Below are 53,996 nucleotides of genomic sequence, written 5' to 3'. Positions count from 1 at the left end.
TCCGCGCCGCTTTCGGCCGCGCAGGAATCGAACGTCCAGGAAGTCATCTGCTCGGTCAGGATGGCCCGGTTGACGGCATTGTCGTCGACGATCAGCACGCGTGCGCCCGTCACGTCCACCGGCATGATGCGCTGCCCGCTCTGTCCGGCCGTGGGCAGCGTCACGGTGAACCAGAAGGTCGAGCCCTTGCCCTCGGCGCTCTCGACGCCGATGGTGCCGCCCATCAGTTCGACCAGCCGTGAGGTGATGGCAAGGCCAAGCCCGGTGCCCTCATGCCGCCGTGTCGAGGAGGTGTCGACCTGGCTGAATTTTTCGAACACCAGCTTCAGTTTTTCCTCGGGGATGCCGATCCCGGTGTCGGTGACCGAGATCGTCAGCCTGGTTCCGGTCGGAACCCTCTCACCGGTCACGTCGACCAGCACATGGCCTTCGTCGGTGAATTTCACCGCATTGCCGACCAGGTTGGTGACGATCTGCCGGATGCGGCCGACATCGCCGACGAACAGGTTTTCGAGCCTCGGCTCGACACGCACGATGAGTTCGAGATCCTTTTCCTTGGCGCGTGTCGACACCAGCGTCGCCACGTCCTCGATCGCCTCGGCAAGGTTGAAGGGCGCCGGATCGAGCACCATCTGGCCGGCATCGATCTTGGAAAAATCCAGGATGTCGTTGATGATGGTCAACAGCGCGTTGCCCGACTTGACGATGATGTCGGTGAACGTCTTCTGCTTGGGATCGAGATTGGATTTGGCCAGAAGTTCCGCCATGCCCAGCACACCGTTCATCGGCGTGCGGATCTCATGGCTCATATTGGCGAGGAATTCCGACTTGGCGCGGTCGGCGAGCACGGCACGCTGGCGCGCCTCGCTGAGCTCCGCCTCGCGCATCTTCAGTTCCGTGATGTCGGTGGTCGATCCGATCAGGTAGAGCGAACCGTCCGACGCGATCATTGCACCCTTGCGCGCGAACTGATGCCTGACGGTGCCGTCGGCAAGCCGCACCGTCTCCTCGACCTCCTGGGTGTCGCCGGTGCGCAGCACGGCCAGATCGCCGGCCACGAAAGCCTCGCCGTCCTCCCCGAAAATCTCGATGTCGGTCTTGCCGATCGCGTCTTCCCTGCTGAGGCCGGTCAGATCGCACCAGCCCTTGTTGACATAGAACTGCCTGAGATCGGAACGCTTGGCGTAGATCGACACCGGTACATTGTCGATCAGGCTGCGGAACACCTCGTTCTCGCGCATGCTCTCTTCCAGAGCCTTCTCGCGCGCCTTGACGTCGGTGATGTCGGTGCTGGAGCCGACCAGATGCACCGATCCGTCGGTCGCCACCAGGCGGCTCTTGCGCGTCATCAACTGTCGCACGGTGCCGTCACGATGGGTGACGGGCTCTTCGACCTCGAGGCCCTTGCCGGTTACGACGACCTCGGTGTCGTCATTGCTGTAGCTTTCCGCGTCTTGTGTGCCGAACAGCTCACGGTCGGTCCGGCCGATGACGTCTTCCTTGGCGATGCCTGTCAGCGCGCACCAGGCCTTGTTGACGAATTCGATGCTCAGGTCCTGCGCCTTGATGAAGGCGGCCACCGGCAACTCGTCCATGACGTGGCGGAAGAGATCGATCTGGCGCATCGAGTCGCGCAGCGCCGCCTCGCGGCTCTTGATGTCGGTGATGTCGACGCGCACGCCGATGAACGTTCCGTCATCGGTGCGCATGTCATAGACTTGGTACCAGCGCCCATCGGCATTGAGGCGCTCGTAGGAAGAATTCGGCAGGTGGTAGCGGGCCAGTATGCCGTCGAGCCAGCGTTCGGGTTCGACCCCGTACAGCTTGTCGATCTCGGCATCGCCGCTCGAGCGGAAATAGCCGATCGACTGGCCGAATTCCAACGCCTCGCGGAAGCTGCAGCCAGGCTGCCAGAAGGGCTTCAGCGCCGGCAGCGTGTCCTGCAGCTTGCGGTTGGCGAAGACGAACTTGTCGTCGCGGTCGTAGATGATGACGCCGGCCGGCAGCGATTCCAGCACGCTGGCGAGGTGCTTGCGCGCATCTTGTGCCTCGGTCTCGCGCCCCTTCATGTCGGTGACGTCGACATAGGAGATGAGCCGCTTGCCGCCGTGCAGCGGCGCCAGCGATGCGACAAGTGTGCGCCCGTCATTGTGCGGCAATTGTCTTGAGCCGGCGACACCGGCCCTGATTTCGGCTTCGCGCTCGGCGGTATGGCGTTGCCAGGCGACGTCATCGGCGCCGTAAGGATCAATGGCGCGGCTGGCTTCCATGAGTTCGCGAAAGGCCGAGCCGATCCCGGCGCGGCCTGGATCGATCCTCCAGAAGTCATAGAAGGCGCGATTGATGACTTCGGCGCGCATATCGGCATCCAGCACGAGAACACCGATCGGCATCTCATCGACCATGGTGCGGAGATTGACGAAGGTCTCGGCGATTTTGGCGTTGGCGCCTTCGATCTCGGCATCGCGACGCTTGAGTTCGGTGACCTCATAGTAGGTCAAGAGCCGCTTGCCGCCGGACAGCGCCGTCACCGAGAACATCATCGTCCTGCCGCTGGCATGGACAAATTCGCGAGGCGCGACGGAGCCGGCGCGAATCTCCTCGATACGGCTGGCGAGGTAGCGCTGCCACTGCTGTTCGTCGATATCGCCATAGATGCCGTTGCGGCGGTTCAGTTCCATCAACTGGCTGAACGGAGCGCCAACGGTCACAGCGCCGTCCGGAATGCTGGACAGGTCGCGATAGGCCTTGTTGACGATCAGCGTGTCGAGCTTGCCATCGAGCAGCACGACGCCCATGTGCATGGCGTCCATCGTCCGTTCGAGATCGGCAAGATGCCGGTCGGGATCGCTGCCCGACAACGGGTTTTGCTCCATGGTTTCGAAGGCGCCGGCCAGTGCGGTGACGTTGCGGCCTATGCCGCGGTAGCCGGCGAATTTTCCTTCGTTGTCGAACCGTGGGAAGCCTGACGTCAGCACCCAGCGGCAGTCGGCGCCGCCACCCTTCAGTTCATAGACGAAGTCGCGGAACGGCCGGCGCGCCTGCAGATCCTCCAGATGCGCCGTCGCGCTGTGATTACCCTTCAGGACCTGGTTGAGGAAATCGAAGCGGAACCGGCCCAGCACATCGGCCGGATCGATGCCTGTGGCCGCCTGGTAGGTCGGTGAGAGCCAGGAGAAGCGCAGTTCGGCGTCGGTCTCCCAGACCCAGTCCGAGCCTGCCTCGAGCAGTTGGCGAAGCGCGTCGGGCGAATCCATGTCCGCGCATGGCGGCGCGTCGCCGCGATGCACCGGCTTTTCAGGCCTACGCTTGCCGCGCGCGCCGGTTGCTTCGTCCGCTTCCGCCATCCTGTCCCCACCCGAAAATCAAGGCCGAACCCTCCCTCCGCGGTTCGTCGGCGGAATGTGCCCGAGAAGCATTAACGATCCGCTAACCTTAACGGCGCGACCGGCATGCTCTTTCTGCTTTAGTCCGTCGGGTTGTCGGGCGGGCCAAGCCCGCGTTATAAGCCGCGCAGGGGTGTTGCTAATGTATCGACGGATAGGGCCTTTCTTGCTGGGCGTAGCGCTGCTTTTCGGCAGCGGCTGTGCGCGCAGCTATGACGGCACGGTCATCATCCCGCGGCCGCTCGACGCCAGGCGCTTCTGGGACCGGCCGCCACCCAATGTCGACTACGTGCCGCCGGCCGACAACGGCGCCTTTCCGGCGTCGCCGCAGCCGCCCGGACAGTTTGCCGAACGCAGGGTTTCGAAACCTGCCGGGCACAGACGGCATCAGACGCGATATTCACCGCCGCCTCCCCCGCCGCCAGGCCCGGAAAAGCAACTGGCATGCAGGAACGTGAGCGCACCAGGCGAGCGCGTTCGCATGGTCTGCGAATAGGCTCAATTCGGGGAGAGCTCCCCGCAGCCTTACAGCGATGCCGCGCCCTTCTTCGGTTCCTTCGCGCCAAGCTTGTCGAGCGCAAGGCGAACCTGGCGCAGATCGTCCTGCCAGCCGTCATCATCACCCATGGAACTCTCCGACGCGGCTCGTTGCAGGCCGCGGGCCTCGGATTCGATCTCGCGCAGTTCCGCGACCTTCTCGTCACGGGTCAGGGAGCCGTTTTCGACGATCTCCAGAACCCGCATTTCCCTGAACGTAGCCATGGCGTTTCTCCCGGCTGTTGTCGATCACAACGCCGTGAGCGCCCCTCCGTTCCAGACGAGTCCCATAGCCGGCTTCATCATGACGGCACGCTGCAGGCGGTTATTCCAGAGAGGAGAGGTCATTCAGCCGGAAAGAAGGCCGGGCCGACCACACGCACCGGCCGCGTACCGGCTTCGATCGACTGCAACTGAGCGGCCCCAGAGGCCTCGGTGCCGGATTGCGGGATTGCCGCGACACTGTCGAAATCCGGCTTTGGCTGCGGCAACGGAATGATGGCATTGGTCATGTTTGTGGGCGTCACCGTCCTTGCCCTCAATTCGGCTACCCGCCGGTAATAGCGCTTGACGTCGCAGGCCTTGAAATTGGCATCGTCACGGTAGCGAAAAGCCGAAGGCAGTTCGATATAGGGTTTGCGCGTATCGAGCGCGACCATCTTTTCGGTTTCCAGACTGGCGTCGCTGAGCGTGTAGAGATCGACGGCCGGGTCATCGCAGATGTAACGGCACTGATCGGCCATGTCCCTGACATCGTCGCTGCCGGCGAATTGCGATTTGGGCGCGGGAAAAAAGTATCCATCCGACAGGCGCACGCAAAACAGCATCGTATTGCCGGCATATGTTGGCCCCGCCGCTGCCTGCGCGGATTGGCTTTTCGGCGCCTGGCGCTGCTCCTTTGCCCCGCAGCCAAGCGCCGCGAGGCGTGCCTGCAGGCCTGAAAGGTCCCGGCCGGAATTGGACGCGGCGGCCATCCGGCGCTGCACTTCCGTCCGGTTTCTGCCAAGGTCGGCGCATGCATTGAAGAAGCCACCCGCGGCACTTTGCGCCGTGCACCGACGCTGCCTCTCCAGGCCCTGGATCGCCGCAAGCTGACGGCGCAACTGCGCCAGTTCGGGGCTCACGCCGCTGCTGCGGCCGCCAGAAAGCAACTGACTTCTGATCGCGCTGCAACTATCCGCGTAGGAAGACGTCGTGCCGAGCACAAGGGCGGCCACCGTCACCAGCGCGATCATCATGAGAAGCCAGAAACGGATCATCGGGACGACATGGTCCTTGCTGCTGATAGCCTGGAATCACATTCTTTCGACTTGGATAAGCTTCAGATAAATGAGCAATACCTAATAATTGAAGCTTTCATGATCGAAAAGACTTTCATTTAGTGTAGTAGAATGGCTCCTGTAAATTCGATATTACATTTTTATTTCAAGATTGAGACGAACCACAAAACCAAGCAGCCATGCCGGCGACTATCGGAATCACCGGGGCGTGGCTCTCGGGGCGAACGATCAATCCGACGTTACCGACGCTTGACGCTGAAACCTTTGCCTGACTGCCGCGTTGAAGGCATAGGGAGAACGCAGATGTCGATCCACTTCACGGTGTCGGAACTGACAAGAAACCTTTTTCATTCTCTCGGGCTGGATCACGAGCGCGCGCCACGACCGCTCAATCCCGAGGAAAGCCTGTTGCTTGAGTGCTATCTGGCCGGGCACATCCCGGAATCGGCCTGGAGCGACTATGTCTTCGAGACCCCGGATCTGGCCCGGCATGCCAAGGCACGGCGCCTGAGCCACTGAGCAATTGGCTCCGAAGCGGCGGCGCCAGCCGCTATTTCTTTGGGGAAACCAGTTGCAACGTGAAGACGTTGCCACCAATGCCTTGCGCCAAAGCCGGTGACAAACTCAGAGGCGTGCAATTCTTGACGGCGGCGATGGCCGCGTCGATGAACGCCTTTCGCGCCTTGTCATCGCCGGCCACTTTGGCGGCGGTCGGCCGCGGCGGACCGATCAGCGAGCCGTCGCGCTTAAAGCTGAAACTCAAGGTTACGGTCGAATTTCCGGCATCCGCCGGCGGCGTCCAGCAGGCCTGGATCGCATCCCCGACATCATCCATCGTATTGAGCACTGCTGCCTCAGACGGGAGGAGCGTCCCGGCCAGCATTCCACCGGCGACCGTCAGCATTGCCACGCATTTCATCGCAAGCCCTCATCTCACTCCAGGCCGGCGTTCCAAGCCGGATCCGCTGAACGGAATGTTAGAGGCAACGTCGGCGATGACAATATCCCGACGCGAAAAGTTGATGCTCCGGCATTGCCTTGTCACCGTCGCGCGATGTCCCGGCATCGGGTCCGAAAAAGCAAAAAGGCCGGCACTGAGCCGACCTTTCCTTACACCGATATGCGCCAGTACATCCGTGGTCGCGCGGTGAATTCCCGCCAGTAGACAGGGCTTTGGTTAACGAATCCTTAAGCTGAAGCCTTCGCCTGCGACCGCACATAGGCGATATAGCCGCGCACGTCGCCGGCCGGCTCGGCATAGGCCTTGCCGAGCTTCTTCTCGATGGCCGCCATGTACTCCTGCGCCCATTTGGGCAGCGGATAGTCGATGACCGCCAGGAATTCGAGCGTCGCCGCCAGCCTTATGTCGGCGATCGACGGGTTCGCGCCGCCGATGAACGGCTTGCCGTCCCTGAAGAAGCTATGGAAGACCTCCAGCGGCTCGGCGATCGCCGCCATCGCGGCCTTCTGTGCTTCCGACTTCTTGTCGGGATGGGCATCGCTGTGGCCGACCTCGCCGGCATATTGCGGGAAACCCAGCGCCGGATAGGTGGCGCGCGCCACATAGGGGTAGAGCGTACCGATCAGATAGAACATGGCGCTGTCGATCATCGCCCGCTTGGCCGGCGCCTTGGGATAGAATTTCTCCAGCCCGTGCTTGTTGGCGAGATACTGCATGATGGCGCAGCTTTCCCAGAGCACGCCCCTGGGCAACCCCTTGTCCTCGATCATCGGCGTCAGATGCGCCGGATTGCGCGCCAGATATTCGGGCGAACGCGTGTGGCCCCAGGCGTCGGTCTCGGCGGCGTCGAACCCGGCCGCGCGAGCAAACACCCGCACTGTCATGTTGTTGACGCTCGGCTTCAGCATGCTGAGCTTCAACGCCGGCTTTTTCGCCGGCTTGGCCTTGGCGGTCTTGGGCGCCGGCTTTTGCGCCGCCGGTTTTGCTGCGGCTTTCGCGGCCACCTTCGGTGCGGCCTTTGCGGCTGCCTTCACTGCCGGCTTCGCGGCTGCTTTTGCCTTTGCCTTGGCAGCCGATTTCCCAGCACTCTTGGTCACTGTCTTTGCCATGTTTGTCCTCCCTTTGTTTTGTTGGCCGTCAGTATGGATTCTTCGGCGCCCGGTCGTCCGACAAGGTCGCACGGGAGCTCTCGACAAGCGCCTGGATCGCGTCCGCAAGATGCACCTCGGCGATGTTGTAGTCGCCGCGCCCGACACGCAGCCTGTGCGCCTGCATCAGCACATCGGCATGGGTGAAACCCGCCGGCGGCTCGAAGCGGTAGGAAGCGAGTTCGATCAGCAGGCCGAGTGGATCCTCGAAATAGATCGAATCCATGAAGCCGCGATCCTTGACGCCGCTGTGCTTGATGCCGCGCTCGTCGAGCCGGGCGACCGCCTGCAGGAAGGTGACCCGCGACACCGCGAACGCGATGTGGTGGACGCAGCCCGGGTCGGTCGGCGTGCGTCGCTTCTGCGGCACGCGGCTCTCATCGGTGAAGATGGTGATCAGCCGGCCGTCGCCCGGATCGAAATAGAGATGGCTCTCGCTGGCCTTGTCGAGGTTGGGCTGCTCGAAGATGAAAGGCATGCCGAGCACGCCTTCCCAGAAATCGATCGAGGTCTGGCGCCCGGCGCCGACCAGCGTGATGTGGTGGACGCCTTGCGCTTGCAGTTTCTGCATTGGCCTTCTCCCCGCGGCATCGATTGGTCGTCAGGATCTGCCTGGCACCCGGCGTTCTGCGCGCCGTTTGAACCGTGCCTCTAAGATCCATCACCTGATGCTAATGCAATCGGCCTCGCCGCGCCAGAAGCGGCAAGTCCCATCTTTGCAGGACGGTGAAACCGCTCCTGGTCGCAAAGCTGCGTCCTCGAATATTGTGCAGGCCATCTAATTCGTAGAAAGAATGGCCTTGAAATGTGGAAAGGGTTGTTTCCTTCATTTATTCGAGCGATGCGGCATCTCTTCGTGTGGACTACATTGAAGATGATCCTACGGATCAATGAGTAGTCCGAAGCTAGTCCCCTTTGCGGCTACTCCAAGGGCCCCGCTTGACTCCCGGTCGGCGGGGCTTTTCCGTGCAGTCGACACGACAACCTTACGGCGCATAGCCGATGGTCGACCGGCCCGGCATTGCGCCGATCAAAAATTGAAGACGTGCGAAGCGATCAGCCCGGCCAGCAGCACGCCCGCAAGGAGAGCGATGATCGAGGCGAGGAACCAGCGCAGCGTGACCTGATAGACCGGCTCGTCGTCGTCGCGCGGGAGCAGCGAACGCCACAGTGCGACGAGTTGGAGGACGATGGACAGCGCGAGCAGCAGCGTCGCCAGGATCGAGGCCGTCGTCCATCCGCCATCAGCTTCGAAATTCCAATACCGCAGGAAAAGAAGCGAAAACCCGAGCAACACGGTGATCGCGGAGATCACACCCTGTCGGTAGCCGACGGGCAAGGGAACTCTACGCGCCTCAATCGCCTGCAAACCCCGCTCGTTGGTCTCATCGGGGTCCTGACGCTTGGGTGTGTCGATCATGAAGGCAACATCTATTTTGACAGGCCCCTGGAAGTCGGCGCAGGTCTTGGTCGATCGATACGACTGGGCCTGCGGGCTGTCATCATCATCCCTGTACCTTCCTCGCGCAAGGTGAGCGATGCCATTGACAGTCAGCGTCCGGTCAGGCGCATGCTCGGCGGGAGCCGAGCCATAAAAGTTGCCAATGTAGCCAGAAGGAAGCTTGGTACGCCCAAGGGGAATCGAACCCCTGTTCCCGCCGTGAGAGGGCGGTGTCCTGACCGCTAGACGATGGGCGCGCTCAAGAACCGGCGATATAGGCTGACGGCTGGGAAAAAGCAACTGGGGTTGGCCAGCTTTACCACATCGAAGAAAAGCTGGCCGCAAGCCTAGCGTTTCGGTTCGATCAGGTCCCAGAGATTGCCGTGCAGATCGGCGAAAACCGCGACCGTGCCATAGGGTTCGAAACGCGGCGCCTCGCGGAATTCGACACCGTTGTCCAGCATCGCCGCATGGTCGCGCGCAAAGTCGTCGGTTTCGAGGAACAGGAAGACCCGGCCGCCTGTCTGGTTGCCGATACTTTTCCTTTGCGCCTCGTCGGACGCCTCCGCCAGCAGCAGCCTGGCGCCCTGCCCGTTGGCCGGCGCGACCGTGACCCAGCGCTTGCCGCCGCCGAGATCGACGTCCTCGAGGAGCAGGAAACCCAACCGCCCGACATACCAGGCGATCGCCTCGTCATAATTGGCGACGACCAGCGCCACGGTCGCGACACGACGATGTCCGGCGAAGCCTGTCATGACTGAGGCCTGTTCATTTCTGCGGCAAACTTGCTTGTTGCATTGCCGCCGGTCATTTGCTGCGAATTGCGAACTGCCCAATCAGGCGGCGCTCGGCGATATCATAGACGAAGATCGCACGGCCGCCGTCGGCAAGCTCGGCGTCGATGGAGATGCGATTGCCGGACAGCGACTGGCTGACCACTTTCGCCCCGACCGGCAGCACGATGTCGCCGCTGAGCAGCTCGTCGGCCGGCACCTGGATGTCACCGGCCAGCGGCGGGCTTGCCGGCGGTGCCTTGCGGGCTTTGTAGACAATCGCCGCGATCACCACCATAAGAGCCAGCAACAGCAGGCCGAGATTGATGGCCATGAAGCGGACGAGCTTGCCACGCATCTTTTCGACCTCGGGGTCGAGTGGCTTTTCCCCGCCTTTGGCAGCAAAAGAGTCTTCGTCGGCATCGGGCCGGGCCATGGCAAATATTCCGGAACGGTTTTCGATGAGCGCTCATAACGAAGAGGCCCCCGAATTGATAGAGGATCGATTCATCGCGGCCGAACCGACGGTGCTGGTGGTGGGCGCGGATGCGGCCGGCCAGCGCCTCGACCAATGGCTGGCGGCCAGCCTCGGCCCTGATATGTCGCGCAGCCGCGTGCAGATGCTGATCAGGCAAGGCGCTGTGAGCATCGACGGCAAGCCGGCCGACGAGACCAAGCGCAAGATGATCCCGGGCGAAAGCGTGTCGGTCGCCATGCCGGAACCGGAGCCGGCCGCGCCGCAGGGCGAGGCCATCGCGCTCGAGGTGCTCTATGAGGACGACGCGCTGATCGTCATCAACAAGCCGGCGGGGCTGGTCGTGCACCCCGGCGCCGGCAACTGGACCGGCACGCTGGTCAACGCTCTGATCCATCACTGCGGCGACAGCCTGTCTGGCATTGGCGGGGTGCGCCGGCCGGGCATCGTCCACCGCCTCGACAAGGAGACCAGCGGCGTCATGGTGGTGGCCAAGACCGACCGCGCCCACAAGGCGCTGTCGGAGGCCTTCGCCGATCACGGCCGGACCGGCGATCTCGAACGCGCCTATCTGGCGCTGGTCTGGGGCATACCGCAGCGGCCGACCGGAACGGTCGACGCGCCGCTTGGCCGCGCCGCCGACCGGGTGCGCCGCGCCGTGGTGCCGGAAGGCCGCGACGATGCCCGCCATGCCGTCACCCACTTTGCCGTTCAGGAGCGTTTCGGCGAAAAACAGCAGGAATTCGCCACCGCCAGCCTGGTCGAATGCCGGCTGGAAACCGGCCGGACCCACCAGATCCGTGTCCATATGGCCCATATCGGCCACCCGGTCATCGGCGACCCCGACTACGGCCAGGCCTTCCGCACCAAGGCCAACCGGCTGCCGGAACCCCTGAAAAGTCAGGTCAACGCATTTTCACGGCAAGCTTTGCATGCCTGGCTCCTTGCATTTCGCCATCCCGATACCCATCTACTGGTGAGGTTCGAGGCGCCGATCCCGGGGGACATGGAGGAACTCGTCAGCGGCTTTCGCAATCTCTAAACCCCGCCTTCAACAAGCTCGAAACCAGCCATCAAAAAACCTGACTGGCATTGTTCACTTCAGCGTGACACACTGTTTCGTGTTGAACAAATGCCTGTCTTTTCTGGTTTTGTTCCTATATAAGACCTTATGCCGCGAGCGAGCCTTTTGGTGTTCGCGTCACATGCCCGCCGCGTTTCGGGGGCATCACTCCAATAGAGAGGGGGCGCTATCATGGCCCAGTCACTACCTAGTATTGTTTCCGGCGAAGGCGGCCTCAGCCGCTACCTGGAAGAAATCCGCCGCTTTCCCATGCTTCAGCCGCAGGAAGAGTACATGCTCGCCAAGCGTTATGCCGAGCATGAAGACACGTCCGCCGCGCACAAGCTCGTCACCAGCCATTTGCGGCTCGTCGCCAAGATCGCCATGGGCTATCGCGGCTACGGCCTGCCGATCGGCGAGGTGATCTCGGAAGGCAATGTCGGCCTGATGCAGGCCGTCAAGAAATTCGAACCCGAGCGCGGTTTCCGCCTCGCGACCTACGCCATGTGGTGGATCAAGGCCTCGATCCAGGAGTATATCCTGCGCTCGTGGAGCCTGGTCAAGATGGGCACGACCGCCAACCAGAAGCGTCTGTTCTTCAACCTGCGCAAGGTGAAGGGCAAGATCCAGGCGCTGGATGACGGTGACCTCAAGCCCGACCAGATCGCCGAGATCGCCACGCGGCTGAACGTTTCCGAAGCCGAGGTGGTGTCGATGAACCGCCGCCTGTCCGGTGATGCTTCGCTCAACGCGCCGATCCGGGCGACGGAAGGTGAGTCCGGCGAATGGCAGGACTGGCTGGTCGACGACCACGAAAGCCAGGAAGAGATGCTGATCGAGCAGGACGAGCTGGAAAACCGGCGCGGCATGCTGTCGGGCGCTCTTGCCGTGCTCAACGAGCGCGAGCGGCGCATATTCGAGGCCCGTCGCCTCGCCGAGGAGCCGCTGACGCTGGAAGAGCTGTCGGCCGAGTTCGACATCAGCCGCGAGCGCGTGCGCCAGATCGAGGTGCGCGCCTTCGAGAAGGTGCAGGATGCCGTCAAGGCCGCCGCCAAGCGCCAGACCCAGGCACTGCGCACCATCGAGGCTCAGCCGGCGGCTTAAGCCCAGCTTCGGCGACAAAACATCAAGGCGGCGTCAGGAAACTGACGCCGTTTTTTGTGACGCCAGCGATTTGGCGAAACCGGCGCAGCCGACATTTCTCCCCGTCACTATACAGGGAGAAATGTCCGGCGGGACAATGAGGGGCAGCGCCGGGATTGCGGGTTTACAGCCACAGAGCCAGCGGCGCGATCATAACGGACGTTGGCGCCGCCCCTCATCCGGCTGCCGCCACCTTCTCCCCGTATAATGACGGGGAGAAGGGACTACCCGCGCGGCGCGTCACTTTCACAGCGCATCCAGCGGAAACTTCAGATACCGTCGGCCATTGGCTTCCGGCTCCGGCAGCCGGCCGCCATTCATGTTGACCTGCAGCGCGTGCAGGATCAGCCGCGGCATCGGCAATGTTCTGTCGCGAGCCTCGCGCAGCGCCACGAATTCGGCCTCGCTGTGCGCGGCGACAAGATGGATGTTCTTGGCCTTCTGCAGGCCAACCGTGCTCTCCCACAAGGGCTCGCGGCCACCGGCCTGATAGTCATGGCCGACGAAGACGCGCGTCTCATCGGGCAGCGCCAGTATGTCCTGGATCGAGCGCCACAGCCGCGCGGCACTGCCGCCGGGGAAATCAGCTCGCGCCGTGCCGCTGTCGGGCATGAACAGCGTGTCGTGCACGAAGGCGGCGTCGCCAGCCACATAGGTGATCGAGGCCAGCGTATGTCCCGGCGAGAACAGCACATGGACCGGTAGGCTGCCGATCCGAAACGTCTCGCCTTCCCTGAACAGCCTGTCCCACTGCGAACCGTCGGCGGGAAAATCCGGCCAGTTGTAGATCGCCTTCCACAGGTTCTGGACGTCGACGATCCTGTTACCGATCGCCGTCCGCGCCCCGGTCTTGCGTTTCAGATAGTGCGCGGCCGAGAAATGATCGGCATGCGGATGGGTGTCGAGGATCCACTCGGGCTTCAGCCCGTTCTCCCCGACGAAATCGAGCAGGGCATCCGCGCTCTTCGTACCCGTCGCGCCGGATTTCTCGTCGAAGTCGAGGATCGGATCGATGATGGCGCATCGCCTTGTCGCCGGATCGGTGACGACATACTGAATGGCACCGGTCGGCTTGTCGTAAAAGCCCCTGACCTCAGGTTTTGCCAAAGCCAAGTCCAAACCGAACTCCCCAACCCAGCCAGCAGGAACGTTTTTCTCCGCCAGGCTCCAACAGGAGTATGGTTGTCCACCCTTGCGGGCCAGTCAAGCATGACTTGGCCCGCAAGGGCGGAAAAGGCAAAAACCGTTCCGGCGTCCGCTTCAGGCGGACGGCTGTTTGGTCTTCCTGAGATAAGGCAGGATGGTCTCAAAGGCGCCGAAACGCTTGATCGCATCTTCGTTGGAAACGGCAGCGGTGATGATGACGTCCTCACCCTGCTTCCAGTTTGCCGGCGTCGCCACCTGATGCTTGGCGGTGAGCTGCATGGAATCGACCGCGCGCAGGATCTCGTCGAAGTTGCGGCCCGTGGTCATCGGATAGGTCAGCACCAGCTTGATCTTCTTGTCCGGCCCGATGACATAGACCGAGCGCACGGTGGCGTTGTCGGCCGGCGTGCGGCCTTCGGAGGTCTCACCGGCGCCGGCGGGCAGCATGTCGTAGAGCTTGGCGACCTTGAGGTCCTTGTCGCCGATCAGCGGATAGTGCACCGTCTGGCCGGTCGCCGTCTTGATGTCGGCCTGCCATTTGTCGTGGCTCGCAACCGGATCGACGGAGATGCCGATGATCTTGACGTTGCGTTTCTTGAACTCGCCTTCCAGCCCGGCCATCGTGCCGAGCTCGGTGGTGCAGACCGGTGTGAAATTCTTCGGGTGGCTGAAGAGGATTGCCCAACCGTCACCGATCCAGTCGTGAAAGCTGATCGTCCCCTGCGTGGTCTCGGCCGTGAAATCCGGCGCGATGTCGTTGATACGAAGGCTCATGGTTCCTACCCCTGTGAATGCCGCTCGTTGGCGGGCGGCCACCCTTTTACCACTCCATCGGCGACCTTCAAAACGGTGCGGTCGCCGGCAGTGATGCAGGCCGCGAAAAATTTTCGCCATTTCTTGGGGAATATGGAAATTTCGCTGTCGGCGTCGCGAAAGTCTAGGATTTCACGGCCAGCGACGTGGCGAGGTCTTCCATCCGCTGCGCCAGCGCGCCAAGCGCGTTGGTCAGCACGCTGTCGCTCTTGTCGGCCTTGGTCAGCGCCTCGTCGCGCGTCTTGCGTAAGGTCAGCACTTCGCTTTCCATGCCCTTGACGCGCTTCTGCAGTTCCGAGAGTTCGTCCATCACCATGATGCCGGCCATGACGGTCAGCCGCTGGTCGCCGATCTCACCGAAAGAATCCTTCAGATGCGAGACATAACGGTCGAAGCGTTCGGCGAGGTCGATCAGATGCTCTTCCTGGCCTTCGTCGCAGGCCATCCGATACTGTTTGCCGTCGATTGAAACCGTGACCTGTGCCATGGGCCAGCTCCTATCTGTCCAACACGGCGCGGATGGTTTCCATGGCGGTCACCAGCCGTCGCGATACTTCCTTGTTGGCGTCCTCCAGCCGTTCGGCGCGCGCTTCGGAATTGTCGAGTTCCTGCGCCAGCCTGGAGCGGTCGGCATTCATCCGCTGCACCTCGGCCTCGGCTTCCGAGTAATCGCGTTCATGCTCCAGCTTGGCCGCGACGGCGTTTTCCAGCCCCTCGATGGCCTTGCCCAGCCTGGCGATGACTTCCTTGAGTGTGGTTTCCCCGGTCATGGCCTTCGTCCTGTGCCCTGCCCATCACCGAATCGTTCGCGTTCAGAACGCGTTATCCCTGAAACATTAGGCACCGGGTGAAGGCAACGTCAACAAAGCTCTCGCGACTGTCCCCTGCTAACGCTAATGTAGGGCCACAGTCAGCATCACAAGACCGGCAAATCTGCGCCCGATTTGTTGACTAAAAGCCCGCGCCTGCTATGTGTCGCGCACCTTTTCAAGGGCGCTCCCAAGCCCCCAAACCCCCACCTTTGGAGGAACCATGACGTCGCGTGAACAACATGACCGGATGGCCAATGCGATCCGCTTTCTCTCCATGGATGCCGTCGAGAAGGCCAATTCCGGCCATCCCGGCCTGCCCATGGGCTGCGCCGACATTGCCACGGTGCTGTTCACCCGCTTCCTGAAGTACGATCCCAAGGCCCCGCACTGGCCCGACCGCGACCGCTTCATCCTGTCGGCGGGCCATGGCTCGATGTTGCTCTATTCGCTGCTGCATCTGACCGGTTACGAGGACATGACCCTCGACCAGATCAAGCACTTCCGCCAACTCGGCTCCAAGACCGCCGGCCATCCCGAATACGGCCACGCCACCGGCATCGAGACGACGACCGGCCCGCTCGGCCAGGGCCTCGCCAATTCGGTCGGCTTCGCGCTCGGCGAGCGCATCATGAACGCTGCCTTCGGCAACGACCTGGTCAGCCATTACACCTATGTGCTGGCCGGCGACGGCTGCCTGATGGAAGGCGTTTCCCAGGAAGCCATCGCGTTGGCGGGGCATCTCAAGCTCAACAAGCTGATCGTCTTCTGGGACAACAATAACATCTCGATCGACGGCCCGGTTTCGCTCGCCGACAACACCGACCAGGTCGCTCGCTTCCAGGCCTCCGGCTGGAACGCCAGCCATATCGACGGCACCGATCCGGAAGCCATCGCCTATGCCATCGAGGCGGCCCGCCATTCCGACAAGCCGACGATGATCGCCTGCAAGACGACCATCGGCTTCGGCGCCCCGACCAAGGCCGGCACCAACAAGGCGCACGGCTCGCCGCTCGGTGCCGACGAGATCGCCGGCGCGCGCAAGTTCTTCAACTGGGAATCGCCGCCCTTCGAGATTCCGGCCGACATCCTCGATGCCTGGCGCGCCGCCGGCAAGGCCGGTGCCAAGCCGCGCGCCGACTGGGAAGGCCGTCTCGCCAAGGCAGAGCCGAAGCTGAAGGCCGAGTTCGAGCGCCGCCTCGCCGGCAAGCTGCCGTCCAATTTCGACGCCGTCATCGCCGACTACAAGAAGAAGCTCTCGGCCGACAAGCCGAAGGTCGCCACCCGCAAATCGTCGGAAATGGCGCTTGAGGTCATCAACGGCGCCGTGCCGGAGACCATCGGCGGCTCCGCCGACCTGACCGGCTCCAACAACACCAAGACCAGCCAGACCAAAAACATCACGCCGGACGATTACGGCCAGCGCTATGTCCACTACGGCATCCGCGAGCACGGCATGGCGGCGGCCATCAACGGCCTGACGCTGCATGGCGGCCTCATCGCCTATGGCGGTACCTTCATGTGCTTCTCCGACTATGCCCGCCCGTCGATGCGGCTGTCCTCGCTGATGGGCATCCGCTCGATCTTCGTCATGACCCATGATTCCATTGGTCTGGGCGAAGACGGCCCGACCCACCAGCCGGTCGAGCACCTGGCGGCCCTGCGCGCCATTCCCAACCACAATGTCTTCCGCCCCGCCGACGCGGTGGAGACCGCGGAATGCTGGCAGATCGCGCTCGAATCCGAAAAGACGCCGTCGACGCTGGCGCTGACCCGACAGAACCTGCCGACCGTGCGCACCGAGCATTCGGCCAACAACCTCAGCAGCCAGGGCGCTTACGAACTGGCCGCGGCCAGCGGCGAGGCGGCGGTGACGATCTTCGCCACCGGCTCCGAGGTCGAGATCGCGCTCGGCGCCCGCGACCTGCTCGAGAAGCACGGCCACCCGACCCGCGTCGTGTCGGTGCCTTGCTTCGAACTGTTCGACAAGCAGAGCGACGACTATCGCAAGAAGACGATCGGCAACGCGCCGATCAAGATGGCGATCGAAGCCGGCATCCGCCAGGGCTGGGATCATCTCATCGGCTCGGACGGCATCTTCGTCGGCATGACCGGCTTCGGCGCCTCGGGCACGATCGAACAGCTTTACCCGCATTTCGGCATCACCGCCGAGGCGGCGGCCAAGGCGGCGGAAGCCCGCCTGCACGCCAAGTAAGGCCGTGCACGTCGCCCAAAACCGTGTCGCGGTTTTGGGGTAACGGCATGCACAAAACAAAAATGCCCCGGCGAAGCCGCGCAAAGCGATTTCGCCGGACTGGCCCAACCTAATCGATTTAAATCTGCGTCGCTTTGGCTGGATTCTTTGGCCGTCCGCCGCTATGAAGCTGCGGACCCATCGTCAGCCTTCCAGCTCCCAGGGAGAGAGAAATGACCGTCAGAGTTGCCATCAACGGATTCGGCCGCATCGGCCGCAACATCCTGCGCGCCATCCATGAATCCGGCCGCAAGGACATCGACGTCGTCGCCGTCAACGATCTCGGCCCGGTCGAGACCAATGCGCACCTGCTGCGCTACGACAGCGTGCACGGCCGTTTCCCGCATGAAGTGTCGGTGTCCGGCGATCAGATCACCGTCGGAAAGGAAAAGTTCAAGGTCACCGCCATCAAGGATCCGACGCAGCTGCCGTGGAAGGAGCTCGGCGTCGACATCGCGCTCGAATGCACCGGCATCTTCACCGCCCGCGACAAGGCCGCCGCGCACCTGACCGCCGGCGCCAAGCGCGTTCTGGTCTCCGCACCTGCCGATGGCGCCGACCTGACCGTGGTCTACGGCATCAACCACGACAAGCTGAGCAAGGACCATATCGTCATCTCGAACGCGTCCTGCACCACCAACTGCCTGGCGCCGCTGGCCGCCGTGCTGCACGAGACGGTCGGCATCGAAAAAGGCATGATGACGACCATCCATTCCTACACCGGCGACCAGCCGACGCTGGACACCATGCACAAGGATCTCTACCGCGCCCGTGCAGCGGCCCTGTCGCAGATTCCGACCTCGACCGGTGCGGCCAAGGCGATCGGCCTCGTGCTCCCCGACCTCAAGGGCAAGCTCGACGGCATCTCGATCCGCGTGCCGACCCCGAACGTTTCGGTCGTCGACTTCAAGTTCATCGCCAAGCGCGCCACCACGGTGCAGGAAATCAACGAAGCGGTCATCGCCGCCTCCAACGGCAAGCTGAAGGGCATTCTCGGCGTCACCCATCACCCGAATGTCTCGATCGACTTCAACCATGATCCGCGTTCCTCGATCATGGCGCTCGACCAGACGAAGGTGATGGACGGCAACTTCGTTTCGGTGCTGTCCTGGTACGACAATGAGTGGGGCTTCTCCAACCGCATGGGCGACACCGCCGTCGCCTTCGGCAAGACCATCGCCTGATCGCGGACCCGTCTTCTCGACACCTGAAACGCCCGGCTTCGTCCGGGCGTTTTTCATTTGCCTGAGCAGCAACGCCGAACCACCGGAAAATCAACGGCTCGCCCCAAAAAACCACCCCCGCGCCTTGCACTGGCCATGCCTTCGCCCCACTCTCCCGTAAAGCGAGAAGACAAAGGAATTTGAGGGGCAAATCACGGATGGAGCATGCGATCTATCTCGTCACGCTGGTCGGCACGGCGCTCGTTGTCGCCGCCGCGTTTTCGAGCCTGATCGCCTTCCGCTTCGGTGCCCCCCTCCTGCTGCTCTTTCTTTGCATCGGGCTCGCCACCGGAACCGACGGCCTCGGCATCGAATTCGACAATGCCCGCATCGCCTATTTTGCCGGCTCACTGGCGCTGGCGGTCATCCTGTTCGATTCCGGCTTCGGCACGCCGCTCAACGCCTTGCGGCAGGCGGCCGGCCCGGCGCTGTCGCTGGCGACCTTCGGCGTGCTTCTCACCACGGGCCTGTTCGGCGCCGCGGCCTACTATCTGCTTGACCTTACCTGGCTGGAATCCTTCCTGCTCGGCGCCGCCGTCGCTTCGACCGACGCCGCGGCGGTGTTCTTCCTGCTGCGCGCCGGCGAGATCAATCTGCGTGAGCGCGTGCGCTCGACGCTCGAAGTGGAATCCGGCACCAACGACCCGATCGCCATCTTCCTGACCATCACCCTGGTCGAGGTCATCGCCGCCCATGCCAACCCCGAAACCAATGTCCTGGTCACCAGCCTGATCCTCGGCTTCCTCGTCAATATGGGCCTTGGCGCCGTCGTCGGCGCACTCGGCGGCCTTGCCATCGTGCGTCTCGTCGACCGGCTCAATCTCGACCACGGCCTGCTGCCGATCTTCGTGCTGACGCTGTCGCTGATGGTCTTCGCCGCCGCCGGCGCCATCGGCGGCTCCGGTTTCTTGGCGGTCTATATCGCCGGCCTCATTGCCGGCAATTCCGACATCCGCGCCGTCACCATCCTGAAGCGTTTCCAGGACGGCATGTCATGGCTGGCGCAGATCATCATGTTCCTGATCCTCGGCCTGTTCGCCACCCCTTCGCAATTTCCGGCGATCATGGTGCCGGCGATAGCGCTTGGCCTTTTCCTGATGTTTATCGCCCGCCCGATCGCTGTCTGGCTCTGCCTGATCCCGTTCCGCCTGCCGCGCCCCGAAGTCGCCTTCGTCTCCTGGGTCGGCCTGCGCGGCGCCGTCTCGATCCTGCTCGCCATCACCCCATTGCTTGGCGGGCTGGAAAACGGCCGTACCATCTTCAACGCCGCCTTCATCATCGTGCTGGTGTCGCTTGTCATCCAGGGCTGGACGGTCGGCCCGCTGGCGCGTCGCCTTGGCCTCATCGTGCCGGCCCGCCTTGGCCCACTCGACAAGGTCGAACTCGAACTCCCCGGCTCCGCCCACCACGAGCTCCTTGCCTATCGCGTGGCGCATGGCAGCCCGGTGGCGCGCGGCGAGCGCATTCCGCGCTGGGCGCGGCCCTCCCTGGTGCTGCGCGACGGCCGCTCCATGCGTTTCCAGGACATGGGCCGCCTCGCCGCCGGCGACCAGGTCTACATTTTCGTGCCGGACCGCTATCCGCGCCTGCTCGACAAGCTATTCGCCAGCCGCGCGGTGGTCGACCCGGAAGATGCCGATTTCTTCGGCGCCTTCGCCGTCGACCCGGCACGCTCCGGCGCCGAACTGGAAGCCGCCTACGCACCGGGCCTGACCGAGGCGGAGCAGAAGCTCACCGTCGGCGCTCTGGTCACGGCGCGGCTCGGCGGCCATGCCGAATATGCCGATCGCGTGCTGATCGGCTCGATCGAGCTGATCGTCAGGGATGTCGACGACAAGGGCAGGATCACGGGTCTCGGTCTTTCCTTCGAGCCGACCGCGCCGGTGGCGCGGGTGCCGGTGTTCCTGAGTGCCGGCGAGATGGGCGACCGCCTCGGCGCCTTCATCCGCAATTGGCGCAAGCCGACCGAGACGCAGGAAGCGGCGGCACAGGCCGAAGACGCCCCCAAGCCGCCGGTTGAAAAAGCCACGACCGGGAGCTGAGAAGGGCGATCGCTGGCCCTGCCCCGTCATACCGGGCGATCTTCACGGACTATGTTCCCGCCCGCCTCAAAATTTCGCGCCGCATCGCGGCCAAAGCCTTGCATCGGCACCGATGCGGGGTATGGTCCCCGCGATTTTCCCGAGGAAAGGAACCCGCATGGCCGCCTTCAAGACCCTGGACGATATCGGCAACATCAGCGGCAAGCGCGTGCTGGTGCGCGTCGACCTCAACGTTCCCGTCGCCGACGGCAAGGTCACCGACGCCACCCGCATCGAACGCATCGCGCCGACCATCGCCGAACTGTCGGGCAAGGGCGCCAAGGTCATCCTGCTTGCCCATTTCGGCCGGCCTAAGGATGGGCCATCGCCGGAATTCTCGCTGGAGCCGATCGCCAGGGCAACCGCCGAGGTGCTCGGCCGCCCCGTCGGCTTTGCCTCGGATTGCGTCGGCGACACAGCGGGAAGTGCCGTCGCGGCCATGAACAAGGGCGACGTGCTGCTCTTCGAAAACACCCGCTTCTACAAGGCCGAGGAAAAGAACGACCCGGCCTTCAGCGAGCGGCTCGCGGCCAATGGCGACATTTTCGTCAACGACGCCTTTTCCGCGGCGCACCGCGCCCACTCTTCCACAGAAGGGCTGGCGCGTCTGTTGCCTTCCTTTGCTGGCCGCACCATGCAGGCCGAGCTCGAAGCGCTGGAGAAGGGTCTGGGCAACCCGGTCCGCCCGGTCGTCGCCATCGTCGGCGGCGCCAAGGTCTCGACCAAGATCGACCTTTTGATGAACCTGGTGAAGAAGGTCGACGCGCTGGTCATCGGCGGCGGCATGGCCAACACCTTCCTTGCCGCGCGCGGCACCAATGTCGGCAAGTCGCTGTGCGAGCATGACCTTGCCGCCACTGCCAAGCAGATCATGATCGAGGCTGCCGAAGCCGGCTGCGCCATCATCCTGCCGGTCGACGGTGTCGTCGCCAAGGAATTCAAGGCGGGCGCCGCCTGCGAGACCGTCGCCATCTCCGAAGTCCCGGCCGATGGCATGATCCTCGATGTCGGCGAGAAGACCGTGAAGACGATCGGCGAATGGATCGACCGCGCCGCGACGCTGGTCTGGAACGGCCCGCTCGGTGCCTTCGAGATCGAGCCGTTCGATCACGCCACGGTGGCGGCGGCAAAACACGCGGCCGCGCGCACCAAGGCCGGCAAGCTGGTCTCCGTCGCCGGCGGCGGCGATACGGTGGCGGCCCTCAACCACGCTGGCGTCGCCGACGACTTCACCTATGTCTCGACCGCCGGCGGCGCCTTCCTGGAGTGGATGGAAGGCAAGCCGCTGCCCGGCGTCGACGTGCTGAAGCGGTAAGCAGTTCCGGGAAAACTGTGAACGGTTTTCCCGGGAAAAGCGCGTAGCGCTTTCCCTTGGGAATTGCGTCAAGACTGAAGCGCATTTTGCAGCCAGGCGGAAACGCCTGGCGCCACAGAAATGCGGCTGGAACAAGCAAGGCAATCAACACAAAGAGGCGCCCGGGACTTTCAATCGATTCGAGCTTTCCGATGCCATTCCTTTGGCGGTAGACTTCCGCTAAGCGCGGAACGAACCCCTTTCAGGAGAAGCATAATGAGCGAACGTCTCGAAGACATAGCCGCCGCGATCGTGGCCAACGGCAAGGGCCTGCTGGCCGCCGACGAAAGTTCCGGCACCATCAAGAAGCGCTTCGATGTCATCGGCGTCGAATCGACAGCCGACAGTCGCCGCGACTATCGCGAGATGATGTTCCGCGCCAAGGACGCGATGACCAAATACATTTCCGGCGTCATCCTCTATGACGAAACCATCCGCCAGAAGGCCGCCGATGGCACGCCTCTGGTCGACATCATCAAGGCATCAGGCGCCATCCCCGGCATCAAGGTCGATGCTGGCGCCAAACCGCTGGCCGGCTTTCCCGGCGACACCGTCACCGAGGGCCTCGACGGCCTGCGCGAGCGCCTTGCCGACTACTACAAGCTCGGCGCCCGCTTCGCCAAATGGCGCGCGGTGATCGACATCGATACCGGCAAGGGCGTGCCTTCGACCAATTCGATCAGCGCGAATACCCATGCGCTCGCCCGCTATGCCGCCCTTTGCCAGGAAGCCGGCATCGTGCCGATCGTCGAGCCGGAAGTGCTGATGGACGGCGCCCACGACATCGGCACCTGCTACGAGGTCTCGAAGGCGACGCTGATCAAACTCTATGATGAACTCCATGCGGCGCGCGTCGTGCTGGAAGGCACGATCCTCAAGCCCAACATGGTGCTGTCGGGCAAGAAGTCGGGCACGGTGGACAGTCCCGAAAAAGTCGCCGAGATGACCATAAAACTGTTCCGCGAGACGGTGCCGGCGGCGGTCCCGGGCATCGCCTTCCTCTCCGGCGGCCAGGAGGACGAGGAGGCAACCGCCAACCTCAACGCCATCAATGCCATCGGGCCGCATCCGTGGAAGCTGACCTTCTCCTATGGCCGCGCGCTGCAGGCTGCCCCGCAGAAGGCATGGAGCGGCAAGGCGTCGAACGTCGCCGCCGGCCAGGCCGCCTTCACCCATCGCGCCCACATGAACTATCTGGCCGCACTCGGAAAATGGAAGGCGAGCCTCGAACAGGCCGCCTGAGCACACCGCTTCCGTCACCGTTCAAACCCGGGCCAACGCGCCCGGGTTTTCGTTGTCTGCGATTTGGGGGAAGACCTCCTCATCCTTATTTCCTCTGGGCGTTGCCGGCGATGTCGGTTTGCGCTCGTCCCGAACGTCCTTGGGATGAGAGACAGGGAGAGGTTCATGCATCGCAACAAGGTCGTTTCACGCGAGGACTGGTTCCAGGCGCACAAGGGGCATCTGGCGCGTGAAAAGGAACTGACGCGGTTGCGGGAACGTGTTGCGGCCGAGCGGCGGGAACTGCCCTGGCTGAAACTAAGGAAGGACTACGTCTTTGAGACGGAGCAAGGGCCGAAGAAACTGGCCGAGCTTTTCGCCAACCGCAGCCAGTTGATCGTCTACCACTTCGTGTTCGCGCCAGGTTCCACCCATCACTGCGAAAGCTGTGCCTTCGTCGCCGACCATATCGATGGCGCCAACCGGCATCTCAGGCATCATGACGTGTCGCTTGTCACCATATCGCGGGCGCCGCTGGCCGAGCTGCTGCCTTACAAGCAGCGCATGGGCTGGACATTCGACTGGGTGTCTTCCTATGCGTCCGACTTCAACTTCGATATGCAGGTGTCCTTCACCGACAAACAGATCGCATCCGGCGAAGCGGTCTACAATTTCGAAACACCGGTGCTGACGTCGAAGGACTTGCCCGGCACCACTGTCTTCTACAAGGGCGAAACCGGTGACATCTTCCTGACCTTCATGTCGCGCGCCCGCGGCAGCGAGCAGTTCATCGGCGCCTATCAGTATCTCGACATCGCTCCGAAAGGTCGTGACGAGACCGGTCCTTACGGGACCTTCATGGACTGGGTGCGGCTGCACGATGAATATGGGAACAGGTCCCAACAGGACGACATATACCCCTAGGGCACCGGCCGGCCATGCAAGGATCCGTTCACCTCGGCCCAAACATGCGCTAAGCCTGCCGCAGATCATTCCACGGTTCCACCATGCGCTTCCCGGCCTCTCTCACCTGGCTCGCCTTCCCCGTCTATGTCTGGCAAGGGCTCGGCGTGCGCCGCCGCACCACGCGCATGCTGCCGGCACAGGGACCGGTCATGCACGAACTCGCTGGCAAGGCGCCTGATATCTCGCTTCTGGTGCTGGGCGACTCCTCGGCTGCCTCGGTCGGCATCGGCAATTCGGAGGACGGGCTTGCCGCGCAGCTCGCCATGCTGATTGCGCAGCGCACCGGCCGCGCCGTGCGCTGGCGCGCCGCCGGCTTCAATTCGGCGACATCGGGCCAGATCCGCGACCATGTCCTGCCCAACCTGTCGGCCGACCCATGGACGCATATCGTGCTGGCCATCGGCACCAACGACACCAAGAATTTTCATTCGGTGCCGCGCTTCAAGAAGGAGTTCGGCGGCTTGCTCTATGGCCTGCGCGCCAAATGGCCGGAGGCACGCGTCGTGTGGTCGCCGGTGCTGGAGTTCACGCGGGCGCCGGCCATGCCGCCGCTGCTCGGCAAGATCCTCGAAATCCGCGCCACCGCGATGAACCGGATGGGTGAACGGCTTTGCCTGGAGCGCGGCGCGGTGCCGGCCCCGCGCCTGCCGATCACCAATCCCGAACAGGGTTTCGCCTCGGACGGCTTCCACGCCTCGGAGGCGGGCTACCGCGCCTGGGCCGAGCATCTCGTCGGCCTGGTGCTCGCCAGCTGAACACCGACGGCCGATGCGGCCTGCAGACCTATGTCAAATGCCCGAGCACGGCCGCCAGCGAGATTGCGGCCATGGCCAGCAGCGCCAGCTTCCAGAAATCGCCGCGGCGCTTGAGCCCTGGCCAGCCGATCGGTTTGATCAGCTGGATCACCATGAAGCCGATGATGACAAGGGCGAGGAGTTTCGTCATGCCGCTTTTGATCAGCAACGTTGCCGGCTGTCAAAGCGCCTTGTTCGATCTCTGGGAAAGAACAGGGGCCGCGTCCCGAACCGGAAACGCGGCGCCCACCTTTCAGGCGGCGATCTACTTCACCGGCTTAAGGCCGGCTTCGATCGAGGCGCGCTTCGGTTCGAGGAACGGCGGCAGGGCCAGGCTTTCGCCCAGCGTTTCCAGCGGCTCGTCGGCGGTGAAACCCGGCCCGTCTGTGGCGATCTCGAACAGGATGCCGTTGGGCTCACGGAAATAGAGTGAGCGGAAGTAATAGCGCTCGACCTCGCCGCTAGACGGCAGGCGGAATTCGGCCAGACGGGCGGTCCATTGATGCAGCGTCTCCTGGTCCGGCGCCCTGAAGGCGACATGGTGAACCGCACCGGCGCCTTGCCTTGCGGGAGCCTGCCCGGGCTGCACGGCGACATGAAGCTCCGCCGCCGGCCCGCCAGCGCCCATTTCGAAGACATGGACCTGGCCTTCGCCATCCGGCGAAGCATAGTCGCGGCCCTTGCGCATGTTCATCACCCTGGTCAGCACCGCCTCGGTGTTTGTGATGTCGGGGACGCTGATGACGATCGGCCCGAGCCCGCGGATCTGATAATCGGCCGGCACCGGGCTTTGCGCCCAGGGATGGCTGCCACCCTTGCCGCCATCGCTGACGAGCCGCAGGCGCTGGCCTTCGGGATCCTCGAAATCGAACGACGGATAGCCGCCGATGTCGGCAATCTCTCCTGTCACGATGCCTTCGCCGGCCAGGTGCTGCTTCCACCAGGCCAGGCTCTCCGGGCTGCCGACCCTTAGGCTGGTCCGCGCGATGCTGTGGGTACCGCGCCGTTCGCGGCCAACCGGCCAGTCGAAGAAGGTCAGGTCGGTGCCTGGCGTCGCTTCGCCGTCGGCATAGAAAAGGTGATAGGCCGACGTGTCGTCCTGGTTCACCGTCTTCTTGACCAGCCGCAAGCCCAGCACCTTCGTATAGAAATGAAGATTGCCAGGAGCGTTGGCGGTGATGGCGGTCAGATGGTGGATTCCTGTCAGTTGCAGGCTCATGGTCGTCTCCCTGGTTTTGGGGAAGAATTTTCTCCCTTCATATCAGAACTCCGGTCACCTCGCTGAAGGTCGCCTATCCCGACAGTCCGTCGTCTCCAACTGAACAATGATGCTCCGTAGGCAGCCTCGCGGTGAACAATCCTCCATTCGCAACTGGGCCGAAGATCACGGGCTGAGGACAATTTCCACCAGCCGGAACGATCGCCGCGCGCCCTGCCACCCTCCTGACAGACTGCTGTCAGGAGGGGTGTGCGATACTGCCTCCAGTTAGAGAGAGGAGAATAGCCATGAACGGTTTCACCATCCTGCGCGGCATGCAGCACTATGTCGGCAAGGTTCGCACCATCCGCAACGAAATTCGCACGCAGCGTTTCATGAACGCGCTGCCCGCGGACATTCGCAAGGATATCGGCTGGCCCGATATGTATGCGGAACGTCGCTCCCGCGGCAATTGAGGCGAATTTTTCGACATCGATATTGGACATGGCGCGCGCCAATGCCCAGATATCAATGCATGTCGCCCAAAAGTGGCCTCCGGTTTTGGGGGTGCGACATGCATGAAAACAAAGACGCGGCGCGTTGGGGGACGGAGCGAGCTTATGCCTGATCAGAAGACAATCGGCTTCGTCTTCATCGAAGGTTTTGCCGACTGGGAATACGGCTTGCTGGCAGCCTCGGCGGTTGAGTGGTTCGGTGCTCGTGCCGTGTCATTGACCCCTGGAGGCAAGCCGGTGACCGGGATCAGCGGCTTTCGGCTGACGCCCGACCGTTCGGCCGGCGTCGACGAGAATGCCGATCTCGACGCAGTCGCCGTCATCGGTTCCGACCAATGGGCGGGCAAGACGCCGCCGGATGTCGCTCAACTGCTCAATGCCGTTGCAACGCGCGGCGGCGTCGTCGGCGGCATCTGCGCCGGTACGCTGGCACTGGCCCGGGCTGGCATGTTCGAACAAGCCAAACATACCAGCAATCGCCGCGACTGGATCAACGGACACGAAGCCGGTTATGCCGGCGACAGCAACTATCAGGACGTGCCGCATGCGGTCGCCGATGGCAAGATCGTGTCCGCGCCGGGTTCGGCGCCTGGCACCTTTGCCCTTGCCTTTCTGAAGACGCTCTATCCCGAACGAGGCGGCGATCTCGCGCAGATGCGGACGTTGTTTGCCAGGGAATATGCTGAAGCCTCCTGACAGTATGCTGTCAGGAGAGACGTGCGATGGTGGGATAATGCGCATGGCCGGCCGAGAGAAAGATCGATGAAGAGCTGGAACGACAGGCTGAACACGCCTGGCATCCACGGCGTGAAACCGACGCCACGCACGGTGGGTGACGTGGTCGAAGGCCAGCCGATGTTGGTGCCTACCGCGCGCCAGGTCGATACTTTCATCCGTTCGATTCCGAAAGGCGTCGAGATGGATGTCCGCGCGTTGCGCACGGCCCTTGCCATCGAACACGGCGCCGAAGTGACATGTCCGGTGACTATTGGCTATCATCTGCGCACGGTTGCCGAGGCCGCCAAGGAAGACCTTGAGCGCGGCATGACGATGAGCGACATCGCGCCCTTCTGGCGCGTACTCGATGCGAAGACGCCGACAACGAAGAAACTGTCCTTTGGCGCGGAATTCGTCGCCGCGCAGCGCAAGCGCGAAGGACTGAAACCGTAATGAATGCCGTCTGGAAGCGGCTCCGGTCCAGGAGACGCTCCAGCAACAACACTGGGGAAGCAAACGATGCGCCGCGCCGACAGGCTTTTTCAGATCGTGCAGCATCTGCGGGGTGGCCGTCTGGTCACCGCCCAGAAGCTCGGCACGTGGCTCGAGGTTTCCGAGCGAACGATCTATCGCGACATTGCCGACCTGCAGTCGACGGGAGTGCCGATCGACGGCGAGGCCGGCGTCGGCTACATGATGAGGGAGGGTTTCGATCTTCCGCCGCTGATGTTCACGCGTGACGAGATCGTGGCGCTGGTTGCCGGTGCGCGCATGGTGCGCGCCTTTGGCGGCGCCGCCATGGCACGGGCCGCCGACGAGGCGCTGGTCAAGATCGGCGCGGTGCTGCCCGATGCCGAGAAGGACCGCATCGCCCGTACCGAGATCCACACGCCAATGTGGGTGGTCAGCGACGCCGCCCGCGAGGCGATCGATCTGATCGAGCGTGCTGTCGAAAAGCGCCAGGTGCTGACCATCGACTATTGCGACGAGGCCGGGCGCGGCACCGCGCGCGACATCAGGCCGCTCGGCCTGTGGTTCTGGGGCAAGGTGTGGACGTTGGTCGCCTGGTGCGAGATGCGCGACGACTTCCGCGCCTTCCGCATCGACCGCATCGCCTCGGTGGTGATCGCCGGCCGCATCTTCAAGCCGGAGCGCGGCAAGCAGCTTGCCGACTTCTACCGGGCCGTGGAGCGCAGCGAGGATTACGGTATGACGCCGGACCGCGTGGCGCGAAACTGAGATTGCATATGGAATAAAAAAGCCCGCTCGAAGCGGGCTTTTTTTTGGACTGTCGCAGACCTTACTCGTCGTCAGCGTCTTCGTTCTTCGACTTCAGCGCCGAGAGCTTGGCGAACACGGCGCTGGCGTCGAGTTCGGCATCCTCGTCCTTCGGCTTTTCGGGGGCCGGAACCAGCCGCTCGGTCAGGGCCGCCGGCAGCAGCGTGTCGCCGACCGGCTGCGCCTGTTCGCGGCCGCGCGAGGCGCGGTTGACTTCCATGTCGAGGTCGATCTGCGAGGCGAGACCCAGCGTCACAGGATCCATCGGCTGCAGATTGGCCGAATTCCAGTGCTTGCGTTCGCGGATCTGCTCGATCGTCGACTTGGTGGTGCCGACGAGACGCGAAATCTGCGCGTCCTTGAGTTCGGGATGATTGCGCACCAGCCACAGGATGGCGTTCGGCCGGTCCTGGCGCTTCGACAGCGGCGTGTAGCGCGGGCCTTTGCGCTTGGATTCCGGCACCCGCACCTTAGGGTCGGAAAGCTTCAGGCGCTGGTTCGGGTCCTTCTCGGCGCGCGCGATCTCGTCGCGAGTCAGCTGGCCGGTCATGATCGGGTCCATGCCCTTGATGCCTTGCGCCGATTCGCCGTCGGCGATCGCCTTGACCTCGAGCGGATGCAGCCCACAGAACTGCGCGATCTGCTCGAAGGAGAGCGCGGTGTTGTCGACCAGCCAGACGGCGGTCGCCTTGGGCATCAACAGCGTATTGGCCATTAGAAAAATCCTTCTCGTTCGCCCGCGTTCCCGCGCGGGCGGTGGTTTAGAGCCACCAAAATGGGAAATTCGCGGCCTGTATAACCGTTCCCTTGCCGTTTCGCAATGTTTTTGGAAGCGCGGCCGCTCCGATGGGTTCGGGAGCAGGCAAGCACGTTCGGATGGCTGGGCCGCCAGCGACATTAGCCAAGGGGACCCGCACTTTTGGGCAGGCCGCGCAAGTGCCGCGCGCGCTCCTGGAATCGCCAGGCAATTGCACTGGTCCCAAAAAGACAAAACCCGCTGGACAAGGTCCAGCGGGCTCGGAACCGGAAACGGGGAACGTCTGCGACGGCTCTACTTCTCAACATGAGCCCGGCCCTGCGGCCGGGTCATGCTTGATATCAGATCGCCTGGCGGGCGATCCGTTCGATGTCGGCGCGGTTGATGCCGAGATCGCTGAGCTGACGGGCGTTGAGACGGTTCAGTTCGCGCACGGTCTCGTTGTACATGCGCCAGTTACGGTAAGCGCGGATCGGGTTCATGGTAGTCCTCCTGATGGGGTGTTCGTTTCGATGCTGCACAGATAGTGATCATCGATGAGGACTTGAACGGCCGATTTTGCATAGCAATGATGCAAATGCTGCATTGCACCATTAAGCCTCTGTTCATCTTGTAGGCAGGGGCGAAGGGCGCTGTCCCAGGACGTGTCGAGATTCCGGTCAGGCCGAGTCGAAAATGGTTGGTACCGAGAACCGGAGCGGAGCGTACTTTTCGTACGCGAGCACCGGAAGCGCAGGTATTAGCCATTTGCAGGCCGGCCTCACCGGAATATCGATACGTCCTAGCCGACGTCGAGCACGATCTTGCCGATATGCTCGCCCTCTTCCATCCGCTCATGCGCGCGCCAGGCATCGGTCAGCGGGTAGATCATGTCCATGACGGGTGCGACCTTGCGCGTGCCGAGCAGTGGCCACACCTGTGCCTCCAGTGCCGCCGCGATCGCCGCCTTGAACTCGACGGTGCGCGGCCTGAGCGTCGACCCCGTATGGGTCAGCCGCTTGACCATGATCTTGGAAAAATCGGCGCTGGCGACGGCACCAGCCTGCACGGCGATCTGGACGATGCGGCCCTCGACCGCCGCCGCCTCGTAGTTTCGCTGGACATAGTCGCCACCGACCATGTCGAGGATGACATTGGCGCCCTTGCCTTCCGTGGCCTCCTTGACCGCCGTGACGAAATCCTCCTCGCGGTAGTTGATCGCCCGGTCGGCGCCGAGCTTCAGGCAGGCGTCGCATTTCTCCCTGGATCCGGCGGTGGTGATGACATAGGCGCCGAAGGCCGAGGCCAGTTGGATCGCCGTCGTGCCGATGCCCGACGAGCCGCCATGCACCAGCAGCGTCTCGCCCTTCGTCAGGCCGCCGCGTTCGAACACATTGTGCCAGACGGTGAAATAGTTTTCCGGCACGGCCGCTGCTTCCGTGTGGGTGAAACCGGCGGGCAGCGGCAGCACGCTGCCGGTATGAACCTTGACATATTCGGCATAGCCGCCGCCGGGGGTGAGCGCGCACACCCGGTCGCCGATGCGCCAGCGCGATATCTCGTCGCCAAGGGCAGCCACTTCGCCCGACACTTCGAGGCCCGGAAGGTCCGATGCGCCGGGCGGCGGTGGATAGGCGCCCTTGCGCTGCTGCACATCGGGCCGGTTGACGCCGGCGGCATGAACCTTGATCAGGATCTCGCCCGGGCCGGGCTGCGGCACATCGCGCGTTTCCGGTTTCAGCACCCGTGGGCCACCCGGTTCCGAGATCGCGATTGCCGTCATCCTTGCCGGAATTCTTTGTCCGCTCGCCATGAAGTTTCCCGTCTTTCCTCGCCGCATTCCTACCGGCTGTTTGCATCGACGCCCTTGCCCTATGTATGCTGATTGCCAAATCAGGCAAATGGCCAATCTGGTGTGGCGGAGGAGGAGCAACGATGGCGATCTTCGACGACGAACCCAAGAAGAAGGCGCGCCCGCACGAGATCGGGCAGGACCTGTCGCTGCTTTCCGTCGGTGAACTGTCGGAGCGCGTCGGCATCCTTCGCGACGAAATCGCCAGGCTGGAGGCGGAGCTCAAGGCCAAGGACAACACCAAATCGGCCGCCGAGGCACTGTTCCGCCGCGGATAGGCAGACCGGTGGAACAGCCCCGCCGCCGAAAAGCCCGAATGCGACTGTCTTCAGACCTTGAGTCCCTCCAGAGTCCAGCCGGATCAATAAATGCTCGCATCCTACCGACCGATCCTCTCCCTGCTTCGCGGCACTGCCTTCCTGCTGGCGGCATCGGGTCTGCATGGGCTGCTGCTTCCCCTGCGCGGCCAGGTGGAAGGGTTCTCCACCGCATCGCTCGGCCTGATGGGCACGGCCTGGGCCGGCGGCTTCGTCACCGGCTGCTTCTTTGCCCCGCGCATCGTGCGCCGCGCCGGGCATGTACGCGCCTTCGGCGCCTTCGCCGCGTCCGGCGCCATCGTGGCCCTGCTCACAGGCCTGATCATCGATGAATATGTCTGGATCCTGCTGCGTGCCTTTACCGGCTTCACCATGGCCGGCGCCTTCATGGTCATCGAAAGCTGGCTGAACGAGAAGGCCACCAACGAGAACCGCGGCACCGTCTTCGGCCTCTATATGATGGTCACCTATGCCTCGATCATGGGCGGCCAGATGATCGTCGCCGGCGGCGACGTGAAATCGGCGTCACTGTTCATGATCACCGGCATACTGTTCTGCCTGTCGCTGATCCCGACCGCGGTTTCGACGGCGTCGCACCCCAAGCCGCTGCAGGACGTCAAGCTCGACGTCAAGGGGCTCTACGCCAACTCGCCGGTATCGGCCATCGCCTGCGTTTTGATCGGCATCGCCAACGGTGCCTGGGGCACGCTGGGTGCGGTCTATGGCGCCCGCATCGGCATTTCCACCGCCGAGATCGCCTTGATGATGAGCCTTGTCGTCGTCGCCGGTGCCGCCATGCAGCTGCCGGCCGGGCGTCTCTCCGACAAGACCGACCGGCGTTTCGTATTGGCCGGTGCTGCTTTCGGCGCGGCGCTGTTCGCGCTCCTGATCTTCCTGTTTCAACCGCGCTCCGGCATCTTCGTCATCGTCTTCACCGCCGCTTACGGCGCTTTCGCCTATACGCTCTATTCGATCGCCGTAGCGCATGCCAACGACCACGCCCGTGCCGAGGACTTCGTCAAGGTGTCCGGCGGACTGCTGCTGCTTTACGGCTTCGGCACCATGATCGGGCCTTTGCTGGCGGCGGCGCTGATGGGCTGGATGCGCCCGGAGGGCCTGTTCCTGGCGACCGCCTTCGCACATCTGTCATTGGCAGGCTACACGCTGCTGCGCATCAGCCGCCGCGCCCCGGTGCCGATCGGCGATCGCGACGCCTTCAAGACGCAGCCGGCCGACCGCTCGGTGACGCCGGAGGCATTGCGGCTTGATCCAAGAAGAAAAGCAGAAGTGGACAGTTGAGATTCGAAAAACTTTGCCTCACAAATGAGGCATGATGTTTTCCGACGCCTTCATGGCGATCGCCGACCCCAATCGGCGCCACCTTCTGGAAGAACTTCGACGCGGTCCGAAGACCGTCAACGAGTTGGCGTCCGGACTTCCAGTCTCACGCCCGGCCGTGTCACAGCATCTGAAAGTGTTGCTCGACGCCGGACTGGTCAACGCCAAGGCTGAAGGCACGCGGCGCGTTTACACGGTAAGCAATGCCGGCTTCCTGAGACTCAACATCTGGCTCGATCAATTCTGGGAAGCCTGACCGTTTCTGGCGGGCGAGCGATCAGCCACTTTCAGGTCTTCTCGTTCAGAAAAGCGCCGAGCAAATCGAGCAACACTCCGGTCCCGTGCTCGCGCGACGACGATGTGTCGTGACCATCGAGGAAAGCGCCCTGCTCGGTCAGCACCAGCCGCGTGCCCTTGCCGTCGGCAAAAAGTTCGATCGTGGCCAGCGACACGGAGATGCGGGTTTCGCCGAACAGCATGTCATAGCTGTAGACGATGCGCTGGTCCGGCACGATGTCCTGATAGGTGGCTGTGTAGACGTGGATCGGGCCATCTTTCGGCCCGCCGGCATTGACCTCCTTGCCGCCGATGCGAAAGTCCATTTGAAAACGGCCCGGCATCGGATTGTCGGGATCGGTGAACCAGCGCCGCTTGGCGTCCGCGTTGCTGAGCGCGAAGAAGACTTTCGACGGCGCCGCCGGATAGAGACGCTCTATGATGAAGGTGGAATGGACGACGGATCGTTCGATCATGTCTGGGTCCTTGTTGGTAAACTGGTTTGCCGAAATAGGTCCTGCCGGCCCTTAGGCTTCAGGCATCAACCGGCTGATGCCGGAGTTCCACCGCCAGATTGTCCAGCGCAGCGCTAAACCCTGCCTGGCTGCCGGCGATCATGTCCTTGCCGCCAAAGGCCGCGATCTGGTCGGTCAGCACCAGCCGCGTTGACGTCCCCACTGGCTGAAGCTCGACCGTGACCAGCGAGACGGAAAGCCGGTTCCAACCCTCGCAAACGAGCTCGGTCGAAACGATGCGTTGCTCCGGCTCGATATCGATGTAGCGGGTCTCGACGCGGTAAATCAGGCTGCCGCGCGGCCCGCAGCGGCTGATATCCAGCCCGCCGACACGGAAATCGGCCTTGTCGTAGACCAGGTCGACATTTTTCGACGGCGTTCCCCAGCGGGCGCGCGCCTGTGGGTCGGCAAGGGCCTGGAACACCCGCGCCGGCGAGGCTTCGTAGATGCGCTCCAGCACGATTGTTGCGTGGGTCACCGATGGTTCGGTCATAATGGCCTCCTTCAGTTTTCGTCTTTGGTTTCCGCCAGAAAATCGCCGAGCCGATCCAGCCGGCGTTCCCAGGAGAGGCGCCGCTCGTTGATCCAGTGCTCGGCCGCCCTCAGCGCCTTGGGCTCGATCTGGCAAGTCCGCACCCGTCCAACCTTCTGCGTGCGCACCAGGCCGCTTGCTTCCAGAAGATTGAGATGCTGGACGACAGCCGACAGCGACATTGCCAGCGGCTCGGCCAGCTGGGTGACCGAGGCCGGACCGCGCGACAGCCGGTCGACCATTTGCCGCCGCGCCGGATCGGCAAGCGCCTGGAACATCAGGTCGAGCTGGGCGGGATCGTGGAGCATCGCGGTCAGCCGTCATTGTAGGGGAAGAACTTGAAGTAGGGCTGCGCCTCCTCGATCACCCTGGCAAAGGCAGGGCGCTGCAGCAGGCGGTCGTGATAGCGCTTCACGGCGGGATATTTGTCACCGAACGGCTCGACCTTGTTGGCATAGAAGAGTGCCGGAGACGCCGCGCAATCGGCCAGGCTGAAGGCGTCGCCCACCGCCCAGGTCTTCGACTGCATCTCCTGCTCGACGATGCGTAGGAATTGCGCAGCTGGCCGCGCGCCTGCTCGACGCCGAACGGATCGGTTTTGTCTTGCGGTCGCAACCGGTCGCCAACGATCTTCTGCATCGGCTCCTGCACATAGAAATCATAGAAGCGGTCGGCTTGGCGGACCGCCAGCGCCAGGTCAATGTCGGCGGGAACGAGTTCGACCGGCCCCGGATAGTGCGCGGCCAGATATTCCACGACGATGGTCGATTCCAGCACCGTGCGGCCGCGCGCATCATCGCGCAGCGCCGGCATCTTGCCGCTCGGCGATATCTTCAGGAAAGCCGCTCGCGAGTGCTCGTCGCCGAGATCGACGATGACCGGGTTGAAGGCGGTGGCGTTCTCGTAGAGCGCGATCAGCGGCTTCCAGCAGAAAGAGGCCAGCGGATGGAAATGCAGCGTCAGGGACATTCTTTGCTCTTCTGTTTCGTGGTTCGTCGATCGGGAGATCAACACTGAAGCATTTACTTAACTATTGCGACATGCCTTGCCCGTCAAGACCGCCTGCGATGGTTCAGTTGGACCTGATATGGGCGACGATGGCGGCTTCTATGTCGGGCCAGTCTTGCGGATGAAGCTCATGGCCGCCGCCCGCGATACGAAGGAGTTTCGCGCCGGCGACCGTTTTGGCCAGCGCCTCGCCATGTTCGACCGGAAAGATCGGATCTGAAGTGCCATGGATGATCAGCAGTGGCGCGGCCATCCCCGGCAACCGCCCCTTCCACGCATCGCCACCCTTGAGTGAAAAATGATTGGTTGCGCTCAGGAACCCGCCGGAGCGGTCGTAGTCCTGTTCGATGAAGGCTCTCATCCGGGCTTCGTCGAACGGATGTATGGTGCTGGCGATCGCCCGCGCATCCTTGACCACGAAATCGATCACCTGGCCGCAGTCCGACCAGTCGACATCGGCGCCCGCGGCCGAGTGCTCGATATAGGCGTCGGTTGTCTGCGGCAGATGCGAAGTGTCCATCCCCACCGGCGAACTGCTGATCACCGTCAGCGACGCGACACGGGAGGGGTGCTTGAGCGCCACGAGTTGCGCGATCATGCCGCCCATCGACATGCCGGCGACATGGGCCTTCCCGATGCCGTGGCTGTCGAGCACACCAATCGCATCGTCCGCCATGTCGTCGAATGTGTAGGGCGGCTTGCCGGGCGGATATTTGGTCGAACGGCCGGTATCGCGATTGTCGTAGCGGATCACATACAAGCCGGCATCCGCCAGCTCCCGGCAAAACGCCTCCGGCCACCACAGCATCGAGGCCATCGCGCCCATGATCAAAAGCAGCGCGGGATTTTCGGGATCGCCGAAGACTTCGGATTTGATCTCGGGGCGATTGATCGTCGTCATCACTCAGTCTCCTAATCTGATTGCATTTTGCAATCGGTTGCACCATAATAAAACTGATACGATAATGCAACTGGTTTTGCGTGGAGAGAATCGAATGAGCCTCGATCGCCGGTCCGGCTGCCCGATCAACCTGTCGCTGGAAGTGTTCGGCGACCGCTGGAGCCTGATCATCCTTCGCGACATGATTTTTGGCGGCAGGCGGCATTTCCGCGAACTGCTCAACGGATCGATCGAAGGCATCGCCTCCAACATCCTCGCCGACCGGCTGAAGCGGCTGATGGAGTTGGGCATGCTGACCAAGGCCGACGATCCCAGTCACAAGCAGAAGGCGATCTACAGCCTGACCGAGATGGCCATCACGCTGGTGCCGATCCTGGCCCATCTCGGCGCTTGGGGCCGCGTCTGGCTGCCAACCAGCGAGGAACTCTCGATCCGCGCCGAACTGCTGGAAAAGGGCGGACCGCCAATGTGGGAGAAATTCATGGACGAGTTGCGCCATGAGCATCTGGGTATGGCGCTCGACACGGCATCCGGTCCTTCTGTCCGTGTGACCCTGCAGGCCGCCTATCAAGCCGTGGTCGCCGGCAAGGCTCTCGGCGCCAGCCCGGCCGCCTAACCAACTATTTTCCCCCGTTTCGAGGCCGGCTCTGCTAGAAGAAGCAGAAACCACAATTCACGGGATTGGATAAGGTCTTGGTTGAGAACTCTCGGGATGCCGCCCGCGCGCGCGCCGATCTGCGCTTCAAGAACCAGGAAGAGGCGGCCACCGTCCGCCAGAAGGCGATGGCGGAATATGCCGCCGAGAGCGACGCCCGCAAGGCCAAGACCGACAAGCTGCGGGCTCTGCGGCTGGCCAAGGAAGCCGAAGACCTAGCCAACGCGCCGGCGGCGCCCGCCAAGAAGCCTGCCCGCGCCAAGAAGAAATAGCCGCACGGCCCTTCGGCAACCCGGCCTGACCCGCCGACACCGTTCGCCTGTCGATCCAGTCGCTCGCCGGCACCACCCTGGCGGCAGCGGCCCCTCATCCCACCGCTTCACAAGAAGCAATTTCAACCGAAACCGGGATTGCTTCGGCCGGCTGACCGTCGATGATTGTCCCCTTCCCAACAGGAGATTGCCATGACCGCACTGCCGCTCGAAAAGGCCCGGCAAATCATCGATGCCGCCTTCGCCAAGGGCGCTGAACTCAAGCTCAAGCCGCTCGGCGTCTCAGTCCTTGACGCTGGCGGCCATCTGGTCGCCTTCGAGCGCCAGGACGGCGCCTCGTTCCTGCGCCCGCAAATGTCGGCGGGCAAGGCCTATGGCGCGCTGGCCATCGGCATGGGCTCGCGCAAGGTCGAGGCCTTCGCCAAGGAGCGCCCGCATCTGGTCGCCGGCATCTCGGACGTGTCGGGTGGACGTGTGCTGCCGGTTGTCGGCGGCGTGCTGATCCGTGACAAGGACGGCACTATCATTGGCGCCGTTGGCATTTCGGGCGACACGTCGGACAATGACGAGGCCGCGGCCATCGCCGGCATCGAGGCCGCCGGTTTCACCGCGGATCCGGGCTGAAACTTCGTCATCCACGGGCGGAGCTGGAGCGAAGCTCCGTCGCGGAGACCCGAGGATCCATTCCGCGACCTTGCTGACGGGTACAGCGGAGAAGAATTCTGGACCGTGGCGACGCTTCGGAGTCCCGGCATGGATCCTGGGGTCTGCGCTGCGTCGCTACGCTCCTTGCTACGCCCCAGGATGACGACCCGATGGACGTTTCCGCCGACTGTCAGCGCAAGCGCCAGCCAAACGTCTGCGCTGAGGACCTAATTCAAATTGATGTCGCGGCTCGCCGACCGCATCGACACCGCGAACCCGGCCATCACGTCGAACAGCGCGATGATCATCAGCGTGAAGAAGATCGAGTGCGCCGCGCCCTTGACCAGCAGGAATTCGACCAGGAAGGCGACGAAGACCAGCGTCGACAGGAGATGGTCCATGATCGAGGCGCTGGTCGTGCGCGCCGACTTCACCATTTCGAGGAACAGGAAGATCAGCGCGATCAGTATCATCAGGTCGCCGAGCGTCATCGAGAACACCCCGCCCGACATCATGCGGAACGAGAAGATCTCGCTCCCCCACGGGTCGTCGCCGCCGCCGAAAATTCCGAGCAGGCCAAGATTGTAGAGAATGAAAGGCACGATCAAGAGCGGGACGGCACCGAACATCTGGCGTCTCCATATGGGGGCACCTTCTGTAGAATGCGCCACAGCCACGCCGTCAAGATTTTTCGTGCGAAGCCGCAAACACGGTCGAAGACCGGATGCAACAACCATGTCAGCCGGTTGCCCGGTCGACATGGTGCAAGCTTGAGCCAGAGGCTCAGCGCTTGAAGTACCCGGCGCGCACGGCGGCCCCGATGACATTGAGGATGATATGGCCCGCCGTCATCGAGGTGATCTCGTTGACATCGCGCGCCGGCGCGATTTCGACGATATCCATGCCGACGAGACGGCCCTTGCCGACCAGCCCCTGGATCAGCTCGATCGTCTGGCGGTAGCTGATGCCGCCCGGCTGCGGCCCCTCAACCGCCGGCATAACCGCCGGGTCAAGTCCGTCGGCATCGATGGTGAGGTAGTAGCGGCCGCCGTCTGGAATGCGTTTGAGCAGCGCCGCTGTACCGATATCCTGCCATTCATTGGTGGTGATGATGTTGGCGCCGTAGGCGCGGGCCGCCTCAACCTCTTCGGTGCGTGCGCTGCCCTGGCCACGAATGCCGACCTGAAAGATGTGCTTGATATGCGCCATCTCCGAGGCCCGGCGGATGGTGCTGGAATAACCCTCCTTAACGCCGTTGACATTGTCGCGCCAGTCGAGATGGGCGTCGAGCTGCACCAGCGTGATCGGGCCTTCGCCGTCGAACGCACGGAAGATCGGGATCGGAATGCCATGGTCGCCGCCAATGGTTATCGGCAGGGCGCCGGCGGCGCGGATCTTTCGGATCGCCGCCTCAGCTCTCTTGTAGTGCCCGACATGATCCGCGGCATTGCCGGGCACGTCGCCGACATCGACCACCTTGATGTCCTGGCCGGCGAAGACCGGCCCGCCAATGTCGAAATCATAGCGGTCGAGCCCCTGGCTGATGCGCTGCGAGGCGCGCCGCACCGCCGTCGGCGCGTTGGTCTGGTCGTTGATCAGCTCGTCGATCGTATAGGGATCGCCATAGGGCATGCCAATGATGGCTACATCGGCCTTCAGCGTGTCGAGATCCTCGACCAGCGGGAAGTTCAGGAATGTCTGGAAGACATCGCGAGGCGAGGTGGTGAGTTTGGACATGGGGTCTCCTCTGCATTGAAGGCTTTTGGATCAGGCGCCATGGCGGGCTGCGAGATGCGGCTGCAGCCTGTGCTCCAGGCTGCGAGAGACTGCCGCGACGAGGGCGGTCAAACCCCAGTACAGCAATGCGATGGCGGTGAAGATCTCCACCGGCGAGAAGGTGCGGCCGATGATGTTCTGGGCCATGTAGGTGAGTTCGGGAACCGTGATCGCCGACAGGATTGCCGATTCCTTGATCAGCGTGATGGTGAGATTGGTGGCGGCCGGCAGGATGTAGCCGAGCACCTGCGGTATCAGTATCTTGCGGAAGATGGTGAGGTAGCGCAGCCCCAACGCATAGCCGGCTTCGACCTGGCCATAAGAGATGGACTGGATCGCGCCTCTGATGATCTCAGCGGAATAGGCGCTGGCATAGGCCGACAGCGCGCCGATCGAAACCACTACCGGCGAAAGCCGGATGCCGAACATCGGCAGGGCATAGAACAGGAGGAAGATCTGGATCAGGAACGGGATGTTGCGGAAGATTTCGACGTAGGCCGAGACGACGGCAGCCGGCAGCCGCCCGCCCCTCAACTTGACCAGCGCCAGCACGACCCCGAGCGCGAAGCCGAGCGGCAGCGACACGGTGCACATCAGCACCGTGGTGCCAAAGCCCTTGGCTAGGATCTGCCAATTGTCCGCGATGACGGAGAAGTCGAACGTCATGCGCGCGCTCCCTCCGCCTTGCGCTCCAGATGCCGGGACATTCATGATGTTTTGCGCGGTGCGGGTCAGCTCGACCACCGCGATCACCGACAGGATGGACGAGGCCTTCACCAGCATGGTGAACTCGTTGACCATCGGCGGAATGATGGCGCGGAACAACTGCGGCATGATGATCTTGAACCAGGTCACGACAGGCTTCAGGCCGAGCGCCTTGGCCGCCTCATACTGGCCGGCGGGAATGCGGGTCAGCCCGGCACGCAGGATTTCGGCGACGAAGGCCGCGCTGTTGAAGCTGAGCGCCAGAACGCCCGCCAGAAGCGGCGGCAAGTCGATGCCGACCAGGCCCGGCAGCACGTAGTAGACGACGAAAATCTGCACGATCAGTGGCGTGCCACGGATGAAGCTGGTGTAGAGCGCGCCGATCCAGCGGACCACCCGCCAGCGCGACCGGCCGCAGGCGAGCAGGCCGAAGCCGATCACTGTGCCGACGATGAACCCCAGCGCCGAGACGCCGAGCGTGATGCCGGCGCCGGTGAAGAATTGCGGCAGGAAGGTCAGCGTCTTTGAAAAATGAAGCATTTTTCAGCTCGAACGGAGGAGCATCGCCTGGCGCCGTCGATGGCCACGACAGCCCATCGCTTGCGCCGCGCCAGACAAGTTCAGGGGTCGCAAGAGCTCAGAGCGCGCCGGGCGGAAGATAGCCCTGGTCTGGCGTCTTCATTTCGAAGCCGAACCATTTCAGCTGCAGCTCCTTCAACTTGCCGCTGTCCTTCAGCTCGCCGATCTTGGCGTTGATGAATTCACGCAGGTCCTTGTCCTCCGGCCGTACCACCCAGGACAGGTAGGAGAACTCGCCGATCGAGCCGACCACCTTGTAGGTGTCCGGGACGTTCTTCATCAGCACCGCCGCCGAAGGCGAGGCGATGACGATTGCATCGACCTGGCCGGAGGCGAGAGCGACATGCGTCTCGGGGAAGGAGGTGAACAGCTTCAGCTCGCCGACCCCCTTGCCGCCCTTGTCCTTGAGCTCCTTGTCATAGGCCTCGATGACCGGCTGCACTGAAGAAGCAAGCTGCGTCGCTACCACCATGCCGTTGATGTCTTCGGGTTTCTTTATGCGCTCCTCGTCGGCACGAACGACGATGACGTTCTCGAACGAGCCCGTCGGCCTTGTGTAGGCGTATTTCGCCGCCCGCTCGGCGTTGATGCCGGTCGACGTCGCCATCAGGTCGAACTTCTTGGCCAGCAGGCCCGGCAGCAGGCCCTGGAAGGGCAAATTGAGCTGGTCGAGCTTCACGCCGAGCTGGCTGACGACGTAGTCAAGAATGTCCTTGTTGTAGCCCACGATCTGGCCGTCACGGACGAACTCGAACGGTTCGAAGGCAGCCTCGGTGCCGACGACGATTGTGCCGCGCTGCTTGATCTGGTCGACCAGCCCATCGGCATGAGCGGCGGATGCGAAGGACAGGAAGAGCGGCGCGGCGGCAAGCAGAGACAGGACGCGGCGGCGCGATGCGGACAGGAACTCACCCATTGTTACCCTCTTTTTTTTCTTCGGTTTTGCTGCGCTGGTAGGCCCGGCCTGAGTGCTTGAACACGCGGCCGATCATGTAGCTCTCGGAATCCTTGATTCCGGGAACGTTCGCCAGTTCGCTGACGAGGAAGTCGTGCAGGCTGGTCGTCGATGGCAAAGTGAGTTGGATGATGATGTCGAACGGCCCGGTCATGGCGTAGACGCTGTCGACGAACGAGTATTCCGACAGTTTCCGGGCGACGCTGATGATGTGCTCGCGGTCGACGTCGAACCCAACAATGGCAGCGATGCCGACATCGCTGCGCAAGGGGCGCACGACCGCCTGGATGCAGATGTCCGGATCCTCGAGGACGCGCGCCATCTTGCGCCGCACTGTCGCTTCGGTGACGCCGATGCGCTTAGCAATATCGACGCTCGACATCCGTCCATCGACCTTGAGCTGGGAAAGCACCGCCTGCTCGGTGTCGTCGAGATCACTCGTGCTGACGAAATCCCACATGTAATTCCCCATTGGTGTCGATTTCCGACTATTATTAAGAAAATTGCATAAGAAACCATCCATGACAATCCCACCCGCGTCGAAAAACAACGAGCACAGGATTCAATGGTCGCAATGATGCTGGAAAGCTGAGTTTGATTTGGGGAAGTCGCGTCGATGGTCGTCAGGCAGAGAGGATCAAGCGGCGCGCCAATCCGACACGCTTGGCCACGCCGCTGGAGGCAGCTTCAAGCTGCCGATCAGGATCCTCGGGATGGAGGTCGTAGCCCGAGCCCGTTAAGGTTCGCCAAACGCAAAAAGACCGGCCAGAGGCCGGTCCTTTGTAACTCAATCCTTCAAAAAAGCTGGTTTCAGCTTTCCTTGGGGGTCAGCACCTGGCGACCGCGATACATGCCGGTCTTCAGGTCGATGTGATGCGGACGGCGCATTTCGCCGGAATTCTTGTCCTCGACATAGGTCGGGGCCTTGAGGGCGTCGGCCGAGCGGCGCATGCCGCGCTTGGACGGAGAGGTTTTGCGTTTCGGAACGGCCATGGATATGCTCCACTACATGGTCAAAAGCCCCGCCCGCCCTCGTGAAAGGGCCATGTCGGGGCCTAAATCTGAGAAAGTCGGGTGCCTATACACGCCTGACACCGTTTTGGCCAGCGCTGCCATGAATTTTTTTGAGTCGGCTAGGCTAGGGCGTGGTGAGGTTCAGGTCAGGCCGAGTCGAAAACGAGGATACCGAGAACCGGAGCGGAGCGTACTTGAAGTACGTGAGCGCCGGAAGCGCAGGTGTCAGCCGTTTGCAGGCCGGGATCACCTGAACATCGACACGCCCTACTCCAGACAGCCGACATAGGCGCCGGAGCGGCCGGCGCGCCGCTCGATCAGATTGGCGAGCCGTCTGAGGCCCGGCCCGGGTTTGGCCGGATTGCGGGCGATCGGATTGGGCAAGGTGACGGCGAGAAGTGCGGCCTGCCGGCGCGACAGCTGTTTTGCCGGAATGCCGAAATGGTGCTGCGCCGCCGCCTCGATGCCGTAGATGCCCGGCCCCCATTCGGCGATGTTGAGATAGATCTCCATGATGCGGCGCTTCGACATCACCGCGTCGAAATAGACCGCCAGCGGCAGTTCGACGACCTTGCGCACCGAGCCCAGTGGGCGCGACCAGAGAAAAAGGTTCTTCACCGTCTGCATGGTGATGGTCGAGGCGCCGCGCGTCGCCTCGCCGGCCAGCGCATCGTCGACGACGCCGCGCAATTCGCCGAGATCGACGCCGCGGTGGAAGCAGAACTGCCCGTCCTCCGACATGATGACGGAATGGGCCAGAACCGGCGCGACATCGTCGATCGACACCCAGCGCCGGTCATAGCCGGAGAAAGTCGCCAGGTCCTTCAGCATCAGCGTCGATACTGGGTGCACGAAGGACGGTAGGTAAAGGAAGGTCAGCACTGTCGGGATGAGCGCCAGCACCGCGGCCACGACAAGGCCGCGCCGGACCCAGCGCCTGAGACCGCGGCGGTTCAAGCCGCGCGATCTCGTCGCCATGTCCAGCTTTTCGGTTTCATGATCGACGATCGGTTCCGCCAAGCCGCCCAACCCGTGCTTCTCCTCGCTCCGGCATAATGGCGCTTGCCTTCTTGCGCAACGTCTGAGTGTCGGCTACCGGTCCCGACCATGACGAATGACGACGAAATGGCGTTCGAAATGGCGCTCATCAGGCGGGCAGCGGCCGTCGAGGTGCTGCTGCGGCGCTTGCTCGACGATCGCCCGCTTTCGGGCGAGATCGCGCGGCCCGATCGCCTGATGGCGGCGATGCGCCATGGCGTGCTGAACGGCGGCAAGCGCCTGCGCCCCTTCCTGGTCATGGAAAGTGCTGCCCTTTTCTCCGCCGACGGCGAAGCAGCACTGCGCGTCGCGGCGGCACTCGAATGCGTGCATTGCTATTCGCTGATCCATGACGATTTGCCGGCGATGGATGACGATGATCTGCGCCGTGGCCAGCCGACAGTGCACAAGGCCTTCGACGAGGCAACCGCGATCCTGGCCGGCGACGCCTTGCTGACGCTGGCCTTCGACATCGTCGCCGGCGAGGCAACCGTGCTGCCGGCGGAGCGGCGGGTGGCCTTGGTGCTGGCGCTTGCCCGTGCGGCCGGAGCCGGCGGCATGGTCGGTGGCCAGAAGCTCGACCTCGAAGCCGAGCAGACGCCGCCCGACGAGGCAGGCATCATAACGCTGCAGGCGATGAAGACTGGCGCGCTGATCCGCTTCGCCTGCGAGGCCGGCGCCATCATCGCTGGCACTGCGGCCGAGGACCGCCAAAGACTGGCCGAATTCGGCTCGGCCATCGGCCTTGCCTTCCAGCTTGCCGACGACCTGCTCGACCTGACCGCCGACGCCAGCCAGATGGGCAAGGCGACCGGCAAGGATGCCGCAGCCGGCAAGGGAACACTGGTGGCGCTGCATGGCGCGAACTGGGCGCGCAGCCAGTTGCACGGTCTTGTCGGGCAGGCGCACGCGCTGCTCGACCGCTTTGGCGACCAGGCGGCACTGCTGAAGCAGGCTGCGACCTTCATCGCGACGCGCAACAGCTGAGTGCCCGCCGATGTCGGTGCGGGTTGAGAGACAAACGGGAGATTAGCTTCGATGCCGGCCAATCTGTTCGATCTCAGCGGGCGCCGGGCGCTCGTAACCGGCTCGTCGCAAGGCATTGGGTTCGCTCTTGCCAAGGGCCTGGCGCAAGCCGGCGCGAACGTGATCCTCAACGGCCGCGACGCAGCCAAGCTCGGCGCCGCGGCGGCGCAGATCCCCGGGGCGCAAACACTTGTTTTCGACGCGACCGATCATGACGGGGTCCGTTCCGCGATCGACAATTTCGAGCTGTCCGGCGGCCCCATCGACATATTGGTCAACAATGCCGGCATGCAGTTCCGCACGCCGCTCGAAGATTTTCCCGCCGATGCTTTCGAGCGGCTGCTGCAGACCAATGTCGCCAGCGTCTTCCATGTCGGCCAGGCGGTCGCGCGCCACATGATCAGCCGCGGCCGCGGCAAGATCATCAACATCGCCTCCGTGCAGACCGCACTCGCCCGCCCCGGCATCGCCCCTTACACGGCGACGAAGGGCGCGGTCGGCAACCTGACCAAGGGCATGGCGACGGACTGGGCCAAACACGGCCTGCAATGCAACGCCATCGCCCCCGGCTATTTCGACACGCCGCTGAATGCCGCCCTTGTCGCCGATCCGGCTTTCAGCGGCTGGCTCGAAAAGCGCACCCCGGCCGGCCGCTGGGGCAAGGTGGAGGAACTGGTCGGAGCCTGCGTGTTCCTGGCCTCCGACGCCTCGTCCTTCGTCAACGGCCATATCCTCTATGTCGACGGCGGCATCACCGCGTCGATCTGATCGCCCCATCGCCGTACGAACGAGCAATCGCGGCGGTCGCGCGAACGAAATCTTAATGTAAATGAAGCGTAATCCCGGTCGTTAAAATAATGCGTATGTGTTGGGGTTGCGCATGCCGGAATATTCTTCCTTCATCCGGTTTGTCCGGATTCGCTATCTTTCAGGATTGCTGATTTTCGCACTGGCTTCCGCGGCCATCATGGTTGCGCTCAACCGTGTCAATTCCTTCCGTCATGAGGTTGACGCACTGAGCAGCAACCTCGTCGTCTTCACCCGCGACCTGCGCAACGCCACCAGCTTCGCCGAGACCACCGGTTCCGCCTGGCGCAACGAAACGCGCGATGCGCTGACCGCTTCGGCCCGCGACCATTCCGAACGCCTGACCGGTGAGATCGACACGCTGACCGCCCAGTTCGCCGCGCTGCGCTCGCGCCTGTCGGCCAAGACCCTCAACGAACTCGAAACCGCGTCGGTCAACGGCGATTTGTTCTGGTCGGCGCATGACATGGTGCGCAACTTCAATCTCATGTCGGTGGCGCAGAAGGCCGATGAATGGAGCTATCGGGAAATCCGCAATCAGAACGACCTGTTCGTTCAGCCGATGCTGGTCCGCGTCCGCACCGCGATGGATGAAGAGCGCCATCTGGCCGACGCGTCCAGCGACCGGTTGCTGTTGTGGGCGAGCGGCCTGTTGTTCGGCGTCCTGGCCATCGTCGCCTTCTGGATCTTCCGGCCGATGGAGCAGGCGATCCGCCGCGCCTTTGCCCAGTCGGCTGAATCCCTGTTCAAGGCCGAGGCCGCCGATCGCGCCAAGTCGGAATTCCTTGCCAATATGAGCCACGAGATCCGCACGCCGATGAACGGCGTGCTCGGCATGGCCGAACTGCTGGCCAAGACCGAACTGACCCCGCGCCAGAAGACCTTCACCGACGTCATCGTCAAATCCGGCAATGCGCTGCTCACCATCATCAACGACATCCTCGATTTCTCCAAGATCAACGCCGGACAGCTCACCCTGGACCCTGCCCCTTTCCGTCTCACCGAAGCGGTCGAGGACGTAGCGACACTGGTCTCGGCACGCGTCGCCGAGAAGAACCTCGAACTGATCGTGCGCGTCGATCCGCGCCTGCCGGCCCATGTCGTCGGCGACGCCGGCCGCTTCCGGCAGATCGTCACCAATCTGGTCGGCAATGCGGTGAAGTTCACCGAGAAGGGCCACGTGCTGATCGATGTCGGCGGCGAAACCATCAACGATGTCGTCCAGCTCAGGCTGCGCGTCGAGGACACCGGCATCGGCATCCCGGCCGAGAAACTGCAGAACGTGTTCGAGAAATTCGCGCAGGTCGACGGCTCGTCGACCCGGCGTCACGAAGGCACCGGCCTTGGCCTTGCCATCGCCGCCCGCCTCGTCGACCTGATGGCCGGCAAGATCGGCGTCGAGAGCGAGATCGGGCGCGGCTCCGTCTTCTGGTTCGCGGTGCCGCTTCCCGTGCATCATGCCGAGGCGCGTGATGCGATCGTGCCGGTCGACGTCACCGGCGCGCGCGTGCTGGTCATCGACGACAATCCGGTCAACCGCGAAATCCTGCTCGAGCAGCTCAAAAGTTGGAGCTTCGACTGCGCTGCCGCCGAAAGCGGCGCGGTGGGGCTGGCCTTCCTCGATCGGGCCTGCCAGCTCGGCGCCAGCGTCGACTGCATCATCCTCGATTACCAAATGCCCGGCATGAATGGCGCCGATGTCGCCCGGGCCATCGCCGCCGACAGCCGGCTGTCAGCCATTCCGATCGTCATCCTGACCTCGGTCGATCAGGTCGATTTCGGCAAAATGATCATCGACTTCGGCATATCGGCGCATCTGACCAAGCCGGCGCGCTCGGCGGTCCTGCTCGGCACGGTCATCTCGGTCATCCAGAAGGCCCGCTCGCAGGTCGGCAAGGCGCAGTTCATCCGCGAACCGGTCCAGCCGAAGCCGGTCCCGCAGGCGGCTCCTCCTGCCTTCACCGTCATCCGTGGCCCGGCCATGCCGGTCATGGCAGCGCCGGAATCGACCGCCACGCCGAACGGCCCGATCGACATCCTCATCGCCGAGGACAATGAGGTGAACCAGCTGGTGTTCGGCCAGATCCTCAACGGGCTCGGTCTGAGTTACCGCATCGCCGGCAACGGCCGTACAGCGGTCGAGATGTACCGGTCGCTGCATCCGAAACTGATCCTGATGGATGTCTCGATGCCCGAGATGAACGGCTACGAGGCAACCCGCGCCATCCGGGCGATCGAGACCTCGTCGGGCGGCCACATCCCGATCATCGGCGTCACCGCGCACGCGCTGAAGGGCGATCGCGACAAGTGCATCGATGCCGGCATGGACGACTATCTGCCGAAGCCGGTTTCGCCCGATCGCCTGGGGACGAAAATCGGCACCTGGCTCAGCGAGACGGTGGTGGCCAAGACGGCGTGAGATACATCCGGCCAGGCTGCCTGATCAGCGCAGCCGACCGATCGGGATGATTTCCGGCGAGGTGTCCGCATAGGGTTCGCCTTGCCAGTCGCCGAGCCATTGCTCCACCAGCAGGCCGGCGTCATCCAGCATCCCGGCAAGATCTTCCCTCTTCGGAAACGCTATTTTCGATTCCGCGCCCAGAATCGGCCTGCCGCCCGGAATTTCATAGAAGGTCGAATAGGTGACCACGGCACTGGCGGCATCCCAGTCGGCATCATACCAAGCCCTGACCGTGCCAAGGCTAGGATGCTCCACCATCCTTTCGGAGCGCCGCGGCGTCCATTCCAGCCACGCCTCCACGGCGGGATTTCGCGTGTCGAAGACGAAGCGCCCACCGGGACCGAGATGTTCGGCGATGGTACGCAGCACCGCCCGCTGATCCTCGTCGGTCAGGAAAACCTGGAAAACGTGACCGGTGAGCAGCACCAGATCGAACCGTCTCCCGAGCCGCACCGTTCGCGCGTCGGCGACAACCCAGTCGACCTTGTCACCGCCGGTCCTGCGTCGCGCGATATCGAGCATGGCCGATGCGGGATCGACACCGGTGACGTTGCGCCCTTGGGCCATCTCGGCGGCCAGTTGACCCGTGCCGCAACCAAGATCGAGAACCGAGCCGCCATCCCGGGCAAGACCGACGCAATAGTCGAAATCGGCGCGGCCATCCTGATTCTCGATGTCGTAGAACTGAACGAAGTCGGGATCATTGTAGATCGGATCGGTCATGCCGCGGCCTATAGCCCAAATGCTTGTCATGCGCGACAGGCGCAATCCACGCCGCCGTCGAGGCTGCGGCCTTGCTCGGGCCCCATACTCAGCCGGCCGCGTCCTGACGATAGCGGCGCATCCAGTCGAGGCTTGTCTCGTCGGCGAGCTTTGCGACGCCCGGCCGGATGTTCCTGGCATTCGGCGGTTGAACGCCGAGGGCCTCGCAGATGGCCAGCAAGGTCGCCGCCGGATCGGCGGAGAGACGATCGTAGCCGATGCGCAGCGGCGTTATGCCTTGCGCCGCGAACCAGATGTTCCACGCCGTGTCATAGGCTTCGAGTTTGGCGAGTTCCCCTTTGATCCGCTCGAAATCATAGTGGGGTTCTTGCGCCGGTGCGACCCTTTCGATCTCGGTGCCGTCGGGCGCAATGTGCCAAAGACCGGTCTGCTGTGCCTTGATCAGCGAGATCGCCTGCGCAAGCTTGTTCTCACGCGACAGATGTATGTAGAGAATGCGGCCAAAAGCTCTTCCGAAACGCGCCGCGTCCGACGCCAGCCCTGGGAAAATCCGGTCGAGGATCGCCGAAAGCTCATCCAGGTTTTCGCGCATCAGGCGCAGGCCGAAGATGCCTGTCCCGCCCTTGCCGGCGGTGATTGCCGCATCGAGATAGGCAACGTCGAATTCAAGCTCGCCCATCGTGTCGCGGGCTGGCAGTTTCCACTCCTCGGCCCATTCCGGCAGGTCCTGCCGCCGATAGAAGGAGTGCGGATCGCCCGATGTCCTGGTGGATGCCAGGAGCTTGCACAACAAGGTGCTGCCGGTTCTCGGCGTGCCGCAGATAATGTAGGCGTCGAACATCCCGCTGCCCTCGTCGTTCATCGCAGGCAGGCAACCCCGGCCAGTTCACCGCCGCCTATAATTGAAATCGCTGCTGGATGCGACGGGCGCACTCCAACGGTGTAAGCAGGCTGGTGTCGACTTCGAGGTCGTAACTTATCCCCGCGTGCACGTGGGGATATTGCCAGCGCGCCAGCCCCGGCAGTCTCTCGGGTCGCCGGGCCTCGCGGGCTTCCAGAACCTGCAGCGGCGCCATCACACCGACCAGATGGAGATCGAAGGCCGACAGCAGTTTGACATAGTCCGATAGTTCGCCGTTGCACAGCACATCGTCGACGATCAGGTCGTTGCCTTGCCCGGCCATGGCGGCAATGGCGTGGCGCATGCCGCGCAGGGTTTTTTCGCCCACCGGCCCGGCCCTGATCACGACCGCGGGTTTGCCGTCCTGTCGGACGGTTTCATAGGAGAAGCCATCGGCATGGTTCTGCAAGGCCTCGGGCAGCATCTCGAGGAAACTGTCCATCTGGACATGCAGGAACGGCGCGGCGGTTATTGTCTGCAACGCCCTGGCAATCGAGCTTTTGCCGGCACTGCCGACGCCATTGAGGAGAACGATCCTGGCTGTCATCGTTAAACGCCTCTCTCGGACCAGCCTACCGGTTGCGCACCACCACGCACGCCCCGCCGACGCTCTGCAATTTCTGGCAGATGACATTGGCGGCGGCACGATCGTCGATCCCGATCCTGACCGCATAGATGCCGCGCCGGCCGATCGGCGTGCGCACCCGGCTCACCACCGGATCATGGCCGGCAAGCAGCGCCGGAAACCGGCTCCTGACCCTGAGCCACTGGCTGATAGCGGCACTGCGGCGGAAATTGCCGGCCACCTGGACGCCCCATGGTTTGACGTTGATCGAGGCCATCGCCACGGTCTGCGACATGATGACAGGCAGTTTGCGGCAAGCGACGGCAAAATCCGTCTTGGCATCGAGCGGCTCGATTTTTCCGGCATAGGCGGGGTCGGTGAACTTGTCGACCGGCTCGCCCATGACGTCGAAGACATAGCTCTCGGTCTCCATCGGCAGGAAGCCGCCCGAGCCCAGCCAGCGCGACACCCGGCTTTCGCCGGCATTGTAGGCGGCCGCCGCCAGGCCAAGATTGCCGTAGCTGGTTTTCATTTCGGCGAGATATTTCGCCGACGCCGGGATCGCCTGGTTGATGTCGAAGGAGTTCTCGAGGCCCCGCATCTTGGCGGTGCCCGGCATGAATTGGGCGATGCCTTCGGCGCCGACGGGACTGACGGCATTGGGATCGAAACGGCTTTCCTTCCAGATCAGCCGGGCAAAGAAATCCCGGGGCAGGCCGTTCTGGTCGGCATGGGCCTGGATCAGGTTGCAGACCTTGTCGATCAGCCGCTGCTTGGCCGATTGCGGCGGATCGGCCTGAACGGATGTCGAGCAACCCAGGGCGCAAAGCAGAACCAGCGTCACCCTGAGGAAATGCTGCATTTCGTCTACTCCGCCGCGGCTTTGCCGCCGCGCCCAAACCTCTGCTCGATGTAGTCGGCGACCATTTTCTCGAAATCCGCCGCGATCGACGGTCCGCGCAGCGTCGCCGCCTTCTTGCCGTCGACGAAGACGGGCGCCGTCGGCGTCTCGCCGGTGCCGGGCAGCGAAATGCCGATATCGGCATGCTTGGATTCGCCCGGGCCGTTGACGATGCAGCCCATCACCGCGACCTTGAGGTTCTCGACGCCGGGATATTTTTCGCGCCACACCGGCATGTTCTTGCGCAGGTCGGCCTGGATGTTCTGCGCAAGCTCCTGGAACACGGTGGAGGTGGTGCGGCCGCAGCCGGGGCAAGCCGCGACGATCGGCACGAACTGGCGGAACCCCATGGTCTGCAAAAGTTCCTGCGACACCTGCACTTCGCGTGTGCGGTCGCCGTTCGGCTCCGGCGTCAGCGAGATGCGGATGGTGTCGCCGATGCCTTGCTGCAAGAGGATGCCCATGGCGGCGGACGAGGCGACGATGCCTTTCGAACCCATGCCGGCCTCGGTGAGGCCGAGATGCAGCGCATGGTCGGAGCGGGTCGCAAGCTCGGTGTAGACGGCAATCAGGTCCTGCACGCCGCTGACCTTGGCCGACAGGATGATCTTGTCGCGGCCAAGGCCGATCTCTTCGGCCATCTCGGCCGACAGGATAGCCGACTGCACGATCGCCTCGCGCATCACTTCCTGCGCCGTCAGCGGGAAACCCTTGTCCTGGTTGTCGTCCATCAGCCGGGTCAGAAGCTCCTGGTCGAGCGAGCCCCAATTGACGCCGATGCGCACCGGCTTGTCATGCTTGATCGCCATTTCGACGATATCCGTGAACTGCCGGTCCTTCTTGTCCTTGAAGCCGACATTGCCCGGATTGATGCGGTATTTGGCCAGTGCCTCGGCGCAAGCCGGATGGTCGGCTAGCAATTTGTGGCCGATATAGTGGAAGTCGCCGACCAGCGGCACATTGATCCCGAGGCGCAGCAAGCGTTCGTGAATGCGCGGCACGGCGGCGGCGCTCTCGTCACGGTCGACGGTGATGCGCACGATCTCGGAGCCGGCGCGGTGCAGTGCCGCGACCTGCGCGACGGTTTGATCGATGTCGGCCGTGTCGGTGTTGGTCATCGATTGCACCACGACAGGCGCGCCGCCGCCGACGGCCACGCCGCCGACATCGACGCCGACCGACGTGCGGCGGGGGAAGGGAAAGGAAAAATATCCGGTCATGCCGGCAGCCTTTTGTCTCTGAAGCCCCGTGCGTCCACTCGGACGCACAAGCACTCCCCGGGGCCGATGCGCTGAGGTTCGGGCATGAGGTGGAGGAGCAAAGATGGCTTGTCAATGGCGACAGGTCGCCACTGGCAGCAATTGATCCCAGCCGGCGAGCTGAAACAGGACAAGACCCGGCTATGGCCAGGGGCAAAAAGGGGGATCGGAGGGATGCTAGCTGCGGCTTATGACTTGGCGTTGAAAATCAAAGCGACAGCACCGGCGGCGGTTGCCGCCGGCAAGGAGACCGCATAGTGGCGGCTATGTCAGTCGGGCATCAATGCGTGGTCGGTTGCGCTTTCAGTTTCTCAATCGCATCCTTGAGTGCCAGCTTGCGTCGCTTTAGATTCACGATTTCGAGGTCGTCCACCGACGGGTGGTTCATCGCGTCATCGATTTCGCGTTCGATGTCGCCGTGTTTCCGCTGCAACTCATCAAGATGGGATGCAAGAGACATGATTGGTTCTCCCTTTCATGGTTTTCCTCGATTGCAGCCGTCACGGGGCGTCCACCGCAGGTCGTTCTGTGACGGCACAATGACACTTTGCCACCTTCCGACTGCGATGTCGAATGCTGCGTGGTAGCATTCCACGACAAGGTGAAATGTGATATGGCCTGCGCGCCGGTGGCAGAAATTGCCACCCCCGCCCAATCAGGCCCAGTTTTTGGGCGCCGCAGACGTGCAGACGGTAGAGAATGTCCGATCAGGAACAGGCCGATATTCGCCTCGAATTTTCCCGGCTGAAGCAGGAACACGCCGATTTCGATGCGGCGATCAACGCGATGATCGCCACCAATTGCGACCCGCTGCAAATCCAGCGCATGAAGAAGAAGAAGCTGGCGCTCAAGGACCGGCTGATGAAGCTGGAAGACAAGATCATTCCAGACATCATCGCCTGAACGCTTTCCCTATCCGCCGATCGACAACCTGGCCGCGCGATCGCGCAGCAGGCCGATGAGACTGCCGGTCCGCTCGTCGGAGGTGTCGATGGGAACCACCAGGCACATCGTTGCCTCGACCTTGCCCGGCGCTGAAAAGACCGGCACGGCAAGACATTTCGTATAGGCATCGACCAGGCCCGAGGTGACGCAGTAGCCGGTCACCCCAGCTTTGGCGATGTCGTCGATGAAATCGTCGAGCCGCAGCTTGCGGCCGTCGGGCAGCACGAGATCGTCTTCCGACACCATGGCTTCGACCTCGGCCCGCTCCAGCCCCGCCAGAAGCAGCCGGCCAGACGCGGTCCACGGCAGCGGTATCTGCAGGCCGGTGGCGGAGCTGATGCGGAATGGCCTGGTGCCTGGGCTGGAGTGGACGATCGTATAGCGGCCGCTCTGCAGCATGCACAGTTCCGACGTCTCGCCGGTCTCGCGCGACAGATGGTCGACCTCCTGGCGCCCGCGACGCAGCAGGTCGTTGCCGCGCACATAATCCATTCCATAGAGATAGAGCTTCTTGCCGAAATAGACGCGGTTGCCGTCGCCCGCCATTTCCAGCAGGCCGGCGTCGACCAGCGACCGCACCAGCGTGTAGGTCGTCGAGCGCGGTGCGTTCACCCCCTTGGCTAGGTCGCCAATGCCGATCGCCCGCTGCGTCGCGTGCAGGAAGTCCAGGATCTCAAGCACCCGGTTGAGGCCCTTCTCGCGGGAGGCGGTCGTCTTT

The 53,996-nt window shown here is 63.1% G+C and carries 61 protein-coding genes, 1 tRNA gene and 1 pseudogene (2 of these 63 cut by a window edge); 25 read left to right on the top strand and 38 right to left on the bottom strand.

The window, feature by feature from the left end; genetic code table 11:
* On the bottom strand, positions 1–3,347 hold the 5' portion of the coding sequence (locus AB4Z43_RS25760) for a PAS domain-containing protein (protein WP_441939438.1). It extends 826 nt beyond the left edge of the window; only the first 3,347 of its 4,173 coding nucleotides appear in the window; the start codon lies at positions 3,345–3,347; the stop codon falls past the left edge of the window.
* 205 nt (positions 3,348–3,552) lie between these two features.
* Here AB4Z43_RS25760 and AB4Z43_RS25755 point away from each other — a divergent pair, with 205 nt between their 5' ends.
* A complete protein-coding gene (locus AB4Z43_RS25755; RefSeq protein ID WP_223217849.1) occupies positions 3,553–3,882 on the top strand; it encodes a hypothetical protein in 330 nt (109 codons plus the stop codon).
* Positions 3,883–3,911: 29 nt separating this feature from the next.
* Here AB4Z43_RS25755 and AB4Z43_RS25750 read toward each other — a convergent pair whose 3' ends face one another.
* Both AB4Z43_RS25750 and AB4Z43_RS25745 read right to left on the bottom strand, forming a co-directional pair.
* A complete protein-coding gene (locus AB4Z43_RS25750) occupies positions 3,912–4,148 on the bottom strand; it encodes a hypothetical protein (RefSeq protein ID WP_038650115.1) in 237 nt (78 codons plus the stop codon).
* A gap of 119 nt (positions 4,149–4,267) precedes the next feature.
* Complete coding sequence (locus AB4Z43_RS25745; protein ID WP_038650119.1) at positions 4,268–5,182, bottom strand: DUF2865 domain-containing protein; 915 nt, start codon at positions 5,180–5,182, stop codon at positions 4,268–4,270.
* Between the two features lie 324 nt (positions 5,183–5,506).
* On the opposite strand from AB4Z43_RS25745, the gene AB4Z43_RS25740 reads away from it, so the two are divergent.
* Positions 5,507–5,722: a hypothetical protein gene (locus AB4Z43_RS25740; protein ID WP_019861612.1), complete on the top strand. Its 216-nt coding sequence runs from the start codon at positions 5,507–5,509 to the stop codon at positions 5,720–5,722.
* A 31-nt stretch (positions 5,723–5,753) separates the two neighbouring features.
* Here the strand turns inward: AB4Z43_RS25740 and AB4Z43_RS25735 are convergent, their stop codons facing one another.
* From AB4Z43_RS25735 to AB4Z43_RS25705, 7 genes are all read right to left on the bottom strand, one after another.
* The gene (locus tag AB4Z43_RS25735) at positions 5,754–6,122 is read right to left on the bottom strand and encodes a hypothetical protein (protein WP_051726875.1); all 369 of its coding nucleotides are present in this window, start codon (positions 6,120–6,122) and stop codon (positions 5,754–5,756) included.
* Positions 6,123–6,391: 269 nt separating this feature from the next.
* A complete protein-coding gene (locus AB4Z43_RS25730) occupies positions 6,392–7,273 on the bottom strand; it encodes a glutathione S-transferase family protein (protein WP_038650121.1) in 882 nt (293 codons plus the stop codon).
* A gap of 28 nt (positions 7,274–7,301) precedes the next feature.
* Entirely contained in the window at positions 7,302–7,883 is a 582-nt protein-coding gene (locus tag AB4Z43_RS25725; RefSeq protein WP_019861615.1) for a VOC family protein, read from the bottom strand.
* A 459-nt stretch (positions 7,884–8,342) separates the two neighbouring features.
* On the bottom strand, positions 8,343–8,732 hold the full coding sequence (locus AB4Z43_RS25720; RefSeq protein ID WP_196774170.1) for a hypothetical protein: 390 nt from the start codon (positions 8,730–8,732) through the stop codon (positions 8,343–8,345).
* Positions 8,733–8,935: 203 nt separating this feature from the next.
* A tRNA-Glu gene (locus AB4Z43_RS25715) sits at positions 8,936–9,010 on the bottom strand.
* 90 nt (positions 9,011–9,100) lie between these two features.
* The gene (locus tag AB4Z43_RS25710; RefSeq protein ID WP_019861616.1) at positions 9,101–9,508 is read right to left on the bottom strand and encodes a VOC family protein; all 408 of its coding nucleotides are present in this window, start codon (positions 9,506–9,508) and stop codon (positions 9,101–9,103) included.
* Positions 9,509–9,560: 52 nt separating this feature from the next.
* Entirely contained in the window at positions 9,561–9,962 is a 402-nt protein-coding gene (locus tag AB4Z43_RS25705; protein WP_441939434.1) for a fimbrial protein, read from the bottom strand.
* A 25-nt stretch (positions 9,963–9,987) separates the two neighbouring features.
* On the opposite strand from AB4Z43_RS25705, the gene AB4Z43_RS25700 reads away from it, so the two are divergent.
* Both AB4Z43_RS25700 and rpoH read left to right on the top strand, forming a co-directional pair.
* Entirely contained in the window at positions 9,988–11,043 is a 1,056-nt protein-coding gene (locus tag AB4Z43_RS25700; RefSeq protein WP_441939432.1) for an RluA family pseudouridine synthase, read from the top strand.
* A 213-nt stretch (positions 11,044–11,256) separates the two neighbouring features.
* Positions 11,257–12,168: an RNA polymerase sigma factor RpoH gene (rpoH, locus tag AB4Z43_RS25695; RefSeq protein WP_019861619.1), complete on the top strand. Its 912-nt coding sequence runs from the start codon at positions 11,257–11,259 to the stop codon at positions 12,166–12,168.
* Positions 12,169–12,453: 285 nt separating this feature from the next.
* On the opposite strand, the gene AB4Z43_RS25690 is transcribed toward rpoH, so the two are convergent.
* From AB4Z43_RS25690 to AB4Z43_RS25675, 4 genes are all read right to left on the bottom strand, one after another.
* On the bottom strand, positions 12,454–13,326 hold the full coding sequence (locus AB4Z43_RS25690) for an MBL fold metallo-hydrolase (protein ID WP_081295891.1): 873 nt from the start codon (positions 13,324–13,326) through the stop codon (positions 12,454–12,456).
* A gap of 141 nt (positions 13,327–13,467) precedes the next feature.
* Positions 13,468–14,127 carry a peroxiredoxin gene (locus tag AB4Z43_RS25685; RefSeq protein ID WP_019861622.1) on the bottom strand — a complete coding sequence of 220 codons (660 nt, stop codon included), beginning with the start codon at positions 14,125–14,127 and terminating at the stop codon, positions 13,468–13,470.
* 163 nt (positions 14,128–14,290) lie between these two features.
* A complete protein-coding gene (locus AB4Z43_RS25680; RefSeq protein WP_010911917.1) occupies positions 14,291–14,653 on the bottom strand; it encodes a cell division protein ZapA in 363 nt (120 codons plus the stop codon).
* Between the two features lie 10 nt (positions 14,654–14,663).
* Positions 14,664–14,936 (bottom strand): DUF4164 domain-containing protein, encoded by a 273-nt coding sequence (locus tag AB4Z43_RS25675; protein WP_006200774.1) that lies wholly within the window; start codon positions 14,934–14,936, stop codon positions 14,664–14,666.
* A 262-nt stretch (positions 14,937–15,198) separates the two neighbouring features.
* Between AB4Z43_RS25675 and tkt the strand changes: the two genes are divergently transcribed.
* From tkt to AB4Z43_RS25640, 7 genes are all read left to right on the top strand, one after another.
* A complete protein-coding gene (gene tkt / locus AB4Z43_RS25670) occupies positions 15,199–17,190 on the top strand; it encodes a transketolase (protein WP_038650124.1) in 1,992 nt (663 codons plus the stop codon).
* A 212-nt stretch (positions 17,191–17,402) separates the two neighbouring features.
* Entirely contained in the window at positions 17,403–18,413 is a 1,011-nt protein-coding gene (gap, locus tag AB4Z43_RS25665) for a type I glyceraldehyde-3-phosphate dehydrogenase (RefSeq protein ID WP_038650127.1), read from the top strand.
* A 197-nt stretch (positions 18,414–18,610) separates the two neighbouring features.
* Complete coding sequence (locus tag AB4Z43_RS25660; protein WP_064981122.1) at positions 18,611–20,494, top strand: potassium/proton antiporter; 1,884 nt, start codon at positions 18,611–18,613, stop codon at positions 20,492–20,494.
* Between the two features lie 157 nt (positions 20,495–20,651).
* Complete coding sequence (locus AB4Z43_RS25655) at positions 20,652–21,848, top strand: phosphoglycerate kinase (protein WP_038650132.1); 1,197 nt, start codon at positions 20,652–20,654, stop codon at positions 21,846–21,848.
* Between the two features lie 255 nt (positions 21,849–22,103).
* A complete protein-coding gene (locus AB4Z43_RS25650) occupies positions 22,104–23,129 on the top strand; it encodes a class I fructose-bisphosphate aldolase (protein WP_027047477.1) in 1,026 nt (341 codons plus the stop codon).
* A gap of 165 nt (positions 23,130–23,294) precedes the next feature.
* On the top strand, positions 23,295–24,032 hold the full coding sequence (locus tag AB4Z43_RS25645; protein WP_019861630.1) for a DUF899 domain-containing protein: 738 nt from the start codon (positions 23,295–23,297) through the stop codon (positions 24,030–24,032).
* A gap of 83 nt (positions 24,033–24,115) precedes the next feature.
* The gene (locus tag AB4Z43_RS25640) at positions 24,116–24,829 is read left to right on the top strand and encodes an SGNH/GDSL hydrolase family protein (RefSeq protein WP_019861631.1); all 714 of its coding nucleotides are present in this window, start codon (positions 24,116–24,118) and stop codon (positions 24,827–24,829) included.
* Between the two features lie 28 nt (positions 24,830–24,857).
* Here AB4Z43_RS25640 and AB4Z43_RS25635 read toward each other — a convergent pair whose 3' ends face one another.
* Together AB4Z43_RS25635 and AB4Z43_RS25630 are read right to left on the bottom strand one after the other, a co-directional pair.
* Entirely contained in the window at positions 24,858–25,019 is a 162-nt protein-coding gene (locus tag AB4Z43_RS25635; protein WP_080643995.1) for a hypothetical protein, read from the bottom strand.
* A 114-nt stretch (positions 25,020–25,133) separates the two neighbouring features.
* Complete coding sequence (locus tag AB4Z43_RS25630; protein ID WP_441939427.1) at positions 25,134–26,087, bottom strand: ring-cleaving dioxygenase; 954 nt, start codon at positions 26,085–26,087, stop codon at positions 25,134–25,136.
* A 287-nt stretch (positions 26,088–26,374) separates the two neighbouring features.
* On the opposite strand from AB4Z43_RS25630, the gene AB4Z43_RS25625 reads away from it, so the two are divergent.
* The 4 genes from AB4Z43_RS25625 to AB4Z43_RS25610 all read left to right on the top strand — a co-directional run bounded on the left by AB4Z43_RS25625 (position 26,375) and on the right by AB4Z43_RS25610 (position 28,537).
* Positions 26,375–26,542, top strand: a complete 168-nt coding sequence (locus tag AB4Z43_RS25625) for a hypothetical protein (RefSeq protein ID WP_441939425.1) — start codon at positions 26,375–26,377, stop codon at positions 26,540–26,542.
* 144 nt (positions 26,543–26,686) lie between these two features.
* Entirely contained in the window at positions 26,687–27,277 is a 591-nt protein-coding gene (locus tag AB4Z43_RS25620) for a DJ-1/PfpI family protein (protein ID WP_069090318.1), read from the top strand.
* A gap of 66 nt (positions 27,278–27,343) precedes the next feature.
* Entirely contained in the window at positions 27,344–27,751 is a 408-nt protein-coding gene (locus AB4Z43_RS25615; RefSeq protein WP_019861636.1) for a hypothetical protein, read from the top strand.
* A gap of 66 nt (positions 27,752–27,817) precedes the next feature.
* The gene (locus AB4Z43_RS25610) at positions 27,818–28,537 is read left to right on the top strand and encodes a helix-turn-helix transcriptional regulator (RefSeq protein WP_441939422.1); all 720 of its coding nucleotides are present in this window, start codon (positions 27,818–27,820) and stop codon (positions 28,535–28,537) included.
* Positions 28,538–28,598: 61 nt separating this feature from the next.
* On the opposite strand, the gene AB4Z43_RS25605 is transcribed toward AB4Z43_RS25610, so the two are convergent.
* The 3 genes from AB4Z43_RS25605 to AB4Z43_RS25595 all read right to left on the bottom strand — a co-directional run bounded on the left by AB4Z43_RS25605 (position 28,599) and on the right by AB4Z43_RS25595 (position 31,125).
* Positions 28,599–29,291, bottom strand: coding sequence for a DUF1013 domain-containing protein (locus AB4Z43_RS25605; protein ID WP_019861638.1), 693 nt, complete (start codon positions 29,289–29,291; stop codon positions 28,599–28,601).
* Between the two features lie 383 nt (positions 29,292–29,674).
* Entirely contained in the window at positions 29,675–29,815 is a 141-nt protein-coding gene (locus AB4Z43_RS25600) for a DUF1127 domain-containing protein (protein WP_064981134.1), read from the bottom strand.
* 299 nt (positions 29,816–30,114) lie between these two features.
* Entirely contained in the window at positions 30,115–31,125 is a 1,011-nt protein-coding gene (locus AB4Z43_RS25595; RefSeq protein ID WP_038650140.1) for an NAD(P)H-quinone oxidoreductase, read from the bottom strand.
* Positions 31,126–31,247: 122 nt separating this feature from the next.
* On the opposite strand from AB4Z43_RS25595, the gene AB4Z43_RS25590 reads away from it, so the two are divergent.
* The 3 genes from AB4Z43_RS25590 (at position 31,248) to AB4Z43_RS25580 (ending at position 33,075) form a co-directional block, all read left to right on the top strand.
* The gene (locus AB4Z43_RS25590; RefSeq protein WP_441939420.1) at positions 31,248–31,442 is read left to right on the top strand and encodes a DUF1192 domain-containing protein; all 195 of its coding nucleotides are present in this window, start codon (positions 31,248–31,250) and stop codon (positions 31,440–31,442) included.
* A 90-nt stretch (positions 31,443–31,532) separates the two neighbouring features.
* Positions 31,533–32,780 (top strand): MFS transporter, encoded by a 1,248-nt coding sequence (locus AB4Z43_RS25585; RefSeq protein WP_441939418.1) that lies wholly within the window; start codon positions 31,533–31,535, stop codon positions 32,778–32,780.
* 31 nt (positions 32,781–32,811) lie between these two features.
* A complete protein-coding gene (locus AB4Z43_RS25580; protein ID WP_019861642.1) occupies positions 32,812–33,075 on the top strand; it encodes an ArsR/SmtB family transcription factor in 264 nt (87 codons plus the stop codon).
* Between the two features lie 31 nt (positions 33,076–33,106).
* On the opposite strand, the gene AB4Z43_RS25575 is transcribed toward AB4Z43_RS25580, so the two are convergent.
* From AB4Z43_RS25575 to AB4Z43_RS25555, 5 genes and pseudogenes are all read right to left on the bottom strand, one after another.
* Positions 33,107–33,571, bottom strand: a complete 465-nt coding sequence (locus tag AB4Z43_RS25575; protein ID WP_038650143.1) for an SRPBCC family protein — start codon at positions 33,569–33,571, stop codon at positions 33,107–33,109.
* A 58-nt stretch (positions 33,572–33,629) separates the two neighbouring features.
* Complete coding sequence (locus AB4Z43_RS25570) at positions 33,630–34,103, bottom strand: SRPBCC family protein (protein ID WP_019861644.1); 474 nt, start codon at positions 34,101–34,103, stop codon at positions 33,630–33,632.
* A gap of 11 nt (positions 34,104–34,114) precedes the next feature.
* Positions 34,115–34,450: an ArsR/SmtB family transcription factor gene (locus tag AB4Z43_RS25565; RefSeq protein ID WP_069090322.1), complete on the bottom strand. Its 336-nt coding sequence runs from the start codon at positions 34,448–34,450 to the stop codon at positions 34,115–34,117.
* A gap of 5 nt (positions 34,451–34,455) precedes the next feature.
* Positions 34,456–35,111, bottom strand: a pseudogene (locus AB4Z43_RS25560) (glutathione S-transferase family protein).
* Positions 35,112–35,214: 103 nt separating this feature from the next.
* On the bottom strand, positions 35,215–36,051 hold the full coding sequence (locus AB4Z43_RS25555; protein ID WP_027047480.1) for an alpha/beta fold hydrolase: 837 nt from the start codon (positions 36,049–36,051) through the stop codon (positions 35,215–35,217).
* A 94-nt stretch (positions 36,052–36,145) separates the two neighbouring features.
* Here AB4Z43_RS25555 and AB4Z43_RS25550 point away from each other — a divergent pair, with 94 nt between their 5' ends.
* The 3 genes from AB4Z43_RS25550 to AB4Z43_RS25540 all read left to right on the top strand — a co-directional run bounded on the left by AB4Z43_RS25550 (position 36,146) and on the right by AB4Z43_RS25540 (position 37,602).
* Positions 36,146–36,667 carry a winged helix-turn-helix transcriptional regulator gene (locus AB4Z43_RS25550; RefSeq protein ID WP_019861648.1) on the top strand — a complete coding sequence of 174 codons (522 nt, stop codon included), beginning with the start codon at positions 36,146–36,148 and terminating at the stop codon, positions 36,665–36,667.
* Positions 36,668–36,744: 77 nt separating this feature from the next.
* On the top strand, positions 36,745–36,978 hold the full coding sequence (locus AB4Z43_RS25545; protein ID WP_441939414.1) for a hypothetical protein: 234 nt from the start codon (positions 36,745–36,747) through the stop codon (positions 36,976–36,978).
* A 192-nt stretch (positions 36,979–37,170) separates the two neighbouring features.
* A complete protein-coding gene (locus AB4Z43_RS25540; RefSeq protein WP_019861650.1) occupies positions 37,171–37,602 on the top strand; it encodes a GlcG/HbpS family heme-binding protein in 432 nt (143 codons plus the stop codon).
* Between the two features lie 248 nt (positions 37,603–37,850).
* Here the strand turns inward: AB4Z43_RS25540 and AB4Z43_RS25535 are convergent, their stop codons facing one another.
* From AB4Z43_RS25535 to AB4Z43_RS25505, 7 genes are all read right to left on the bottom strand, one after another.
* Positions 37,851–38,252: a hypothetical protein gene (locus AB4Z43_RS25535; RefSeq protein WP_019861651.1), complete on the bottom strand. Its 402-nt coding sequence runs from the start codon at positions 38,250–38,252 to the stop codon at positions 37,851–37,853.
* A 154-nt stretch (positions 38,253–38,406) separates the two neighbouring features.
* Positions 38,407–39,360 carry an agmatinase gene (locus AB4Z43_RS25530; RefSeq protein WP_019861652.1) on the bottom strand — a complete coding sequence of 318 codons (954 nt, stop codon included), beginning with the start codon at positions 39,358–39,360 and terminating at the stop codon, positions 38,407–38,409.
* Positions 39,361–39,390: 30 nt separating this feature from the next.
* Entirely contained in the window at positions 39,391–40,644 is a 1,254-nt protein-coding gene (locus AB4Z43_RS25525; protein ID WP_441939411.1) for an amino acid ABC transporter permease, read from the bottom strand.
* 97 nt (positions 40,645–40,741) lie between these two features.
* Positions 40,742–41,599, bottom strand: coding sequence for a transporter substrate-binding domain-containing protein (locus AB4Z43_RS25520; RefSeq protein ID WP_038650161.1), 858 nt, complete (start codon positions 41,597–41,599; stop codon positions 40,742–40,744).
* Positions 41,592–42,188, bottom strand: a complete 597-nt coding sequence (locus tag AB4Z43_RS25515; RefSeq protein WP_080643833.1) for an Lrp/AsnC family transcriptional regulator — start codon at positions 42,186–42,188, stop codon at positions 41,592–41,594. The genes AB4Z43_RS25520 and AB4Z43_RS25515 overlap by 8 nt, the downstream gene beginning before the upstream one ends.
* Positions 42,189–42,448: 260 nt before the next feature.
* A complete protein-coding gene (gene rpmF, locus AB4Z43_RS25510; protein ID WP_008834724.1) occupies positions 42,449–42,631 on the bottom strand; it encodes a 50S ribosomal protein L32 in 183 nt (60 codons plus the stop codon).
* Between the two features lie 288 nt (positions 42,632–42,919).
* Entirely contained in the window at positions 42,920–43,681 is a 762-nt protein-coding gene (locus tag AB4Z43_RS25505) for a biosynthetic peptidoglycan transglycosylase (RefSeq protein WP_019861657.1), read from the bottom strand.
* Positions 43,682–43,759: 78 nt separating this feature from the next.
* Here AB4Z43_RS25505 and AB4Z43_RS25500 point away from each other — a divergent pair, with 78 nt between their 5' ends.
* The 3 genes from AB4Z43_RS25500 (at position 43,760) to AB4Z43_RS25490 (ending at position 47,942) form a co-directional block, all read left to right on the top strand.
* Entirely contained in the window at positions 43,760–44,677 is a 918-nt protein-coding gene (locus AB4Z43_RS25500) for a polyprenyl synthetase family protein (protein WP_441939407.1), read from the top strand.
* A 51-nt stretch (positions 44,678–44,728) separates the two neighbouring features.
* Complete coding sequence (locus tag AB4Z43_RS25495) at positions 44,729–45,484, top strand: SDR family oxidoreductase (protein WP_019861659.1); 756 nt, start codon at positions 44,729–44,731, stop codon at positions 45,482–45,484.
* 112 nt (positions 45,485–45,596) lie between these two features.
* Positions 45,597–47,942 carry a response regulator gene (locus AB4Z43_RS25490; protein WP_069090324.1) on the top strand — a complete coding sequence of 782 codons (2,346 nt, stop codon included), beginning with the start codon at positions 45,597–45,599 and terminating at the stop codon, positions 47,940–47,942.
* A 24-nt stretch (positions 47,943–47,966) separates the two neighbouring features.
* On the opposite strand, the gene AB4Z43_RS25485 is transcribed toward AB4Z43_RS25490, so the two are convergent.
* From AB4Z43_RS25485 to AB4Z43_RS25460, 6 genes are all read right to left on the bottom strand, one after another.
* Positions 47,967–48,707, bottom strand: coding sequence for a class I SAM-dependent methyltransferase (locus AB4Z43_RS25485; RefSeq protein ID WP_019861661.1), 741 nt, complete (start codon positions 48,705–48,707; stop codon positions 47,967–47,969).
* 88 nt (positions 48,708–48,795) lie between these two features.
* Positions 48,796–49,548 (bottom strand): Stf0 family sulfotransferase, encoded by a 753-nt coding sequence (locus AB4Z43_RS25480; protein ID WP_441939404.1) that lies wholly within the window; start codon positions 49,546–49,548, stop codon positions 48,796–48,798.
* A 55-nt stretch (positions 49,549–49,603) separates the two neighbouring features.
* Positions 49,604–50,155 carry a phosphotransferase-like protein gene (locus AB4Z43_RS25475; protein WP_441939402.1) on the bottom strand — a complete coding sequence of 184 codons (552 nt, stop codon included), beginning with the start codon at positions 50,153–50,155 and terminating at the stop codon, positions 49,604–49,606.
* A gap of 25 nt (positions 50,156–50,180) precedes the next feature.
* On the bottom strand, positions 50,181–51,035 hold the full coding sequence (locus tag AB4Z43_RS25470; RefSeq protein WP_441939401.1) for a transglycosylase SLT domain-containing protein: 855 nt from the start codon (positions 51,033–51,035) through the stop codon (positions 50,181–50,183).
* 5 nt (positions 51,036–51,040) lie between these two features.
* Positions 51,041–52,294: a flavodoxin-dependent (E)-4-hydroxy-3-methylbut-2-enyl-diphosphate synthase gene (ispG, locus tag AB4Z43_RS25465; RefSeq protein ID WP_441939399.1), complete on the bottom strand. Its 1,254-nt coding sequence runs from the start codon at positions 52,292–52,294 to the stop codon at positions 51,041–51,043.
* Positions 52,295–52,613: 319 nt separating this feature from the next.
* Positions 52,614–52,793, bottom strand: a complete 180-nt coding sequence (locus tag AB4Z43_RS25460) for a YdcH family protein (protein ID WP_010911953.1) — start codon at positions 52,791–52,793, stop codon at positions 52,614–52,616.
* Between the two features lie 239 nt (positions 52,794–53,032).
* On the opposite strand from AB4Z43_RS25460, the gene AB4Z43_RS25455 reads away from it, so the two are divergent.
* Complete coding sequence (locus tag AB4Z43_RS25455) at positions 53,033–53,236, top strand: YdcH family protein (RefSeq protein ID WP_010911954.1); 204 nt, start codon at positions 53,033–53,035, stop codon at positions 53,234–53,236.
* A 9-nt stretch (positions 53,237–53,245) separates the two neighbouring features.
* Here AB4Z43_RS25455 and AB4Z43_RS25450 read toward each other — a convergent pair whose 3' ends face one another.
* A protein-coding gene (locus AB4Z43_RS25450) for an IclR family transcriptional regulator (protein ID WP_019861666.1) crosses the window boundary here: on the bottom strand, positions 53,246–53,996 show its 3' portion. Its footprint extends 38 nt past the window's final position; only the last 751 of its 789 coding nucleotides appear in the window; the start codon falls outside the window, past its right edge; its stop codon occupies positions 53,246–53,248.

This window comes from Mesorhizobium sp. 2RAF45 (genome assembly GCF_052115225.1).
Classification (GTDB): Bacteria; Pseudomonadota; Alphaproteobacteria; order Rhizobiales; family Rhizobiaceae; genus Mesorhizobium; species Mesorhizobium jarvisii.
The sequence above is the reverse complement of the archived record's forward strand: the minus strand, read 5'-3'. Positions and strand labels throughout refer to the sequence as shown.

Bases quoted from the DNA above. Each gene is read 5' to 3' on its own strand.
- AB4Z43_RS25750 (WP_038650115.1), bottom strand. From the start codon at position 4,148: ATGGCTACGTTCAGGGAAATGCGGGTTCTGGAGATCGTCGAAAACGGC.
- AB4Z43_RS25745 (WP_038650119.1), bottom strand. From the start codon at position 5,182: ATGATCCGTTTCTGGCTTCTCATGATGATCGCGCTGGTGACGGTGGCC.
- AB4Z43_RS25740 (WP_019861612.1), top strand. From the start codon at position 5,507: ATGTCGATCCACTTCACGGTGTCGGAACTGACAAGAAACCTTTTTCAT.
- AB4Z43_RS25735 (WP_051726875.1), bottom strand. From the start codon at position 6,122: ATGAAATGCGTGGCAATGCTGACGGTCGCCGGTGGAATGCTGGCCGGG.
- AB4Z43_RS25730 (WP_038650121.1), bottom strand. From the start codon at position 7,273: ATGGCAAAGACAGTGACCAAGAGTGCTGGGAAATCGGCTGCCAAGGCA.
- AB4Z43_RS25725 (WP_019861615.1), bottom strand. From the start codon at position 7,883: ATGCAGAAACTGCAAGCGCAAGGCGTCCACCACATCACGCTGGTCGGC.
- AB4Z43_RS25720 (WP_196774170.1), bottom strand. From the start codon at position 8,732: ATGATCGACACACCCAAGCGTCAGGACCCCGATGAGACCAACGAGCGG.
- AB4Z43_RS25710 (WP_019861616.1), bottom strand. From the start codon at position 9,508: ATGACAGGCTTCGCCGGACATCGTCGTGTCGCGACCGTGGCGCTGGTC.
- AB4Z43_RS25705 (WP_441939434.1), bottom strand. From the start codon at position 9,962: ATGGCCCGGCCCGATGCCGACGAAGACTCTTTTGCTGCCAAAGGCGGG.
- AB4Z43_RS25700 (WP_441939432.1), top strand. From the start codon at position 9,988: ATGAGCGCTCATAACGAAGAGGCCCCCGAATTGATAGAGGATCGATTC.
- rpoH (WP_019861619.1), top strand. From the start codon at position 11,257: ATGGCCCAGTCACTACCTAGTATTGTTTCCGGCGAAGGCGGCCTCAGC.
- AB4Z43_RS25685 (WP_019861622.1), bottom strand. From the start codon at position 14,127: ATGAGCCTTCGTATCAACGACATCGCGCCGGATTTCACGGCCGAGACC.
- AB4Z43_RS25680 (WP_010911917.1), bottom strand. From the start codon at position 14,653: ATGGCACAGGTCACGGTTTCAATCGACGGCAAACAGTATCGGATGGCC.
- AB4Z43_RS25675 (WP_006200774.1), bottom strand. From the start codon at position 14,936: ATGACCGGGGAAACCACACTCAAGGAAGTCATCGCCAGGCTGGGCAAG.
- tkt (WP_038650124.1), top strand. From the start codon at position 15,199: ATGACGTCGCGTGAACAACATGACCGGATGGCCAATGCGATCCGCTTT.
- gap (WP_038650127.1), top strand. From the start codon at position 17,403: ATGACCGTCAGAGTTGCCATCAACGGATTCGGCCGCATCGGCCGCAAC.
- AB4Z43_RS25660 (WP_064981122.1), top strand. From the start codon at position 18,611: ATGGAGCATGCGATCTATCTCGTCACGCTGGTCGGCACGGCGCTCGTT.
- AB4Z43_RS25655 (WP_038650132.1), top strand. From the start codon at position 20,652: ATGGCCGCCTTCAAGACCCTGGACGATATCGGCAACATCAGCGGCAAG.
- AB4Z43_RS25650 (WP_027047477.1), top strand. From the start codon at position 22,104: ATGAGCGAACGTCTCGAAGACATAGCCGCCGCGATCGTGGCCAACGGC.
- AB4Z43_RS25645 (WP_019861630.1), top strand. From the start codon at position 23,295: ATGCATCGCAACAAGGTCGTTTCACGCGAGGACTGGTTCCAGGCGCAC.
- AB4Z43_RS25640 (WP_019861631.1), top strand. From the start codon at position 24,116: ATGCGCTTCCCGGCCTCTCTCACCTGGCTCGCCTTCCCCGTCTATGTC.
- AB4Z43_RS25635 (WP_080643995.1), bottom strand. From the start codon at position 25,019: ATGACGAAACTCCTCGCCCTTGTCATCATCGGCTTCATGGTGATCCAG.
- AB4Z43_RS25630 (WP_441939427.1), bottom strand. From the start codon at position 26,087: ATGAGCCTGCAACTGACAGGAATCCACCATCTGACCGCCATCACCGCC.
- AB4Z43_RS25625 (WP_441939425.1), top strand. From the start codon at position 26,375: ATGAACGGTTTCACCATCCTGCGCGGCATGCAGCACTATGTCGGCAAG.
- AB4Z43_RS25620 (WP_069090318.1), top strand. From the start codon at position 26,687: ATGCCTGATCAGAAGACAATCGGCTTCGTCTTCATCGAAGGTTTTGCC.
- AB4Z43_RS25615 (WP_019861636.1), top strand. From the start codon at position 27,344: ATGAAGAGCTGGAACGACAGGCTGAACACGCCTGGCATCCACGGCGTG.
- AB4Z43_RS25610 (WP_441939422.1), top strand. From the start codon at position 27,818: ATGCGCCGCGCCGACAGGCTTTTTCAGATCGTGCAGCATCTGCGGGGT.
- AB4Z43_RS25605 (WP_019861638.1), bottom strand. From the start codon at position 29,291: ATGGCCAATACGCTGTTGATGCCCAAGGCGACCGCCGTCTGGCTGGTC.
- AB4Z43_RS25600 (WP_064981134.1), bottom strand. From the start codon at position 29,815: ATGAACCCGATCCGCGCTTACCGTAACTGGCGCATGTACAACGAGACC.
- AB4Z43_RS25595 (WP_038650140.1), bottom strand. From the start codon at position 31,125: ATGGCGAGCGGACAAAGAATTCCGGCAAGGATGACGGCAATCGCGATC.
- AB4Z43_RS25590 (WP_441939420.1), top strand. From the start codon at position 31,248: ATGGCGATCTTCGACGACGAACCCAAGAAGAAGGCGCGCCCGCACGAG.
- AB4Z43_RS25585 (WP_441939418.1), top strand. From the start codon at position 31,533: ATGCTCGCATCCTACCGACCGATCCTCTCCCTGCTTCGCGGCACTGCC.
- AB4Z43_RS25580 (WP_019861642.1), top strand. From the start codon at position 32,812: ATGATGTTTTCCGACGCCTTCATGGCGATCGCCGACCCCAATCGGCGC.
- AB4Z43_RS25575 (WP_038650143.1), bottom strand. From the start codon at position 33,571: ATGATCGAACGATCCGTCGTCCATTCCACCTTCATCATAGAGCGTCTC.
- AB4Z43_RS25570 (WP_019861644.1), bottom strand. From the start codon at position 34,103: ATGACCGAACCATCGGTGACCCACGCAACAATCGTGCTGGAGCGCATC.
- AB4Z43_RS25565 (WP_069090322.1), bottom strand. From the start codon at position 34,450: ATGCTCCACGATCCCGCCCAGCTCGACCTGATGTTCCAGGCGCTTGCC.
- AB4Z43_RS25555 (WP_027047480.1), bottom strand. From the start codon at position 36,051: ATGACGACGATCAATCGCCCCGAGATCAAATCCGAAGTCTTCGGCGAT.
- AB4Z43_RS25550 (WP_019861648.1), top strand. From the start codon at position 36,146: ATGAGCCTCGATCGCCGGTCCGGCTGCCCGATCAACCTGTCGCTGGAA.
- AB4Z43_RS25540 (WP_019861650.1), top strand. From the start codon at position 37,171: ATGACCGCACTGCCGCTCGAAAAGGCCCGGCAAATCATCGATGCCGCC.
- AB4Z43_RS25535 (WP_019861651.1), bottom strand. From the start codon at position 38,252: ATGTTCGGTGCCGTCCCGCTCTTGATCGTGCCTTTCATTCTCTACAAT.
- AB4Z43_RS25530 (WP_019861652.1), bottom strand. From the start codon at position 39,360: ATGTCCAAACTCACCACCTCGCCTCGCGATGTCTTCCAGACATTCCTG.
- AB4Z43_RS25525 (WP_441939411.1), bottom strand. From the start codon at position 40,644: ATGCTTCATTTTTCAAAGACGCTGACCTTCCTGCCGCAATTCTTCACC.
- AB4Z43_RS25520 (WP_038650161.1), bottom strand. From the start codon at position 41,599: ATGGGTGAGTTCCTGTCCGCATCGCGCCGCCGCGTCCTGTCTCTGCTT.
- rpmF (WP_008834724.1), bottom strand. From the start codon at position 42,631: ATGGCCGTTCCGAAACGCAAAACCTCTCCGTCCAAGCGCGGCATGCGC.
- AB4Z43_RS25500 (WP_441939407.1), top strand. From the start codon at position 43,760: ATGACGAATGACGACGAAATGGCGTTCGAAATGGCGCTCATCAGGCGG.
- AB4Z43_RS25495 (WP_019861659.1), top strand. From the start codon at position 44,729: ATGCCGGCCAATCTGTTCGATCTCAGCGGGCGCCGGGCGCTCGTAACC.
- AB4Z43_RS25490 (WP_069090324.1), top strand. From the start codon at position 45,597: ATGCCGGAATATTCTTCCTTCATCCGGTTTGTCCGGATTCGCTATCTT.
- AB4Z43_RS25485 (WP_019861661.1), bottom strand. From the start codon at position 48,707: ATGACCGATCCGATCTACAATGATCCCGACTTCGTTCAGTTCTACGAC.
- AB4Z43_RS25480 (WP_441939404.1), bottom strand. From the start codon at position 49,548: ATGTTCGACGCCTACATTATCTGCGGCACGCCGAGAACCGGCAGCACC.
- AB4Z43_RS25475 (WP_441939402.1), bottom strand. From the start codon at position 50,155: ATGACAGCCAGGATCGTTCTCCTCAATGGCGTCGGCAGTGCCGGCAAA.
- AB4Z43_RS25470 (WP_441939401.1), bottom strand. From the start codon at position 51,035: ATGCAGCATTTCCTCAGGGTGACGCTGGTTCTGCTTTGCGCCCTGGGT.
- ispG (WP_441939399.1), bottom strand. From the start codon at position 52,294: ATGACCGGATATTTTTCCTTTCCCTTCCCCCGCCGCACGTCGGTCGGC.
- AB4Z43_RS25460 (WP_010911953.1), bottom strand. From the start codon at position 52,793: ATGTCTCTTGCATCCCATCTTGATGAGTTGCAGCGGAAACACGGCGAC.
- AB4Z43_RS25455 (WP_010911954.1), top strand. From the start codon at position 53,033: ATGTCCGATCAGGAACAGGCCGATATTCGCCTCGAATTTTCCCGGCTG.